We start from the raw sequence: 57,394 nt of genomic DNA, 5'->3' as shown, positions 1-57,394 counted from the left end.
GCTGCAGTACCGGGAGATCGCCAATATCCGCTTTTTTATCGATAATCCGACGCTTGTGAACAACCTCGCGATTACTCCGCTGACCTCCGAGACGGAAGAAAGACCCTGGTTCAAGAAAGTGATGGAGACCAAGGGCATCTACTGGCTCTATATTGATGATAAAGAGGAGTTTCTCAGCACAACCAAGGGAAGCATTAACAAGCTGAGCCTGATCCGGCAGGTGTCTTACCCTGAATACAACAGCACCGGTGTCATTATGGTTCAGGTTAATCAGAATGAGCTGAATAACATGCTGTCCCAGGAGCCGTTCGAGACGATCATTACAGACGAGCAGGGATATATTGTAGCGGCCAAAAACCCTCAGCTGGTCGGCACGACGCTTGCCTCTTTTGATATCGGCGTCAATCTGGAGAGCCAGACGGACAAGGTAATCCAGACTCAGGTCAAGGGCGAAGACTCCTATGTGATCCTGGATGAGATGAGTCCCGAGCTCAGCATCAGCAAGCTGAAAATCATATCCGTCTTTGAAACCAAGAGCATTCTCAGCGGTGCAAATAAGGTCAGTGTGCTCGGTCTGCTGATTATCAGCGGGGTTCTGCTCGTTGCTCTCGTGATGGTGTATATTATCTCTCTGCTTACGACGAACCGCCTGCTGCGGCTCAGCCGTCAATTGAACCAGGTGGCCCTCGGTAATCTGAACATTGTATCCCACATCGACGGTACGGATGAAATCGGCCAGCTCTCGCGCCAGTTCAATTACATGGTATCCAGCATCAACCAGCTGATCAGCCAGGTGATTGAATCCAACGAGAAGAACAGCAGGCTTGAGATTGCCCAGCGCGAGATCAAGCTGAAGATGATGGCCAGCCAGATCCATCCGCATTTTCTGTTTAATGCCCTGGAGTCAATCCGCATGAACGCCCATCTCAAGGGTGAGAAGGAAATTGCCAACATAGTGCGGCTGCTCGGCAAGCTGATGCGCAAAAATCTGGAGGTCGGGCGGGAACGGGCTCCGCTCAAGGAAGAAATTGAGATGATCCGCTCTTACCTGGAGATCCAGAAATTCCGTTATGAGGACCGGCTGATGTATGAGATTAACTTTGATGCCAAAGCAGCAGAGGTGCTGATTCCGCCGCTGATTATCCAGCCGCTGGTCGAGAATTCCGTCGTTCACGGGCTGGAGAATAAAGAGGGGACGGTGCAAGTGTATGTCAGTGTGACGATGCAGGAAAATGAAATTCAGGTCAATGTCAGCGATGACGGGGTCGGAATGTCCAGTCAGCGCCTGGCTGAGATTCTGGAAGTGATTACCAAGGCGGAAGAAGAGCAGCGGAGCCGGATCGGCATGCGCAATGTGCATCAGAGACTGGTGCTGTATTACGGGGAGCAGCATGGGCTTAAGATTGCCAGCGAAGAAGGACGGGGTACGGAAATATCTTTTTCCATCCCGAGTGATAGCGATTACAAACAGTAGTTCCCCGGCTGCTGTTCAATGTCTAATTTGTATATGATTTTAGATAAAATATGTCGGGTATTCGCTTACATTTTGGTACGGTATGATATGAATATAAAAACGAAGGGGGAATAACGATCGTGAAAGCGCTCACTGAAAACGGTGTTACAGCAAATGAAAGCGTAACCCCCCACCCACCTGCGAAGCGGAAAAGAAGCGGATTTTGGAGTAGTGTACTGCAGCAAAAGTACTTGTATCTAATGTCTCTTCCATTCGTTATCTGGGTATTTATTTTCAGCTATGTGCCCGTATGGGGATGGTTGATGGCATTCCAAAAATATAAACCGGCCAAGTCCTTCAGTGAACAGGAATGGGTCGGACTGGCTAACTTCAAGGAGCTTTTCCAGGATGAGCGGTTCTATCTTGTACTGAGAAATACACTGGCAATGAGTATACTCGGATTGATTGTCGGCTTCGTGGTTCCCATCCTGTTTGCCGTCCTGCTCAATGAGCTGCGGGGGAGCATCTTCAAGAGAACGGTACAGACCGTATCCTACCTGCCTCACTTTGTATCCTGGGTCGTTGTCGGCGGGATTGTCTATAAGACCCTTTCCATTGACGGAGGGATCGTGAACGATCTGCTGATCTGGCTGAATGTTATTGATGAGCCGATCCAATTCATGGCCCAAGGGAAGTATTTCTGGGGAGTAGTCACCGCAGCTGATATTTGGAAAGAAACCGGCTGGAATGCGATCATCTATCTGGCAGCGATTACAGGTATTGATAAAGAGCTGTATGAAGCGGCAAAAGTGGATGGTGCAGGCAGAATCAAACAGATGTTCAATATTACGTTGCCTGGTATTCGTTCAACCATTATGGTGCTGCTGATCATGAACATCGGCCACCTGATCGGAATCGGCTTTGAGAAGCAGTTCCAGCTGCAGAACAACCTGGTTACCGATTATTCGGAAGTACTGGATTTGTATGCGCTTAAATATGGTATCCAGATATCAAGATTCTCCTACGGTACTGCAATCAGTATGTTCACCTCGGTAGTCAGTGTAATCCTGCTGTTCACTGCTAACGGCGTGATGAAGAAATTAACTAAAGAAAGCATCATGTAAGGAGGGGATCATAAATGGCTAGCAAAGCTTTTCAAATGACAAAGTCTGAACGTGCCTTCGATATATTCCTGTATGTTTTTCTAACCCTTGTAATGATCGTAACGTTGTATCCCTTCCTCAACGTGCTGGCGATTTCTTTAAATGAATCTACAGACACCGTGCGCGGCGGCATCTACATCTGGCCGAGAGCCTTCACGCTTGAGAACTACGAACGGATCTTCAGCTATACCGGCCTGATTCAAGGCTTCAAGATTTCACTTCTGCGCACGATCTCAGGTACACTTCTCGGTCTGATCAGTGCTTCCATGCTGGCCTTTACGCTCAGCCGTCCCGAATTCAGAGCCAGAAAGTTTGTCTCGGTTTTCCTGGCCCTGACCATGTATTTCTCGGGCGGTATGGTTCCTATGTACATTCTGATGAGAGATATGAATCTGATCGGAACGTTCTGGATTTACATCCTGCCGGGTGCGGTTTCCGCCTTTAACGTGTTCATCATCCGTTCCTTTATGGACGGCCTGCCATTTGCCCTGCAGGAATCAGCGAAGCTGGACGGGGCAAATGACTTTAAGATTTTCTACAAAATCATCCTGCCGCTCTGTAAACCGGTGCTGGCAACCATCGCGCTGTTTCTGGCCGTAGGGCAATGGAATGAATGGTTCACAACGTATCTGTATAACGGTAATAAAGCCCACCTCACAACACTTCAGTATGAGCTGATGAAGGTGCTGGCGACTACCAACCAGGGCAGCGGCATGGTAAATGCCAACGATATGGCCCAGCAGATGGCCCAGATTTCACCTGAATCCATCAAGATGGCGATCACGATTGTTGTAACTGTACCTATTCTAGTTGTTTATCCGTTCCTGCAGAAGTATTTTGTCGGCGGGATGACACTGGGGGCTGTAAAAGCCTAGATTCCGGTTCTGGCTGCCGGGGAGCGTACATGCTGAGCGGACACCTCCGCCGGATTACGCTCCCCCAAGCTTCACCGCTTGCAGGATTTATTATTATATTGATTTTGCAAGCGCTAACAAAGGTATACTCAGGTTAAGCCTGATATGCATAAAGGAACATACAAATTTTTAAGGGGGATTACAAATGAAAAGCAAAGGCATAAAGACTGCTTTTACACTCATGCTTTTGAGCTCTATGCTGATCGCAGGCTGTGGCGGCAACAACGCTGCCAACAATACTGCCAATAATACGCCGGACAATACCGGTAACAACACAGAAACGAACCAGCCGGCTGACGGGGCAATGGACACAAGCCCGTTTAAGATCTCATTCTTTGGTGCGGATGCCAGTCCTAACTGGAATAATATGCAGGATGATGTGGGGAAAGCTATTACTGAGAAGACCGGTGTAACGCTTGAGGCCGAATATGATGTCGGCAGCGGCGGCGGCGACCAGAAGATCGCTATGATGGCTGCCAGCGGCGACGTGCCGGATCTGATCTTTGCAAAAGGTAGCCTGAGCACCCTGGTGGATGCCGGCCTGATTATCGATCTGACCGAGCTGATTGATAAATATGCTCCGAATCTCAAAAAGGTCTACGGCGAGAACATGAACCGTCTGAAATACAGCCTGGATGACCAGAGCATCTATCAGATCCCTACTAACATGGGTGTCGGCCAGTCCTCCTTTGACGCAACCGGCGGCTTCGAAATCCAGCACCGTGTACTGAAAGAGCTGGGCTATCCTGAAGTAAAAACATTGGCTGATTATGAAAAGGTACTGAAGGACTACGTGGCGCTGCATCCGGAAACGGACGGTCAGCCTACCATTCCGCTCACACTGAATGCGGATGACTGGAAGATCATGATTACAGTAACTAACCCTGCCTTTATTACGACAGGCGCACCGGATGATGGTGAGTACTATGTTGATCCGGAAACTTACGAAGCACAGCTGCACTACAAACGTCCTGTAGAAAAAGAGTATTTCCGCTGGCTGAACGGCATGTACAATCAGGGCCTGCTGGATAAAGATACTTTCGTCCAGAAGGATGACCAGTACAAAGCTAAAGTAGCAAGCGGCCGCGTACTCGGTCTGATCTCCCAGGAATGGGAATACCAGGATGGCGAGAATGCACTGAAGGCAGCCGGTAAAGATGAGTATACTTATGCCCATTTCCCAGTAACCCTGAGCGAAGAGTATAAAGATCACTCCTTCATGCAGACAGGTATCGACGGCTACGGCCTGGCGATTACAACTGCAGCTAAAGACCCTGAGCGCATCATCAAATGGCTGGACTGGATGTCCTCCGATGAAGGACAGATCCTGAGAAACTGGGGTATTGAAGGCAAGCATTACACTGTAGATGCAGACGGCAAGCGTGTGGTTCCGGCTGATATTCAGGACAGAAAGGCCAATGATGTTGCCAATTTCCAAAAAGAAACAGGTATCGGCCAGTATCTGATCTTCGGTGCACGTTATGGTGACGGTGTAAAAGATCCGACTGGAAACTACTATACTACAAGCTTCCCTGAAGAAATTGTAGCTGCTTACTCCGACGCTGAGAAGGAATCACTCGCCGGCTATGGCGCTACTACCTGGAAAGATCTGTTCCCTAAAGAAGATGAATTCCCTGTAAAAGAAACCGGTGCTCTTTACAACCTGCCTGTTCCAACTGACGGACAATATCAGGTAATCTTCAAGAAAACTCAAGATATTATCCGCAAGCGCATTCCGGAAGCGATCCTGTCCAAGCCGGGTGATTTCGACAAGGTATACGATGCATTCCTTGCTGAGCTGGACAAAGCAGGCGCTCAGGATATGGAAAAAGAATTCACTGAGCTCGTGAAAAAGAGAGTATCCCTGTGGACCGGCAAAGAATTTTAATCCAAGGTATTCTTTCAGCATTACAAACTTAATGCAACAGCAGGGACCCGGTGTTTGTCCGGGTCTTTTGCTGTATATTGCCCTATACGGAAGGCGGGAGAGGATGAAGGACGTGAATCTGGGACAACCGTGGAAGTTAAAGTACAAGCAGCCGGCAGCTGTATGGGAAGAGGCATTGCCGCTGGGTAACGGTCATATGGGCGCGATGGTATTCGGCGGTACAGCTGAGGAGCGTTACCAGCTGAATGAGGATACTTTATGGTCGGGATTTCCCCGGGATACGAATAATTATGAGGCTCTCCGTTATCTGAAGAAGGCGCGCGGGCTGATCACCGAAGGCAGCTATACGGAAGCAGAGAAGCTTATCAACAGCCGGATGCTCGGTGTGAACTGCCAGGCGTATATGCCGCTTGGCGATCTGATCCTGAAACAGCCGGGTACGGAGAACTGCATGGAATACAGCCGGGAGCTGGATCTGGATAGCGGAATTGCTGCAGTATCCTTCCGGACAGATGTTGGCATGTTCACCCGTGAGGCATGGATCAGTGCGCCAGACGGTGTGATGGTTATTCAGGCTACGAGTGAAGCACGCGGCGGATTGAACCTGGAGCTGAGCCTTTCGAGTCCGCTCCGTCATACGGTGAAGCAGACGGGAGCAGCAACGCTTATGCTGGAAGGCCGCTGTCCGACGCATATTGCCGACAATTATCACCAGGATCATCCGTACGCAATCCAATATGAGGACGGGCTGGGCATTGCCTTCGAACTGCATCTGCAGGTCATTGCCACAGGCGGCCGGGTTGAAGCGGCAGACGGGCGGGTGCTTGTCTCCGGTGCGGATCAGGTGCAGCTGGTGCTTGCTGCCGCAACGGATTATGAGCAGTTGAAGAGCAGGGCGGCACATTTGAGCGGCAGCCGTGCGGCTGCCGGCTGGCAGCCGGCAGATGAAACGCAGGCTCAGAGCACAGCTGTGCAGGTGAAGGGCGGCAGCGGTGCAGGTCCGGCTGAGCTGCTTAGCCCGGGGGAGAGCTGCGAACGGCGGCTGGCGGCTGCGTGCGGGACGGCGTACGAGGTGCTCAAGCAGCGGCATACCGCCGATCATCAGGCGCTGTTCCGCCGGATGGAGCTTGACCTTGGCTGGAGCGAAGCAGCTGAGCTGCCGACGGATGAGCGGCTGGCTGCGTACAAGAACGGCGGGGAAGACGCGGCGCTGGAGGCGCTGCTCTTCCAGTACGGGCGTTATCTGCTGATCGGCAGCTCGCGTCCCGGTTCACAGGCCGCCAATCTGCAGGGGATCTGGAATGAGCATGTTACCCCGCCGTGGAACAGCAACTATACCACAAATATCAATACACAGATGAATTACTGGCTGGCTGAGGCGGGCAATCTGAGTGAGCTGCACGGGCCGCTGATTGATCTGATCGGCGAGCTGAGCGAGACAGGGGCCAGAACGGCCGCGGTCCATTACGGAGCACGCGGCTGGACAGCCCACCACAATGTGGACCTGTGGCGGAGCTCGGTGCCGTCCGGCGGCGATGCCAGCTGGGCGTTCTGGCCGATGGGCGGCGTGTGGCTGAGCCGCCATCTCTGGGAGCATTACGCGTATAACCCCGATCCTGCCTTCCTGCAGGAGACGGCCTATCCGCTGATGAAGGGGGCGGCGCTCTTCGCGCTGGACTGGCTGGTCGAAGGGCCGGAGGGCCTGCTCGTGACCAGTCCGTCTACCTCGCCGGAGAACCGTTTTGTTACCGCTGACGGGGAACCATGCAGCGTATCCATGGGGTCGGCGATGGATATGAGCCTGATCCGGGAGCTGTTCGGGCACTGCCTGGAGGCGGCGCGGATTCTGGACACAGATGCGGCATTCCGGCAGCAGCTGGAGCAGACGCTGCCGCGGCTGGCTCCGCTTGTTATAGGCGCGGAGGGACGCGTGCAGGAGTGGTTTGAAGATTTCGCTGAAGCAGAGCCGGGGCACCGTCATGTCTCCCATCTGTACGGGTTGTACCCGGGAGAGCTGATTAATGAGCGGGATACCCCGGAGCTGGTTGAAGCAAGCCGGCGGACCCTTGAGAAGCGGATTGCCTCGGGCGGCGGACACACCGGCTGGAGCTGTGCGTGGCTGATTAACCTGTATGCCCGGCTGCGGGACGGGGAGGCGGCTCATAGCTTCGTGCGGACACTGCTGTCGCGCTCGGTTTACCCTAATCTGTTCGACGCCCATCCGCCGTTCCAGATTGACGGGAACTTTGGTGCGGCCGCCGGGATTGCCGAGATGCTGCTGCAGAGCCATCTGGGCGAGCTCCGCCTGCTGCCTGCCCTGCCGGAGGCCTGGAAGAGCGGCCGGGTCAGCGGAATCAGGGCACGCGGCGGCTATGAGCTGGAGCTGGAATGGAAGGACCATCTGCTGGTATCCGCACGCATCTCCGCTACCCGTGACGGGGAATGCCGGATCGTATATACCCGCGGGCTGAAGATTCAGCTGCCTGACGGCGGCATTGCCAGCGCGGATGAGCCGCTTCAGGTTAAAGCCGGTGAGAGTTACCTTGTGACTGCCGGCAAAGTTTAACGAGAATTACCTTTGAAATAGCTGTTGCGAAAAAAACTGCTTCCTATGCAGCATGATGCTGCGCGGGAGCAGTTTTTTTGCCGGAAAGGACAAAGCCGCCGGCAAGAGTAGCGGAGAATTCGAATAAAATGATTCTGCACCGGCAGTTACACAACCTGAGCTTCCGGGTCTATGTGTGCCTTGTAAATATGGTGCGGTAAGGCCACTATTCCATCGTAAAACCTTATTTCCCTGGCATTCCAGGCCGATAATAATAGTGTATATTTTTAATTTGAGATAATATAGAAATCAGTTGTACGAAAGATATTTCCGGCATCTACTATAGAGTAGAAGTACAAACTATCCTTTACAGTTTAGCCAGGGCTATTTGAAGGTTGCAGGGGGCAAGGGGGAAAACATGCGAAAGAAACATATGTCGCTGATGAAGGCGTTACTCGGGGGGGTGCTGCTGTCTGCAGCTTTGCCGCCGGCGGCCTACTACGGCTGGGGACAGGTCCATGCGGCTGCAGCATCCGCTTCGCTTCAATCGGTAAGCGAGATGACGCAGAAGCTGACCGGGGCAATGGGCAACCGCCGGGAGACAATCACCTTTAAGTATACGGGGAAGACAAACAAGCTGAAGGCACAGGTGCAGAGTGCAATTGACCAGGCGATGGCCAGTGATATTTATTTGTATTACATCGTTGACAGCTATGCCTTTTCATATAAACAAAACGGCCAGTCTGCTAATGTGACAGTGCAGGTGAAATACCGGGAGACGCTGCAGCAGACAGCCTATGTAAACAAGCAGGTAAAAGCCATTCTCCAGAAGATTATCACGCCGGGCATGAACAACCACCAGAAGATCAAGGCCATTCATGACTGGGTGGTGCTGAACCTGAAATATGACAACACCTATACTAAATACACCGCTTATGAAGGGCTGACTACCGGCAGCGCCGTATGCCAGGGCTATTCCCTGCTCACCTATAAGCTGCTGCTCGGCGCAGGGATCCCGAATAAAATCGTCGAGGGTACTGCCAAACCGGCGGGAGGTGCAAGACAATCCCATGCCTGGAATCTGGTTCAGCTGAACGGGCTCTGGTACCATCTGGATACCACATGGGATGATCCGGTGCCGAACATCGAGGGGGAAGTCAGTACGGCATATTACATGAGAACGGACTCGCAGATGCGGCGTGACCACTCCTGGACCAAATCCTATCCTGCTGCATCAGTCAGCTATGCTCAGACCTTGTCCGAGCTGGTCAGCCGCGGAGGAACGGGAGTATCCGTGTATGAGAAGCTGCAGGAGCAGCTGGATTACAGGCTGTATGAGGAAAAAGAGGTTGTGCGTTCTGCTGCAGAGCTGAAGGAGCTGGCGAAATCCGCCATCGCTTCCGGCAAGCAATCGCTGCTGTTCCGTTACCGGGGAAGCGAGAAGCTGCTCAAAAACGATCTGCAGACACTGTACACGCTTGGGCTGGACCAGCTAGCGTACACCAGCTCTGCTTTTGAGAATACCGGTGATCTCAAGGTTTATATTACCTGGAAATAACAGCGGATGGGCACCTCCCGTGCGGTTGTTGTCCTGATGCGAAATGAACGCAGCCATCAGTTGTGTGATTACCCTTTACTTCTTCAGATTCCAGCTGTCGGCACCATACTTCTCCTCAGCAAGCCGGTTGGCCAGTTCAATCTCGAAGTCAGTCAATGTCCCGGGGATGAGCTCCGTACCCAAATTTTCTGCGAAACCTTGATGAAAGGTTTCCTCCAAATCACGAATCGTCACCGAAGGGTCCCCTTTCCGCCGCAGGCACGAATTAATATCAACCGCTTTGCGCTCGAAAATCTTCTTCATCCGCTGTTTGTCCTCAGGATCGGTGAAGTTCAAGACATTGAACAGTAGATCCGAGTCCAGTTCGAGAAGAATGGAGCCGTGCTGCAGAATGACTCCCTTGGAACGCATTTGAGCGCTTCCCGCGATTTTTCTGCCTTCGACTACAAGTTCGTACTTGGATGGCGCATCGAAGCAAGCCGCAGACATTGGCTTGTTTCCACGCCGGGAATCATCTACTTGCCACTCAGCCAAGGTCTGTGTCTCGGAAGATTCCAAGCCCGTCATATGTGCATCCAGACCCAGCTTCCGGAAACCGAGCAGCAACCCCATGCTTAGCACGCGGTATGCCTCCACTACACTTGCCGGAATACCGGGATAATTCTCCGATACGATGATGCTGTAAGTCAGCTCTTGATCATGAAGGACGGCCCGGCCGCCGGTCGACCGCCGCACAAACCCTAGGCCGTACTCCCGAAGCGCGGTGAAGTCCACTTCCTTGGCCGCATGCTGGAAGCAGCCGATGGACAATGTCGCTGGATTCCATCCATAGAATCGCACCGTTGGCGGCACAAGACCCCGCTCGTGTGCGGTGAGCATCGCTTCGTCGATCGCCATATTTTCCGCAGGCGTCCGGTTTCCTGTATGTACAAACCTCCACATCGTCATCATATCCCCGCTTCCAGCCTGCCGGCACCGATTTTCGCATCATAATAAAGTGAAGTACCGTCGAGTTTAACTTTGTCTATATCCGCCTTATGCTTGTCTGACCGCATCGCCGGGTACTCCCTTCGTCAGAACTTAAATAACGCCAGCTATCTCTATGACCGGAACCCCTGCTCAGTTCTCAAGCACAGCGGCTTCCGTACCCGCAGCAGCCGATTTCGCGCTCTCCGTTTGCTCCCGGGCATGATAGGAGCTGCGGACAAGCGGACCCGCCTCGACATGTGCAAAGCCCAGCGCCAGTCCCTCCCGCTTCAGCTCAGCGAATTCTGACGGTTCATAATAGCGGTCGACCCCAATATGCTTGAATGTAGGCTGCAAGTACTGACCGATCGTCAGAATGTCACAGCCTGCAGCTCTCAAATCCTTCATCGCTTCGATGATCTCTTCCTTCGTCTCACCCAGCCCGACCATCATGCCGGATTTCGTCGTCTGCTCCGGACGCAGCTCTTTCGCAAGGCGCAGCACAGAAAGAGATCGCTGGTATTTCGCCTTCGCCCGCACTTTGTCCGACAGCCGGCTTACGGTTTCCAGATTATGGTTCAAAACATCAGGCTTCGCCGCCAGTACTAGGGCAAGCCGATTCGCTTCCCCGCCTAAATCCGGGATCAGCACCTCGATGTCCGTCAGTGGATTGCTCTCACGCACCGCTGTAATTGTCGCAGCGAACATCGAAGCTCCGTGATCGTTCAGATCATCCCGGGCAACGGAAGTAATGACGACATGCTTAAGCCCCATCTCCTTGACCGACTGTGCCACATGCCGCGGCTCCTCGAGATCAAGTTCCGTCGGTAAACCCGAGGTAACGGCGCAGAACCGGCAGGCACGTGTACAAATATTCCCCAGAATCATGAAGGTCGCTGTCCGCTGACTCCAGCATTCATAAATGTTCGGACATTTTGCCTCTTCACAGACCGTGTGAAGCTTGCGGCCGCGCATCATCGTGTTAATCTCTTTATAACCGTCCCCCGTATTCAGCGATATTTTAAGCCAATCGGGTTTACGTTCTCTTGCCTTCTGCATTGTCAGCCTCCCATATTCAAATGTAATGAATAATTCTGCATGCCATGCTGTGAAATCGGACATAGGGCTAATGGAAGCCTATGCTTATTTTTAACATAGTCTACCGCCTGGCACATGAACAACGCAAGAGATATTCGTAACAATTTTAAGAAAATCATTTCTGAATCATGACGTCTGCAGACCGGCTAGACATTCTGTCAGAGGGAGTACAACCGGGAAGCATAGAAAGGAATGTAAACTGAACGATAAACAAAAAAGGATGCTCCGCGCCACAGAGGCAGCGGGGCATCCTTTTTAATGTAGTAAACAGTTCAGCAGCTGAACGAGGGTTTAATCCGCATGGGTGCTGAGATCGCAGTCCTGGAGCGGAATGAGTCGGCTAGGTCTGAACCAGCGGTAGCCAGCCCAGATCAGCAGGAACAGCGGCAGGCTGACGTAGGAGACCAGCACGCCGTACCAGTCGATGCTTCCGCCGGTGAAGGCACCCATGTTCTGGCCGAGTACTGCAATCATGCAGAGTGCGAAGGCAAAGAGCGGGCCGAACGGGAACCATTTGGCCCGGTACGGCAGCTCATCCAGCGAATGGCCCTGCTTGACGAAAGCGCGGCGGAACCGGTAATGGCAGACGGCGATGCCCAGCCAGTTGATGAAGCCGCACATCCCGGAGGCGTTAAGCAGCCAGTTGTAGACAGCGCCATCGCCGAAGAAGGAGGCTAGGAAGGCCAGCATACCGACCGCTGTAGTCACCAGGAGGGCGCCGACAGGCACACCGCGGCGGTTCAGCTTGCCCAGCGCCCGCGGCGCCATGCCGTCCTTGGCCATCGCGTACAGGACGCGCGTGGAGGCATACATGCCGGAGTTCCCGGCCGACAGGACGGAGCTCAGGATGACGGCATTCATTACGGACGCAGCGATAGCCAGTCCGGCTTTATTGAAGACAATGGTGAACGGGCTGACACCGATGTCATCGATGCCACCGCGCAGCAGGTCGGGATTCGTATAAGGAATCACCAGACCGATAACGAGAATGGCGAAGATGTAGAAGATCATAATCCGCCAGAACACCTGCCGGATCGCGATCGGCACATTACGGCGCGGATTCTCGCTCTCGCCGGCGGCAACGCCGACCAGCTCGGTTCCCTGGAAGGAGAAGCCGGCGGCCATAAAGACACCGACGAAGGCGAAGAAGCCGCCGTGGAACGAGCTGCCGCCAAGCTGGAAGTTGCTGAAGCCGATCCGCTCACCGCCCATAATGCCGAAGATCATCAGCACGCCGACAATCAGGAAGACGATAACGGTAATGATCTTGATGATCGCGAACCAGTATTCCGATTCTCCGTACCCGCGGGAGGAGAGGAAGTTAAGGCCGAACATCACCAGCAGGAACACCAGGCTCCAGAGGGCCGAAGAGCTCTCAGGGAACCAATACTTGATAATGACCGTTGCAGCGGCGAGCTCGGCTGCAATGGTTACCGCCCAGTTGTACCAGAAATTCCAGCCGATGGCGAAGCCGAAGGCGGGGCTGACAAACCGGGTGCCGTAAGTGCTGAAGGAACCGGAGTCAGGCAGGTAGGTGGCCAGCTCACCGAGGCTGGTCATCAGGAAGTACACCATAAGCCCTACCGCAGCATAGGCGAGAAGGGCTCCGCCCGGACCGGAGGAGGCAATGGCGCCGCCGCTGGCCAGGAACAGCCCGGTTCCGATCGATCCGCCGAGGGCGATCATCGTCAGGTGTCTGGCTTTGAAGGTTTTGCGCAGTGCCGGCTGCTGGTTGTCTTGTGTTGCTTGCATAAAATGGACACTCCTTCTGAAGGTTCGTGTTTCTGTTCATGAAGGGGAGTGGTGTACGAAGCCGCCCCCATGCATGAGGGCGGCAAATCCTGTAGGCGCAAAAAAACCGCAGACGGATCTGCGGTTTCCTGAAAATACGGCTCCGCATCATACTCCCTGTTTAAGATAGCGCAACACAGTGCAGAATCCTGCAGGCAATAGCGGCCTGCAGTACACAGTGACAGTTCCGTGCCTGTTCGGCAACGGCCCCAGTCTGCGCGGCATTAGGAGCGGCGGCGCAGACTTCGGCGGATATTCCTTTCGGCGGTTTCATTGACGGCTCTTAACGTCTCAACGCGCGTACTTATAATATTCGCGACCTCTACCTCATCTTAGGTATGATGAGGCTATCTTTATACAATATGAACACAACAGGAATTAGTATAATGCAATTCATGAGGGGCATGCAATAACAAAATACGGCAGGTGCGTGTCAGGTACGGCGGCGTTCCGACATTTGCTGCCAGACGGTGCCGGCGGCTTCCTCGCCGGAAGCAATCCGCGTAAGCGCCATCCGGGCCTGCAGGCCGACCTCGAATTCGGGGTCATCGGCCGCCGCTGCCAGTGCATCATGAGCTTCGGCGGTGCCGACCTCATAGAGGAAGCGCGCCGCCCGCCAGCGGACGAGCTTGCTCGCATCCTTAAGCGCCGCCGTCATCACCGGCGTCGCAGCCGGATCGCCGATGTCGGACAGCGTGTCCCCGGCCGTGCGCCGCACGGCCGGGGCACTGTCTGCCATCGCCTCATAGAGCAGCTCCATCGCCTCAGGCGTGCGGATGTCGCCCAGGTACACGACCGCAAGCCTGCGCAGCTGCAGCTTGGGGTCGTGCAGCGCCTTGCGCAGCTCCGGCAGGAGCTCTGCGCTTGGCGCCAGGTCCTCCAGCGCGGCGTAGCGCACGCGCCAGTCGGTATCCTGCAGGTCTCGCAGCAGCTCGGCCTGCCCCTTCTTCTGCCGCTGCTCGACGAACTCGCCGGCGGCACCGTGCGCGATGGCCTGCTGCACGAGGGAGTCGAGGCGCTCCTGCGGATACGCCGCCTCCAGCTCCTGCTCGACCTCGCGGGCAATTTCCGGCGGCTCGCCGTAGCGCACGCCGTAATCCGTGAGCTTGCGCTCCTTGATCATCACAGCGCTGGCCACATCAGTCACCGCCTGCGTGAAGCGGCTGGAGAGGGCGATGCGCTCCTCACTCGCGCCGGTCTTCACGCGGATCTGGATCGGGATGCCGCGGAACATCTGGACGAACACCTGCGATTCGCCGAAGTGGGCGCCGGCGTTCTCATCGTCCAGGTTAATCTCCGCGCTCAGGCCGTCAGCGCCGAAGCGGCTCTGCACCTCGCGGAGAATAGCCGCCCAGTCGGCGCTGCCCTTGCGTTCCAGGGCAGCAAAATCAGCAGCGTGGTAAATGCTGATTACACCGGGGATGCTCAGCATATCCCGCGCCCAGGCAGGGGCGCTGCGTTCGCTTTCCGGTGTATACGTGCGGCGGATGCCGGGCTCCAGGCTCTCGTCCAGATGAAGCTTCATCGTATTTGGACTTGGAGTGGGTTCAATAAAAGTGATCTTCATACGTTTAGCTCCCCTTTGACCGGTACAGATACCGTAGTCTTTACCCGCATTTTACATCATAATACGGCCTGAATACAAAACACGGGCTGGCGGAGACAGCTTAATCTTGCCCTGAAATGGGTAAAATTTGTACTGAATCCTGTTAAGGAGAGATGCCGTTATGGCTAAAATAAGATATCACAATATCGATAATGTCGGTGTCGACAAGACGCTTAAAGAGCTGCGCCAATGGCGGGAGGAACGCCGGACCAAGCAGAAGGATTATACCTATAAGGTGCCGAACCATCCGCCGGAGCTGACTTACCTCACCGGGAACCGGCTGGATACGACAATCACCTGGATCGGGCATTCCACCTTTTTTATGCAATATGAGGGGCTTAACATCATTACTGACCCGATCTGGGCCCGCCGGCTCGGCTTTGAAAAACGGATCGGCCAGCCGGGGATTCCGCTGAATGAGGTACCGCCCGTGGATCTGATCCTGATTTCGCATTCCCATTATGATCATCTGCATTTTCCCTCGGTCCGCAAGCTGTACAAGGCGGCCACAAAGATTGTCGTTCCGGCAGGCCTGAAGCGGAAAATGCTCCGCAAGGGCTTTCCAAACTGCTATGAGCTGCAGTGGTGGGAGGAGCTTACGCTGGGCCCGGTCAAGCTGACTTTTGTGCCGACCCAGCACTGGACTAGGCGTACGCCATTTGATACCAACAGCTCCCACTGGGGAGGGTACGTGCTCCAGCCGGCCGAGCCCGGCAAGCATCCGGAAGGGAAGAAGGACGGGCAGAAGAAGCTGCCGCCTAATCTGTATTTTGCCGGAGACAGCGGCTTCTTTCCGGGCTTCAAGGAAATCGGCAGCCGCTTCAAGCTGCATATCGCCCTGATGCCGATCGGGGCCTATGAGCCGGAGTGGTTCATGAGCTCGCAGCATGTGAATCCGGAGGAGGCGGTGCAGGCTTTCCTGGATGTGGGTGCAGAGCTGATGATTCCGATGCATTTCGGCACCTTCCGGCTGGCGGATGATACGGCGCGGGAGGCGCTGGACCGGATGGAGCTGGCCCGCAAGGCCCAGGGAATCAGCCCTGAGCGGATACGGACTCTGGGTTACGGGGAGACGCTTATCGTCCACGCCGAGGAGCGCTATTCGGGGCAATAAAGGGTACACATAGGGATTTAGTGCCAAAAGCGCGGGAACAACGTGATCTTACGGGCTATTTGCCCTGATTTTATGCTATAATGAGCCGAAACCCTAAGTGAAAAGGATGGTAATGCTTAATGATTAGCACAAGCGGCGTAACACTCCGCTACGGAAAACGCGCACTTTTTGAAGATGTAAACATAAAATTCACACCAGGAAACTGCTACGGCCTGATCGGGGCGAACGGTGCCGGTAAATCTACTTTTCTGAAGATCCTGTCCGGCGAGATTGAAGCCAACACCGGTGAGGTGCATATGACTCCGGGCGAACGTATGGCTGTATTGAAGCAGAACCATTTTGAGTACGATGAATACCCGGTTCTGGAGACAGTCATCATGGGGCATAGCCGCCTGTATGAGATTATGAAGGAAAAGGACGCACTTTATGCCAAGAGCGACTTCACCGAAGCCGACGGCCTGCGTGCCGGTGAGCTTGAGGGTGAATTTGCCGAGCTGAACGGCTGGGACGCGGAGCCGGATGCGGCTGCCATGCTGATCGGTCTGGGCATTACGCGCGAGCTGCACGATAAGAAAATGGCCGAACTCAGCGGCAATGAGAAGGTCCGCGTACTCTTGGCCCAGGCTCTGTTCGGACGTCCGAACAACCTGCTGCTCGATGAGCCTACCAACCACTTGGATCTGGAATCCATCGGCTGGCTGGAGAACTTCCTTATGGATTATGAAGGTACTGTTATCGTGGTATCCCATGACCGTCACTTCCTGAACAAGGTCTGCACGCATATTGCGGATATCGATTTCGGCAAAATCCAGATGTATGTCGGCAACTACGATTTCTGGTACGAGTCCAGCCAGCTGGCCCAGACCCTGCAGCGTGATGCCAATAAGAAGAAGGAAGACAAGATCAAGGAGCTGCAGGCGTTCATCCAGCGTTTCTCGGCGAATGCTTCCAAATCCAAGCAGGCGACTTCCCGTAAAAAGCAGCTCGAGAAGATTACGCTGGACGATATCCGTCCATCGAACCGTAAATACCCGTTCCTCAACTTCAAGCCGGAGCGTGAAGCCGGTAAGCAGCTGCTTACGGTCAGCGGCCTGAGCAAGACAGTGGACGGCGAGAAAGTGCTGGACGAATTCAGCATTGTGGTGAACAAAGGCGACAAGATTGCTTTTGTGGGCCCGAATTCCCAGCCGAAATCGATGCTGTTTGATATCCTGATGGGCGAGAAGGAAGCGGATTCCGGCGAGTACTCATGGGGCGTAACGACAACCCAGGCGTATTTCCCGAAAGACAATTCCAGCTATTTTGACGGGGTTCAAATGAATCTGGTGGAATGGCTGCGCCAATACTCCAAGGATCAGGACGAAACCTTCCTGCGCGGCTTCCTGGGCCGGATGCTGTTCTCCGGTGAAGAAGCGCTGAAGAAGGCAAGCGTACTTTCCGGGGGAGAGAAGGTCCGCTGTATGCTGGCCAAAATGATGCTGAACGGCGCGAACGTGCTCGTATTTGATGAGCCTACCAACCACTTGGATCTGGAATCCATCACGGCGCTCAACAACGGGCTGATTGATTTTGACGGGACGATTCTCTTTACTTCCCATGACCATCAGTTCATTCAGACCATCGCCAACCGGATTATTGAAATTACGCCAGCCGGTGTAATTGACCGCTCTATGAGCTATGATGAGTACCTGGAGAATCCGGAAATTAAGGAACTGCGCCAGCGCATGTATCCAGTCGAAGTATAATACAATGAATAGAATGAACGGTTAATGTTCATAACACAACGGCTGCGTTATCCTGAAGAGGATGACGCAGCCGTTTATGTTACCCTGTTAAGTTATACACCCAAAGACCTAAAGTCCTAGGAACCGCCGGTGCGGCGGCGCTGATTGTTAGGCTTTTTGTTGTTCTGGCTTTTCAGCGGCTTGGCTGAGCCGGCCTGAAACGACGAACCCGGTTTGTTGCTGTTCTGCTGTTTCTTCTGCTCCAGCTTCTGGCGGATGGCATCGGCCAGATTGATCTTCGGCTTTTCGGTATTTTCGCTCATTATGTTACCCCCTTATGAAGCAAGTCCTATTCCTCATTTTAATTGTTTTTAAATGCTGCCACAAGGGCAAGAATAATTCAAGAAATCAATTGCCGGAGCGGGTCCGGGCAAAAAATTGAAACAATAGGGAGTGTCAGCCGGTGGCCGATATTTATGAGGATATACGTAAAGGTGAACGCGGGGCGATGGTCAGTATTGCAGCCTATCTGGTTCTGTCCGCTTTTAAGCTGGTCAGCGGCTATTTATTCGGCTCCAGTGCCCTGCTGGCCGACGGTGTCAACAACCTGACGGATATTGTAGCCTCTGCCGCAGTGCTGATCGGACTTCGGATTTCCCGTAAGCCGCCCGACTCCGATCATCCGTACGGGCATTTCCGGGCCGAGACTGTTGCCGCCCTGCTGGCATCTTTTATTATGGCGATGGTCGGCATACAGGTTATCGTTGAAGCTGTCCGTTCGCTGTTCAAGGGAGCCGGGGAGGTTCCGGATCTATGGTCGGCAGGAGTGGCAGTGGTGTGTTCAGCGGCAATGATGGGGGTATATATTTATAACAAGAGATTAGCCAAGCGGATTAACAACAGCGCCCTGATGGCAGCAGCCAAAGATAATTTCTCGGATGCCATGGTCAGTATCGGGGCGGCGGCAGGGATTGTTGGTGCGCAGTTCGGCCTGCCATGGGTTGATTCTGCTGCCGCAGCCCTGGTAGGGCTGCTTATTTCCAAGACAGCCTGGGATATTTTTCGTGATGCTACCTACCGGCTGACTGACGGCTTTGAGGAGGCACGGCTGCTGGATCTGCGCAGCACGATTGCCCGGACTCCAGGAGTGGAAGGGATTAAAGATATCAAAGCCCGCGTTCATGGCAATCATGTGCTGGTCGATGTAGTCGTAGAGGTTGACGCCGCCATCAGCGTGACAGAAGGCCACCTGATCAGCGATTCGATTGAGGAGCGCATGAGCAGCCGACATAACATTATGAATGTGCAGGTGCATGTCGAGCCTAAAAAGGGCACCCGGACTCCTAATTAGCTGTAATTTCCACCAAATCCAAGGAGAAATCAAGACTATAGACCCGGTGCTTACCATAACTTGGCAAGTGTTTTTGTGAAAATAGAAGCATGTTCCAATTCCCGCCTGCCCCTATAATGAGGGCAGAAAGCAACAATCGTAGCGCGCGCCATTGTTGAATTCTCATCATGCATAAGCGGGGGAACGCTATGAGCAGATCACATAAACAGCTAACAGCGTCGTTATTGGTCTCGGCATCAATTGCATTATCCTGGGGAGTGTTCAACCCTCAGCAGGCATTCGCCGCACAGGCGGCTTCTTCTGTTACGGCGTCTGCTTCGCTGACAGGCGTTATTCAATCTTCGGTTCGTCTGCGCACCAGCCCTTCTACAAGCGGCGGTGTGATTAAATATTTGAGCAAAGGCGATCAGGTAGTTATTCTTGAAGAAACCAACAGCTACTGGTACAAAGTCAGAACCGCTTCCGGCGAGGTCGGATATACCAGCTCGGGCGACCAGTACATCAGCGTTGCTTCCGCTCCTGCGGTAACACCTGCCGTACAGACGGCAGTTATTCAAGCGACTGTCCGGCTCCGTGAAACCCCTTCGAACAGCGGGAAAGTGCTGGGTTACCTGAACGAAGGCGAGCCGGTAGTTATCCTGGAGAAGACCAACAGCTACTGGTACAGAGTACAGACTGTAAGCGGCACTGTAGGCTATACCAGCTCAGCCGATCAGTATATTAAACTGGACGGGGCAGCTCCTGCACCAACACCGGCACCAAAACCGGCACCAACACCAGCACCGGCGCCAACACCAGCTCCTCCGGCACAGTCAGCTGTCATTGATCGTGTCATTGAGGCAGGCATGAAGTATCTGGGGACCCCTTATGAATTCGGCTCCAGCAGAAGCAATACCAGCACCTTTGACTGTTCGGATTTTATCCGGCAGATGTTCAAGGATGCACTTGATTTAACTTTGCCTGCCGATTCCCGGCAGCAGGGCTCCTGGGTGCGGGAGAACAGCACAGCGGTTACCGATATATCCAGCCTCAAACGGGGCGATCTGATGTTCTTTATGGATTATCAGGGCAGCTCGGCTTCGGCTTATACCGGAAAGGACAGATTTTCGGAACGGATAACTCATGTGGCTATGTATCTGGGAGACGGAAAAATTCTGCATACGTATTCCGTGTCTTCCGGAGGTGTGAGAGTGGACAATCTAAGCGCTTCCTGGACGAACCGCTTCCTTTACGGAGGCTCGGTAATCCGCTAATTATAAATAAAGGAATGTATGAGGAAGCGGCAGCAGTACAGTGTTTGTGACGGGTGAACTAGGGCAGTTACGGTGGGCTATCTCTTTGGAGCAATTCTTCTGAAGAGGTAGCCCTTATTTTGTGTTATCTTAAAAAAGCAAGACAGCAGCCGTAAGACTTGGAAGTCTCAGGCTGCTGTATATGCCCGGGTAGGGGGATTATGGAGTAATTACATAAGCGGAAGCAGGAACCTTGATCCATGCTTTGCCGAGCCAGGTGTAAACCTCTCTCCATTCATTACCCCAGGCATCGGTCGTCACAGCGCCGGTTGTATCAATAGTCTGTGCGCTGAGCCAGCCGGCCGGAGTCACGCTGGAAGTGGAGAAATGGAAAGGAGTTGCTTTTGTCAAAATAATCATTGGAGTCGCCGGTTTAAGATCTGCCGGAGTAATTACAGTTTCGAATTGTTCACTGTAAGTGCTTGCAGTAACTGTAGTGGACGGATCTGCAGTACCGGTAACTTCTGCCGCTGAAGCCGATGCTGCCATGGTTGCCATGAGACCTGCTGCTACTGCGAAACTGGCTAATTTTTTCATCTGTGATTCCTCCTAGTGTGGTTTTGGGTTAGCGGTTTTTTCCAAGTTTGTGCTGTGCTATTATGCATGTAAACAAAAAGGGGAGGCAGTGAACCAGCCGCCCAAAAAAACTTTAAATTTGCATAACAGAGGGGGAGGCCTATACTTTCTGCTGTCTGAATAGGATATAGGAACAGCCGGTAATCCGTACATAAAACAACCCGGAGCTCCTCGCTTGGAGACTCCGGGTCTGCAGCATGATTATATTGCAAGTTCATAGCTGAACATTCCGTTCGAATAGGATTACATTGACCTTCCGCGCTGTCCGGTAAAGAGGGAGACAATGAACAGAATCAGGAAGATGAAGAATAAGACTTTGGCTATGCCGACTGCAGCTCCTACAATATTAAAGAATCCGAATACACCGGCGATGAGTGCAATTACCAGCAGAATTGCCGACCATTTCAGCATGTGAAGTCATCCTTTCTGTCAGGTGGTGTAGTCAATGTTTAAACGGGTTCACCTGCTCTGAAACATGACGGTCCCGTCTGGTCTTTAAGACTCTTGACAGGTTGTTTCGGGCTAATAATGTCAGGGTAACTATGCAGTAACAAGGCAGTACAAGCCGACATTTATGACTTGGAAGGGGTTTTTGAAAATGATTATTGAACTTAGCGTAGCCTTAGTTGCTGTCGCCTTCGCCGTACTCGTCTTCTTTTTAATTAAAACGCTGAAGTCAGCAAAGGAATCCCTCGACAAAGTCAGCCAGACTCTGCAGGAAGTACAGAAGACTGTAGATGAGCTTACCTATGAGATCAAGACAACTGTCCGGCATGCCAATGACATTACCGCAGATGTACAGGGCAAGATCCAGAAGATCGATCCGATTGTAGATTCTGTTAAAAATCTCGGTGATGTTATGAACGAACTGACCCTGACCGTTAAGCAGGTATCCGTTACCGTGATCGAGAAATACCGCAAATCCCGTGAGCTGAAGCAGAAGGCGGGAGCTGTCTCCATAGACGAAAAATCGTTGACTCCGGCAGAAGAGCGTACGGTGAAGTCCTATGACGCCGCATACGCCAAAAAAGCTCCGGGCAAAATAGCAATGGCGCTGAAAGGCGTAGATACTGCAGCTGCGATCTGGCAAAAATTCCGGCACTAAACCCATAGAATCAAAGTCCCATTACACAGCACCGGCGCACATTATGAAAGGCGGGACGTCTTATGAACGTCATCATTCTTTTGTTTAGTCTGCTTTCCTCTTATGTCACTCCCTCTGAGCAGAAGGAGCAGGCTTCTGCCAGCTTTTTCGCAGTGCAGCCCCAGGCCGTCCTTGCATTTGAACACAGCTTGGGAATGAACGCTTATATCAGCAGCTTCGATTCATTGGCTGGTGCAGCCTTGTACGCGCCGGAGGAAGAGCTGCTGCTGAGCAAGGGCACGCCGCTGAATATTACAGCTGACCCGTGGCAGGAATGTCTGGAGTACCAGTACGCCGATATGTCAGCCGGAATATGCGGCGGCATCGTTACCTATATTCATGTCTCCCCGGCCCAGGCCGGATTATACGGACTGAAGCTGAATGAGGTAACGCTGAACCCGGCGGATAACAATGTGCGTGTGCTGCTGGGAAAACCGGATTTTATCGCTGATGATGGTGACGTGTATATAAGAGGAAACGAGGCGCTCAAGATTTACCGCAATCCGGTGACCGGTGAATGGGACGGAATGGATTTATTTGATGCAAATGCTTCATGAGGTGTTTCATAGGCTTCAGATGAGGTTAATAAAAGTACAGTTGTCTTCTCGGGGACAAACTTAACCTTACAATCTAAGCTTAAGGAGCGTGATCTCATGGGTTCAATCGGTGCGCAGTCGTATGCCAAGCTTTTGGAGAACGGTGTTCGGGCGATAGAAGAAGTGAACCGTCTGCGGGAAAGCGGTTACTCCAAGGATAACATTTATGTTATCAGTCATGATCAGGACCGTGAGAACCGCATTGCTGATGCGGCGAACACAAATGAGGTCGGCTTAGGCGAAGAAGGATTGTTTGGCGCTATTGCTAATCTTTTCCGTTCACGCGGGGATGCTTTGCGTTCCAAAATTACGTCCCTTGGCTTCAGCCCTGCTGAAGCTGGCTTCTATGAGAAAGAACTGGATGCGGGTAAAGTGTTGGTCATTGCTAAGAAATATCCGCAATAAACCGCTTCTTCCGGCGTGCCGGAACTATAGCACAATAGCGTAACCTCCATTTCCACTATTGATAGTGGGGCTGGAGGTTACTTTGTTGAATACGGAAACAACCTCATCCATTTTTGCCAAAATATTGAATTGTGGAAAAAGACTGTTTAATTATCGTATGATACAAGGATGGAATACAAGGGATGATTACGGAGCTACCATTATTCGTGCGAGGTGAAGATGCTTGAAAATATTAATTGTTGACGACAATCCGACCAACGTCATTATAATCCGTGAAATCCTGAAAAAGGAAGAATACCGGAATTTTATAACCGCATCATCTGCAAAAGAAATGCTGAAGATTCTGGGGGTCGGCTCCGGAAATGATACCCAGAGGCCGCGCCCTTCGGATGTAGATCTTATTCTGCTGGATATGATGATGCCGGAGATGGACGGAATTGAGGCCTGCCGTGTAGTCCAGCAATATGAACATCTGCGTGATATTCCAATTATTATGGTCACTGCCGTGGGAGATTCGAAGAAGCTGGCCGAAGCCCTTGATGCAGGGGCCGGTGATTATGTTACGAAACCGATAAACAAAGTGGAGCTGATGGCCCGCATCCGTCTGGCGCTGCGTTTGAAGCGGGAGAAGGACTGGCATAAGGAGCGGGATCAGCGCATACAGGACGAGCTGAAGCTGGCCGCCCTGGTTCAGAATGCCGTTCTTAGCCTGCCAATCAAGGAAGAGGACTTTGAAGTGCATGCCCTTTATCAGCCCTCCTTTGAGCTGGCAGGTGACCTGTATGCCTGGTTTCCGCTGGGCGACGGCAGATATGCCGTGATTTTGCTTGATATGATGGGTCACGGAATCTCCTCGTCGCTGTTCTGTATGTTCCTGGCATCCGTGCTGAAGGATACGGTGACTACCTATGTGGAACCGGAAAAGGTAATCCAGGAGCTGAACCGCCGTTTCAATCAGCTGTATATTGAGAAGCAGCTGGTCCAGTATTATTTTACGGCCATCTATCTGGTTATTGATAGCCGGATGAAACGGATCGACTACGTGAACGCCGGGCATCCGCCTGGACTTTTCTTTGAAGGAGGAGCCAGGGTGCCGGTTCTTCTCCAAAGCAACTGCCACCCGGTAGGCTTGTTCGACCGGATTGACATTCAGCCGCAGAGCCTCAGCTATGAAGAAGAAGGGCATCTGGTGCTGTATACGGACGGGCTGCTTGAAATGGCCGAAGGTGATCAGGAGGATCAGCTGAAATTTATGACCGGACATTTGAACGGCGGACATGAATGGCGTGAGGAGGCGATGCGCGAAGCATTTTTTATAGATGAATCCGACCTGGAGCGCGATGACGATAAATGCCTGGTATGGATTACGCTGGGGAAAGGAACTGATCAGTAATGAAAATAAAAGCCAAGCTGCTGATCGGCTTCAGTGCGATGCTGGCCATAATGCTGGCATTAACAATGATTGGCTATGATCGGCTTAATTATATGAGCGGTCAGCTGGACAGCTTTCAGGAGAGATATGACAAGGGACGCGTTTCCTCCGGGCTGCGCGGCGAAGTCAATGATATGGCCCGCATCCTGACCACGGCGATGCTTAATGCAGATGTGGAAACAGTAGAGAACCAGAAGACAGAGCTTGAAAATAAGGTGGTTAAGGCAGAAGGATATTTGAAGGCCATCGAAGCCTCACTTATCAGTGCGGATGAAGTCCAGATGCTGAACCGGATTGAGAATGCGTATACCGCCTATCTGAATTATCAGAACAAGGCCGTCGAGATGCTCGAAGCCGGCTATTTCCAGAATGCCAACGCTTACCGGAACTCCGACGGACAGGATATCCAGAATGAGGTACTTAACAGCCTGAATTCACTGTCAGACTATAATACCGCCCGGATGACGCAAGAAAATGCTTCAGCCCAAGCTGCTTATGAGCGATCTATTCAAATGGTGTCCTTAATTATGGCTGTCGGGCTCCTGCTCGGGGTGGGTGTTATTCTGTGGGTGATTCCCAGCATCTCGCGCGGCCTTAACGTTGTCTCGATGATGATTTCCAGCTTTGGCAGCGGGAAGATGCGGGCGATCCGCAGGCTAAAGGTTAAGTCAAAGGATGAGATTGGTGATGTAGCCCGGGTCTTCCAGCAGATGGCTGAGGACATCGAGCAGAAGCAGCAGCTTGAAAAGGCATATACCCAGGCGCAGACAGATCAAGCCTGGCTGAACGGCAATATCGCACGTGTGACGGAGCTGCTGCGCGGTGTCAGTTCACTGGACCAGGTATCGCAGACCTTTATCAGCGAGTTCACCCCCGTGCTTGGCGCTCAATACGGGGCGCTTTATCTGAAAGATCTTCGTAACCCTAACCGGCTTCTGGCAAGCGCCTTTTATGCCGGGGATGCCGAGGATGGCCTCAAAGAGTATTTTGACCTCGGCCAGGGCCTTGTCGGACAATGTGCACTAGATAAGAAGCCGATCAGACTTGAGAGAGCGCCTGATGATTATATTACCGTGTCCTCCGGATTCGGGGATGCGCATCCGGACCATATCTTTGTTTATCCTGTATTGTTTGAAGATGAGGTGCTCGGTGTACTTGAGTTTGCTTCCTTTACACCATCTACTGTATTGCAGAATGAGCTGCTTCACCAGCTGGCTAATAATCTCGGCATTATTCTGAATAATATTAACCGCAGAATGACGGTTGAAGAGCTGCTGCGGGAGTCCCAGGCACTAACGGAGGAATTGCAATGCCAGTCGGAGGAGCTGCAGACCCAGCAGGAGGAGCTTCGCCGTTCCAATGAGAACCTGGAGGAGCAGACGGATGCGCTTAAACGCTCCGAGGAACTGCTGCAGCGGCAGCAGGGCGAGCTTGAGCATTTCAATACAGAACTGGTTGCCAAAACCCGTGCCCTTCAGGAGCAGGTCCAGGAGGTCGAGGAGAAAAAGGACGAAATCGAACAGGCCCGCCTCCAGCTGGAGAAGCAGGCTATGCAGCTTGCCGTTACCGGGAAATACAAATCGGAGTTCCTGGCCAATATGTCGCATGAGCTCCGGACTCCGCTGAACAGCCTGCTTATCCTCTCCCAGCTGCTTACAGAGAATAAAGAGGGCAATCTCACGGAGAAGCAGGTAGAGTTCGCCCACACGATCTATATGTCCGGTGCCGATCTGCTGAAGATGATTGATGAAATTCTCGATCTGTCCAAGGTGGATGCCGGAAAGATGGAGCTTAGCTATGAGGATATTCCGCTTACTGAGCTCAAGACATTTGTAAAACAGAACTTTGCGCCGCAGGCAGCCAAGAAGGGTCTGGTGCTGCGCTTGTCCTTTGAAGAGCCGCTGCCGGACAGTCTGTACACAGACAGCCACCGGCTCAAGCAGATTCTGCGCAATCTGCTGTCAAATGCCTTCAAATTCACAAGCGAAGGCTTTGTGGAATTCTCGGTAAGCCGTGTCGTACCGGGTGCTCTGCCCGCGTTCCTGCCGGAGGAGTTCGAATATGTAGCCATTGCAGTCAAGGACAGCGGCATCGGGATTCCGTCAGACAAGACGGAAATTGTATTCGAGGCGTTCCAGCAGGTGGACGGTACGACCAGCCGGAAATACGGCGGAACAGGCCTGGGGCTGTCGATCAGCCGTGAGCTGGCCCGTCTGATGGGCGGAGCCATCGGGCTGGAATCGCGGGAAGGGCAAGGCAGCGTATTTACCCTCTATCTGCCTGTAAAAGGCCATTACAGCCTGCTTCCGGGAGCCGTGGAAGCGGCGGCAGCTCACGAAGCAGCTACCCTGGCTGAATATGTAGAGGAACTGCTTCCGGCTGGACCAAGTGAGGCGGTCCCTGCACCGCTCAACCCGGTTATTGTGGAAGATGACCGTGAGGGACTCAAGGCGGAAGATAAAGTCATTCTGATTGTTGAGGATGATGAGAGCTTTGCCAAGATTCTGCTGGGCATGGCCCGCGGCCGAGGCTTCAAAGGTCTGGTTGCCCTGCAGGGTGACATCGGCCTGCAGATGGCCAAGTCTTATCTGCCGGACGCTGTTATTCTCGATATTCAGCTGCCTGTTATTGACGGGTGGTCCATCCTGAGAGAGCTTAAGAGTGCCTCGCAGACACGCCACATTCCGGTGCATGTCATCTCTGTCAATGATGAGGTGAAGCAGGGGCTGATGATGGGCGCGATGGCCTATTTAAGAAAGCCTTCCTCCAGACAGGCGCTGGAGAGAGCCTTCTCGCAGATAGAGAATTATACATCGAGCACCGTGAAGCGTCTTCTGATCGTTGAGGATGATGAAGTCCAGCGGCGCTCCATCATGGAGCTGATTGGCCATGACGATGTAGCCATTACAGCAGTGTCAACCGGACAGGAAGCGCTCAGCGAGCTGCGCAGGCATCGGTACGACTGTATGGTGCTTGACCTTATGCTGGGTGATATGACCGGCTTTGAGCTGCTGGATCAGATCCGTGATGATGAGGAGCTTAATGATCTGCCTATTATTATTTATACAGGCAAGGATCTGGACAGCAAGGAAGAGACCAGGCTGCGTAAATATGCTGAATCCATTATCATCAAGGATGTCCGCTCGCCGGAGCGGCTGCTTGACGAAACAACTCTGTTTCTGCACCGGGTGGAGGCCAATCTGCCGGAGGATAAGCGTAAAATTCTGCAGAAGCTGCACAATAAGGAGGAGCTCTTTGACGGCAAGAAGATACTGCTCGTTGATGACGACATCCGTAACGTCTTTGCCCTCTCCAGTGTCCTGGAAGGATATCATATGGAAGTGAAATTTGCCGAAAATGGCCGGGAGGCACTGGATATGCTTGTTGAGCATAATGATTTCGACCTGGTGCTGATGGATATGATGATGCCGGAAATGGACGGGTATGAGGCAATGCGCCGGATCCGCGAGATGCCGCAATATCAGAAGCTGCCGATTATTGCGCTCACCGCCAAAGCAATGAAAGAGGACCGGGCCAAGTGTATTGAAGCCGGAGCCTCTGATTATATGAAGAAGCCGATCAGCACAGACCAGCTTCTTTCCCTAATGCGCGTATGGCTGTATTCGTAAGCCGGAAATTAGGGTAATAGCATTACAGTAAGAGCAAAATAACCAGTCCGGAAATAAGGAAAGCATGCAAGGGAGCAGAGATAACGATGACAGAGATGGAGCAGGGATATGATGAGCAGGCCGGAAATGCAGGAAGCAGGCAGGAGCTGGAGCAGATCGAAATTGAGCTGCTGCTGAGCGGAGTACACCGCTTATACGGATATGATTTCAGAAACTACGCCTTGCCTTCCCTGAAGCGGCGCATCTGGCATCATGTCCATGCCGAGAATGTACCTACCATATCTGCGCTGCAGGAGAAGGTCCTGCATGACCGTGCCTGCTTTGAACGTTTTGTATACAGCCTTTCTATCCCTGTGACGGAAATGTTCCGTGATCCGGGCCTCTTCTTAACCTTCCGCCAAAAGGTCATCCCGCTGCTGCGGACTTACCCGTACATTAGAATCTGGCATGCCGGGTGCTCAACAGGTGAAGAAGTGTATTCAATGGCGATCCTGCTGCATGAGGAGGGACTGTATGATAAGGCGCGTATCTATGCAACGGATATGAACGCCCGTTCTCTGCAGCAGGCCAAAGAAGGGGTATATGAAATCGGCAGAATGAAGCAGTACACCAAGAATTACATGGAGGCGGGCGGTACACGCGCGTTTTCCGAATACTATACTGCGAAATACAACTCAGTGATCCTGCAGCCGTTTTTGCGCAAAAACATCATTTTTGCCGAGCATAATCTGGCAACAGACACTTCCTTTAATGAGTTTAATGTCATTTTTTGCCGCAATGTGATGATCTATTTCAACGATGAGCTTCGTGATCACGTGCATGGTTTATTTTATGAGAGCCTCAGCCGTTTCGGTGTGCTGGTGCTCGGATCCAAGGAATCTATTCATTTCACCAGGTTTAGCGATGGCTACGAGCCCCTGGATAGAGTGGAAAAAATATACCGTAAGAATCAATAGCGGGATAGGAGGGGCCAATGGGGGTTCAAGAACCGGTTCATATACTGCTTGTTGACGACCGTCCTGAGAATCTGCTGGCGCTGGAAGCAGTGCTTGAAAGCCAGCATTATAAGCTTGTCAAAGCTAATTCCGGAGAAGAAGCGCTGCGGAGTTTATTAAGATATGAGTTCGCTGTTATTGTTCTGGACGTGCAGATGCCGGGCATGGATGGTATTGAAACCGCCAAATTAATCAAGGCCAGAGAGAAGACCAAGGACATCCCGATTATCTTTATTTCGGCCAACAGCAAAGAGGCGGAGCATTTGTTTGCCGGGTATTCCGCCGGTGCCATTGATTATATGGTCAAACCCTTCATCCCGCAGATTCTCAAGTCCAAAATTGAAGGCTTCGTTCACATGCATCTAGCGAACAAAAAACACCAGATGCAGTCCATGCTGCTGCAGCAAAAAACACAGGAGCTGGAGAAAATTAACGGCGAGCTGGTCAAGGCCAAGGAAGCGGCGGAAATTGCGGCCAAAGCAAAAACAGAATTCCTGGCGATGATGAGTCACGAAATCCGTACCCCGATGAACGGTGTTGTAGGTATGATTGACCTGCTGATGGAGACAGATCTGGCTCCTGAACAGAAGGAATATACAGAAATTATCCGCAAGAGTGCCGATACACTTATCACGGTAATCAATGATATTCTGGACTTTACCAAGATGGAGTCAGGAAAAATGGAGATGGAAGAGCAGCTGTTCGAGCTTCAGGGGACGATCCAGGAGGTATTCAGCCTGTTCTCTGCCGAGGCGGGCAAAAAGAATCTGGAGCTGGCTTATTTCATCGACCAGAATCTGCCCAAGCTGATTTACGGGGATATGGCCCGGCTGCGCCAGGTGCTGATCAATCTGGTTGCCAATGCAGTCAAGTTCACCAATCAGGGCGGCGTTTATCTAGTAGCCTCCAAGGCCTCTGGTGCTGATGAGAAGCTGAGGGTGGAATTTACTGTTAAAGACACCGGTATCGGCATCTCGCCGGAGAAGTGCGACCGTCTGTTTCAGCCGTTCTCCCAGCTTGATTCCTCCATGACACGGAAGTATGGAGGGACAGGCCTGGGTCTTGCGATCTGCAAATCCCTTGTAGAGATGATGGGCGGCGAGATCCGCGTAGAATCCATGGAGGAGAAGGGAGCAACCTTTGTTTTCTCCATTCAGGCTGCCATGCCTGAGGATGAGCTGGCCAGAGGCTGCGAAACCGAGGAGCCGGACGATGTCATTAGTCAGGCACGGATGCACCATAAGGCGCTTGTAGTAGATGATCACCCGATCAATCAGCGTCTGATGGTCAGCATGCTCGAGAAGCTGGGCTATAGCGCCGATGTTGCCGAGGATGGAAACCAGGCGGTCGAGCTTGCAGCCAGAAACAGTTATGAATTTATTTTTATGGATCTGCAGATGCCGGTGATGGACGGTCTTACAGCGACTTCTAGAATCCGCTCCGGCAGCAGCCAGTCCTCAGAAAAGGCTGTTATCATTGCCATGACGGCCAACGTCATGGAGGGCATCCAGACCCGCTGTAAGGCTGCAGGCATGGACGGATACGTAAGCAAGCCGCTTAAGCTGAGCAGCATCAAACAAATCATCAGCCGCTACGAACCTCATGAGAGCCCGAGAATTGAACGCAATGCCTCCCTCTCTTAATGAACATCCAGTAATTACCACATGCAGATTGTCCGCTTTTTGTTTCAACACTATGCCTTTAGGGTTATTGGTAAAGAAAACATTTAATCAGGAGAGATTGTCTATGAATACACATAAAAGCGAAAAGTTCCATGCAAAAACCGAAACCGAAGGCAATGTATGTACGGTTTATCTGATTGGAGAACTCGATTTGTCAGTCGCTCCTGATTTCCGTCTGGTGATGGAGCCGCTTGTGGGAGATACGGGACTGGACCTTGTCATTAATTTGAAGGATCTGAAATACATCGACAGCACAGGCATCGGTATTCTGCTCTCGATTCTCAAGGCAAGACACGGAATGGATGTTAAATTTACGGTTGAGGAAGTTCCGCCGCAGATTCAGAAGCTGTTTGATATGACTGGTATTTCCAAGTTTTTTGCCCCCCAAGAGAACTCCCACTAGGAAAGGATCGAAACAAGGATGAGTGATGACGTGCAAAAAGTAGTTCTTCAGTTACCCGCCAGCGCAGAATATGTCGATATTGTGAGACTGAATTTATATGGAATAGCCTCGAAAATGGGCTTCACTTATGAAGATATTGAAGATATGAAGGTAGCTGTTTCGGAAGCCTGTAATAACTCCGTACTGTATGCTTACGGACAGGAAGACGGGCTTGTGGATGTCATTTTTGAAGTAGGAGCAAGTACCTTATCCATCACAGTCAAAGATGAGGGGGAGAGCTTTGACGGAATGGGTAGTCCTGAACCGCGCATGACGCTGCATGACAAAGAGCTGAATGACGTTGAGGTAGGAGGACTTGGATTTTATCTGATGCAGGCACTCATGGATGATGTTAGCGTAGTGAGTGAAGCAGGAAGAGGAACAGTCGTAACTTTGACTAAGCGGCTTAATTTAAGCGAGGAAAAGGTATGAACGACAAAGTGACTCCCCCAGAGTCCATGAATGATGCGGTAAGTCTGATCTGGGAATACCAGCAGACCAAAGATAACGAAATTGCCACTCTGCTGATCCGTAAATATGAACCCATGGTCAAGATGGCTGCCGGCAAAATTGCCCGGAACCGTCCGGACCTATACGAAGATCTGTATCAGGTAGGACAGATGGCGCTGATTAGACTGCTTCAGCAATATGACATCAGTCTGGGAATTCCTTTTGAGCCGTATGCGATGAAAAGCATGATCGGTCATATGAAGAATTTCCTGCGGGATAAGTCCTGGTACATACAGGTTCCTAGACGGATCAAAGAGAAGGGGGCACTCGTCCAGCAGGCCATTGATGAGCTAACCATCAGGCTGGAGCGTTCGCCCGCTGTAGAGGAAATTGCCCAATATCTTGATCTTACCGTAGAAGAAACAGTGGAAGTGCTGGCCGGCAGAGAATGCTACCACTATGTGTCGCTTGATTCACCGCTCTCGCAGGAGGAGACCGGAGCTACGCTCGGCGAGCTGATCAGCTCTGATGCCAACGACTATGAAACTGTCGAAAAGCGAATGGATCTCCAGCAGGCGCTTGGCCAGCTCAAGGAGCAGGAGCAGCAGGTACTGCTGCTGGCTTTCCAGGACGGCCAATCCCAGCGGGCCATTGCCCAGAAGCTGGGCGTCTCGCAGATGAGTGTATCGCGGATCCAAAAGCGGGCCACAGAGAAGCTGAAACAAATCATGGCGAATTCTTCTTATTGACCCCGCCGGTAGTTATTATATTCAAAAATAGGACATACCTGTTCTCCAGAACAAGGTATGTCCTATTTTTTGTTGTTATTTTCCTGATGTCATATACGTTGGACATCAGCTGTTTGCATCAATATAGGTTTTGATCTCGCCGAGATATTCACCAATAACCGGAACATCAAGGAACAGGCTGAGAATGTAGCCGAGCAAACCGAGAATAACGAAGGTACCCAGTGAAAGTCCGAGCCCGCGGGATATGCCAGCCATCAGGTTGGTAATAATCCGTTTTTTGGGGTCTGTATAATTTTCAAGGATATCCTTGAATTCCGATTTCTCCAGTGAATCCGCAATTTTGTCCAGTCTGGCATTGAGGCGCTTGACTTCATGCCGCAGTTCAAAGGGGTGTTCGTCAACCTCGTACGTTTTGGTCTTGCTGCCCACATCTCCCATAAGGTCTCCCCGCTTTCTTTAGCCATATCAGGCTTTAGTACAGTGCAGCTTCTGTCTTGTTAGAAGAAGCAGTACTCAGCATAGCAACAGCCAGCTGCAGTGAGCTGGCTGTTCTCCATTTTAGAATGAGCCGCAGGTCACAGCGTGTTAGTAAGAAGACTTGTAAGAGGATTTAACCTCTTCCTTGGCATCCTTAGCTTCAGCGGCGACCTCATCTGTAGCGTCCTTGGCCTTATCGGCAACCTCTTTGGAAGAAGAGGCTGCCTCATCTGTAACGTCTTCGGACGCCTTTTGGACATCGGAAGCTATATCGCTGGACGCTTCGGCGACTGTATCGCCGATTTTTTTGCCGGTCTCCTGCAGGGTAGCAGCGATCTGCTGCTTGCTGTCGCTCACTGTGGTAAGGATGTCAGAGGCTTTGGCGGATACCGTGCTGGCGAGGTCAGTTGCCTTTTCTCCGACAGTAGTGGCAATGCTCTTGGTCTTGTCTGTTACGACACCGGCAACTTCCTTCGTTTTGTCTGTCGCCACGGTAAGCTTGTCGGACAGGTCACTGCGCATTTCACGGCCTGGCTTAGGTGCAAACAGCAACGCAGCCGCCGCGCCCAGCAAACCTCCGATAAAAATACCTTTGAAAAATGTGCTTCCGCTCTCTACCGGATGTTCTGTTTCTGCTCTGTTCATCTTCAATCACTCCTTAATAGAATATGGTATTCCAAAATCGGACAGCCTCTAACCGGTCGCAGCAGGACTGCTATGGCAGCTGCCGTCAGTTGGAGTTCAGGAAAGCCTGAAGGTTCTTACTTCGTATATAAACGTGGGGATATGGGCTGAAACAGCAGGAGGGTTCAGGAAAGAATAGCCAATACTACAGCTGCGGCCGGGAAGATACCAGGTTTAAGCTGGCGGAACAGGACCGGGGAGCTGGACTTATAAGCCTAGAAAATGAAGCGGCAGAGGCAATTGAACGAACAGTGGAGGGAGGAGTACCGGTCTGATTTTCACTGGAATAATATAGTAAAACAGGCTGATTGACAAGGAGAGGTAAAGGGTAAGAAATACATAATCAAGGCGCCAATTCATCCATATGAGCGGGGCAAAAAAACCCGTTTTTTATGATTAAAAAGCTTCTAAACATCTTTTGGAGGTGCGAAGATTATGATAAAAATTGTCACGTCAGCAGAGCGTCATACTTCGAATAGAGAGTGGATCCGCAGCGAATTCAGCTTTTCCTTTGCCGAATATGATGATCCCAGCAATGCGCACTTTGGTGCACTGCTCGCACATAACGACAATGAGCTGAAACCGGGACAGGGCATGGGGGAGCATCCGCATCATGACCTGGAGATTATTACTTATGTAATCTCGGGAGTGCTGAAGCACCAGGATGATCTCGGAAATCAGGCGGAGCTGCAGGCTGGAAGCGTGCAGGTGATGAGCGCAGGAACAGGGATCAACCATTCGGAGACGAATCCGTCGCCTGCAGACCATGTGCGCTTTCTGCAGATGTGGCTGCTGCCGGACCGTCCGGGGGTTACGCCGGCCTGGGATGCGAAATATTTCCCGCGTGAGCTGAAGATGAATACCATGCTCCAGGTGGCCTCAGGTACAGAGGCGGAAGGGGTGCTGAAGCTGGGGGAGGATGTATCGATTTATTTGTCGGTGCTTGAAACGAACAGGGAAGTACAGTATTCCCGGCAGGAGGGCAGACGCACACATCTTTATCTGATTGCCGGCAATCTGGAGGTAAGCTGCAGCGAAGGGACTTTTCAACTGCAGCCCGGTGACGCCGCACGTATCCGCAAAAGCTGTGATCTGATGCTAAAAGGGACAAGCAGCGAAGGGGATGCAGAGTTCATCCTGATTGACCTTCCATAATGCAGAATGATTTCCCGAGCTTACACAAAGATAGGAACAGGAGCTCTCAGCCTTGCTATCATCCGGAGATGACGGCATCAGGCAGAGAGCTCCTGTTTTGTTTCAGGCCTGTTATTTATTCCGCAGGCGGCCAAGCTCGGAGACCAGGGCTTCTACCTGGGAGATGCTGAGCCGGTCGCTGCCCATGGCTACCTCGTAAATATCAAGAATATCCTCATAGTGGTCTACCGAGAAAGCGGATGCCTGCATGGCTGCCGCGCTGGCCATTTTAAGCTTGCTCTTGATGCCCTCAATCATATATTCCACATTTTCCTGGCTGGGCTTTGATAAATCCATGGAGTACAAACAGTCCTTTCTTAAGTAAAATAACCCGGTAATACCGCCACGTCAAATTAACTTCGGCGTTCCGTTCCTTCTGATGTATTTTATCATGACAGGGTAAAGAAACACCATTTTTTTGTCCAATTCCCCGGAAACATGTTAAATTAAAAGGAATTATGGCAGACATTCAGACTCAGACTACAAGGAGGAGAGGACAATGGCAATCAGGGAGCAGGAGAGCAGAAAACGGATCAAGATGGATGCCGGCCGGCTGAGTGTCTTCTTCCGGGAGATCGCTGAGCAGCATCCGCCTGAGCGCATCACCTTTTTGTGCATCGGGACAGACCGCTCTACAGGCGATAGCCTCGGCCCTCTGACCGGCAGCGGCCTGCTGAAATACGGTTTCCCGCATGTCACCGGCACTTTGCCGTCGCCCTGTGATGCGGATAATCTGGTTGCACGGATTGCTGCGATTCCGGAAGGGCAGCTGATTATAGCCATCGATGCCTGTCTGGGGCCGCCGGCTGCCTTAGGGTATTATTTTGCCGCCAGCGAACCGCTGCGTCCGGCCCAGTCGGTAGGCCTGTGTCTGCCTGAGGTGGGAAATTACAGTCTGGCCGCCATCGTCGGGGTGAACGGACCTTTTCCTTACCGGACACTGCAGACGACACCGCTATACCGGGTAATGCAGATGGCCGAGCAAATTGCCCTGGCTGCAGCAAAAGGTTTCGGGCTTGTTCCTTAAGGCGTTTCAAGATGAACCGTTCTAGCTTAATAATGTAGAACAGGTCTTAGCCATTACATAGAAAGAAGGAAGCTGTCATGGAAAATATCCGTTGTGAAGGAAGCAATATTTGTTACAGTGATCAGGGGCAGGGCGAAGTTATCGTACTGCTTCACGGCTTCTGCGGAAGTTCTGCGTATTTTGAGCAGGTCATTCCTTTTCTAAGCGGCAGCTACCGGGTAATAGCTCCCGATCTGCGCGGACATGGCGCGTCGGAGGCTCCGCTCGGCGCATACAGTATTGATCAGATGGCTGATGATGTGCTATCCCTGCTGAATTACCTGGAGATACCGGAAGTGTATCTGCTGGGCCATTCCATGGGCGGTTATGTCGCATTATCCTTTGCCCAGCGTCATGCTTCCCGGCTGAAGGGATTCGGGCTGATTCACTCCACCGGTCATCCGGATGGCGAGGAGGCCCGGGAGAAGCGTCTGAAGAGCGTCAGCACGATCCAGAATGAAGGGATTACCGCATTTGTTGATGCCCTGGTACCCGGATTATTCGCTCCAGGCGCAGCTTCCCGGCTGCTTGAACGGGCTAAGGAGATCGGTTATAAGACTCCGCCGCAGGGCGCGGCTGGTGCCCTGCTTGCGATGCGGGAACGTCCGGACCGCCGGGATGTCCTTTCGGCATCCGCCCTGCCGGTACTGCTTGTAGCGGGTACGGAAGATGGTCTGGTGCCGCCTGAACGGATTTTTACAACAGACAAGCCGAATGTAACCAAGGCGACCATTTCCGGTGCGGGACATATGAGCATGTATGAAGCGCCGGAGCGTCTGTCGGAGATTATTAAGGATTTTGTACAGATACCGGCAGCCAGGAAATAAGGGGCCGGAGGAAATTTATACCGGAAGCCCAAAGAGGCAGCCTCTGCTGACAAGCGGAGTGCTGCCTCTTTGGGCTGTGCATTACTGGAACCTGCGGATTGCCGGGAGACAGAGCACCGAGGCGGCACACAGGATGCCAAGACCGGAAAAGATAGTGATGGTAGGAAGGCCGCCGATCTGATCGGCCAGCCAGCCGACCAGAATGTAACCTACCGGCAGCAGGGCGAAGGAGCCGAGCAGATCCAGACTGGCCACACGTCCGAAAGCCTCCTGGGGAACAAGCTCCTGCAGGCTGATTTCCCAGATCAGGCCAAAGATCATCAGCCCGAATCCCTCCACGGTGAACAGGGCAACTGCCGCAGCCGCATTCGGAATAAACGGCATCAGGAACAGGGCGAGACAGCTCAGGATGACCCCACTGTAAGCCATAATGCCGCGGCGGGTCCAGTGCTGGCGCAGGCTGTACACCAGTCCGGCAACTATGGCTCCGGCACCGGAACAGGTAACAGCAAGCCCGTATATATAAGGCGGCCATCCGTGGTATACCTTGAACAGCCAGGGGATCAGGATGCTGGTCACTCCGGCAAAACAGATATTGAAGAACGAGAAGGTGATAATCGTGATCCAGAGCCACGGGTGACTGCGCAGCACGGCGATCCCTTCTTTGAAATCATCCTTCCAGTTCGGGGAGGCATGAGGTGCTCCCGCTGCAGATACCTCCTGAACTCCGGCAGAGTCTGTCGAAGACCTGCCCCTCAGGGAGGTCGTCAGCGCTCTGCGCAGGTAAATCAGGCAGAACAGGGAGAGAATGTAGGTAAAAGCATCGAGCCCGAAACCGATGCCAGCTGACAGATGAGTAATGAGCAGACCGCCGAGCGCAGGTCCGATCAGGCGGACCGCCTGGGTGCTCATCTGTGTCAACGAATTGGCGGCAATCCGGATATCCGGTGTAAATACCGTAGCCTGGGTTGCAGAATAAGCTGGGCGGAACAAACCGTCAAGCATGCCATATAGGCCCATAAACAGATATAGCAGCGGAATGCTTAATGCACCGGTAAGCGAGAGCACTGCTATGGCGACCATAATGGCAAACCTGGCGATATCAGCCGATATCATAATTTTTACTCTGTCGTATCGGTCCACTATATGGCCCGATACAGGGAGCATAATCACATTTGGCAGCATATAAATGGCCATTACGAAGCCCATAGTCTTGGTCGAACCGGTCATGGAATAGACGAGGACAGGCAGGATTACCATAGTTACCGAGCTGCCCAGAAAGGAAATAAGATTTCCGAGCCAGAGATAAGGGAACGCCTGCGATGCTGTAAACAGGGTGGCAAATTTACGAAAAGGATTGCGGCTTGCTGATTCTGTTACTGTAACCGGGTTCATTCAGAATTTCCTCCGGCTTCTGGCTCATAGTCTGAACGGGGCAGGCGCCCGATGACAAATTCCACGCCGTATTCATCCCCGTGGGTGAACCTTGACTCCCAGGAGATAATCAGCTGAGTCAGCTCCTGCTGAAAATCACTGAGTTCAGCGGGGGATAAGGTCAGCCGGGTGATAAAATGCTCAATCCTGTCTTCTTGACGGAACTGGAAGCCGCTGAGCTGTCCGGAGTGAAAAAAGGTTCCTTTAGACCGGTAAAATTTCTGGATAATTCCCCCGGCTGCTTCTGTACGGACAATCTCGAGCAGTCCGCCTTCGAACAGCTTGACGATATGATAATGAATATTGCCTGGTGTTTTCTGCAGCTTTTCGGCAACCTGCTTGGAGGTCAATGGTTCATCCGCCAATGCGTGCATAATTTTAATCCGCAGCGCACTTTCTAGCAGCTTATTCTGTTCTTCTGTCAGGGTTAGCCGGGAGGCTGTATTCGGTTCATTCATTTCTGTATGTCACCTTATTCTAGTATAAGATTATAATCTGTATAACAGGATAATCTGGAATCCAGATCAATAAGTTGGACTTATTATATGAGATTCCTTATGCCTCTGTCAATGATTTGCGGACAACAGGTTCCGCTTCCGCTGTACTGTTCAGTGGCGCCTAGGGATAGAATGGTTTAAGATGATTTTTAAGGATGATTAACTGCTCACTGCGGCTAATAAAACAGGGCGCATAGCCTGGGAGGAGTGTTGCCGGATGTTTCGGAGAGACTATATCGTACGGATGATTGAAGATATGACGGCCATGGTGGCCAAGGTGCTTACACTCAAGCAGGAAAGGAAGACAACGGAAGCTTTATGGGAAGTGGATGAGCTGCTTAACCGGCATTTCCGGCTGAATTCCCGTCTGCTGAACTCCTTGTCTGCTGAAGATATTGTTGAAATGTTCCGGCTTGGCGGCATCATTGAGTCCGACAAGCTGCAGGGTGTGGCCCGGCTGCTTAAGGAAGAAGGAGGCATCTACGCGGCTGCAGGCGATAAGGAAGCAGCGCTGTTCCGGTACATGCGCTCCCTGCATTTATTTCTGCGTGCGGACCTGCATGGCGCCGACCGTGAGCTGCTGAATATGAACAGGGAGATGGAGGAGCTGCTGCAGGAAACCGAGGGCTACCAGCTACCCGTCAAAACAGAACGCCTGCTGCTCTCCTACCTGGAGTCGGCCGGCAGCTATGCCAAGGCGGAAGACAGCCTGTACCGGCTGTGGGAGCAGGGTGTGGATGTTGCTGCGGAAGGACACGGGCTCTACGGGCGGCTGCTGCAGAAGTCTCCGGAAGCACTGGAGCTTGGCGGCCTGCCGCTGGAGGAAGTGCAGCAGGGGCTGGCCGAGTGGGAGAGAATTACCGCTGCAGCGAAGCAGGAGCAGCGCTAATTAAATTAGCACAGATGTCCTGGGGAGCATCATTAACAGGCGTCTGTGCTTTATTTTTTCTAATGCGCATAACAGGAAGCGGCCGTTTTGTTTACAGATAGCAGACTATACAACAGCTTGTTATAATATCCCGGTGGAGGACATGCTATAATATAACGGCTACTCAAGGCGAACCCGTTCTTTATTTTAATATGTGAAAGTGAGATGTACCCTGTGGAATCTTTAAATACATTAATCGTACAACTGATTAACAACCGTACCTTAATAACGGCGACATTAAGCCAGCTGCGCAGTAAAGGTGAGGTATCCTACACCAAAGTACAGATCAAGCCCGTCGAGCTTAAAGGCAAGCTGCACTATCAGTTTGCCTACTATACCGGCCCTAAGGTCGAGCACCGGAATATCCCTGCTGAAGAAGCTGCAGCCGAGATGATGGCGCTGCTGCGGGCAACCTTCCGCCAGGCGCTGCTGTGCACGATTGAGGCAGACTATCAGGTGCTGATCAGCAAGAAGTATAAAGTATCCATCCTGACGAAATCGGCCAGCAAGGAGGAGGCGCCTGATCTGGCCCATAACCGCAAGAAGCGCTATGTGCTGGATGAAGGAGAGCCGGTGCCATTTCTGGTAGAGCTGGGGATTATGAACAGCGAAGGCAAGGTTTTGGCCAAAAAATACGATAAGTTCCGCCAGATCAACCGCTTTCTGGAGATGGTTGAGGATGTACTGGCTGACCTGCCGGCCGGACGCCCGCTAACCATTGTCGATTTTGGCTGCGGCAAATCCTATCTGACGTTTGCGCTGTATCATTATCTGGCCGTCCGTGAACGCCGGGAGCTGAATATCGTCGGACTTGACCTCAAGGCGGATGTCATTGCCCACTGCAGCCAATTGGCAGCCAAGCTTGGCTACAGCCAGCTGAAGTTCCTTGTAGGGGACATTGCTGATTATAACGAGCTGGATCAGGTCGATATGGTGGTCACACTGCATGCCTGCGATACGGCAACGGACGCCGCACTCGAAAAAGCGGTCCGCTGGGGCGCTTCGGTTATTCTCTCTGTACCGTGCTGCCAGCATGAGCTGTTCAATCAGGTGGAGAACGAGGTGCTTAATCCGTTGCTGTCGCACGGCATTCTGAAGGAGCGCTTCTCGGCGCTTGCCACCGATGCCATCCGGGCCAAGCTGCTGGATCTGATGGGTTACCGCAGCCAGCTGCTGGAGTTCATCGACATGGAGCATACCCCGAAGAATATTCTTATCCGCGCCGTCAAGGCGGGCGGCGGGGACAACGCCGCTAAATGGCGTGAGTACAGCGCCTTCCGTGATTTTCTGGGTGCCAAGCCGTATCTTGAGCGTGTCTGCGCAGACCTGCTGCCAGCGGAGATAACAGCGCAGGACTAAGGGCTGCCGGGAGCTGCAGGCGATGGAAGTCTTGCCGTACAGATAGTACCTATAATGCTTGCAATGAACAGGACAGCGTTCTTTCCTCCGGGAGCAGCACTGTCCTGTTTGCTTTGGGATTCCGGTATATAAATTTTCCAATTTGCGGGAAAACTGACGGATAACAAGGTACATGGAGGTAACGATGGAAATCAACCGAATCTGGCCCCGGCTGCGGCGGTTTACGAGCTGGGGGAGTGCAGGCATGCTGCTTTTGGCTGCAGCAGCAGCATGCCTGCTGCGCGGGCTTTTTTTTGCCCGGGAACTGTATGGTCTTCTGGCTGTATGGTTCGGCCTGTGTGCTGCTTTTGCCGTCTTTGCGGGCAGCGGCGGAAGAGCTGCCGGAGGCAGGGCAAACATTTTGGAGGGGCCGGAGGCGGGTGAAGGGAATACCGGAGGTTCACATCAGGCCGGGAATTGGACGCTTATTGTTCTGTTGGGCTGTCCCATAATCTTTTTTGCCTTATATGCCGTACAGCTGCTAAGGGGGCCGCTGTCGGTGCAGGGAACGCTTAATGAGCTGTTGCGCTGGGGGCTGTATGGAAGCTTTGCTTATTTCGCCGCTGTTTGTGCGGGCAGCCGCGGGGGGGCCAGATTTCTTGCAGCACTCTGGCATACGCTTGGCATGACCCTCTGTCTAAGCGGCCTGCTGGCTGCCTGCGGATTGCCGCTCCGTTATGCCATTGCCTATACGGACTCCCCGGCAGTCAGTGCTACCGGGGCAAGGCTGGGCGGGCTGCTCCAGTATCCGAATGCCTTCGGCGCCGTGATGGCCATTTTCCTGCTGGAGCGGACCGTGGCGGCCGCGGAGGCGGCTGCGCGCGGCCATCTCCGCGCGCATAATACCGCGAGGCAGCTGCTGTGCATGCTGCCTCTGTTCCCGTACGCCGCCGCGCTGCTGCTCAGCGAGTCGCGCGGCGCACTGCTGGCTGCGGCCTGCGCCGCCGCCGCAGCCCTGCTCTGGAAGCGGCGGCTGGCCGCGCCGCTTCTGGTCTGCGCCGCCGCGCCCGCGGCTGCTGCGGCGCTGCTGTACCGCCAGCTGGCCCGCACCGGGCTGGCGGCAGAGCCTTTGCCCGGCCTGCTGCTGCTGGCCGGGTGCTGGGCCGGCGCGCTGCTCGCCGGCCTGTGGCTGTGCCGCCGCTGCCGGGGCGCGGCGGGCGGGCAGTTCGCCGCCATGCTGCTGGCGGCGGGATTGTGGACGGCGGCGGGGAGCGCCGTCCTGGCACTGCTGCGCGGGCGGATCAGCGGGCCGTCTCCGACGGCCGCCGCCCGCGGGCTGTTTTACCGCGACGCCTGGCGCCTCGCGGGGGAAGCCCCCTGGCTGGGGCAGGGGGGCGAGACCTGGCGCAGCGCGTACCTCGCTGTCCAGTCCCGCCCCTACGTGGGCAGCCAGGTCCACAGCGGATACCTCGATATTCTGCTGAATCTCGGTATCGTCGGAAGTGCCGCTGTGCTGCTCATGCTGCTGGCAGCAGGAATACTGGCGGGCAGGAACGCCCCCGGGCTGCTGCCCCCGCTGCTAGTCATCCTCCTGCACGGCGCAGTGGATTTCAGCTGGAGCTACGGGCTCTTCTGGCTGCTGCTGTTCTTGCTGACAGCAAGAGCGCTTGCCGGCTCGCCCCATCTCATGATCCAACCGGCAGCCCTGCCGGCTGGTACAGGAGCAGGTTTATGCCGCCAGAGGCATACGAATCGCTCTGCTACAGCACAGCAGGCAGGATTGCGGGTATTGCTGATAACGGCAGTCTGCTTCTGTCTAATACTGAGCGGCCTTTCCTTCAAGCTGTGGAAGGGGGAGAGCTTATTCAGCCAGGCTGCCCGTGCTGCAGATCCTGTAGTACAGAGTAGGCTGCTCCAGGAAGCACTGCATCACAATCCGTACGATCCCCGTATAGCTGTAAGCTTTGCGGGACTGCTTCCGCAGGAAGAGAAGGAGGAGCTGCTGCTCCGCAGTCTTGAGTACTCCCCGGGAGATGCCGGTCTGCACTGGCTGCTGGCAGAAGCCTGCCTGAAAGGCAATGAGCCGGGGACCGCGCTTTACTGGGTGAGAAGAAGCATGGATTTGGACAGGTTTAACGCCTTCAAGTGGAGGAGGGCAGCAGAAGGCATGCTGCAGATGGGCCGCCGTTCTTTGGCACAAGGGGATCTGCAGCGTGCCGCAGCCAGTGCGGGTGCCGGACAGGAGCTGCTGAGGAGATACCGGCTGCTGGCATTCCAGGAGCACAATAAAGGCCTGGAGCACAATGACCGGGAGTTTGAATTTTCAATTAAAGCTGAGGAGTTGGGCGCGGAGCTGGATAAGCTGGTTGCAGCAGCTGGCAATGTGCGCCAAGGCAGCAAGTGCAGCCAAACTGGGCACAAGCCTATTAACCCTCTCCGGTTTTAAGTAGGAGAGGGTTATCCTCTGTCTCAAATAGCAGAACCTGTACAGCTGTTTACCCAACAAATCCTCCGTGTCTTCCCTATTAGCCAATATGCATCGTTAAGGCTCCATTTTCGTCAGGGAGCTTAAGAGATTGCCTTGATTAAGTGGAATTTTGCTACTAAAAATCGCTGTTTAACTTCTATTCCGGATATTAGTTGGAAAAACGCCACTTAATAATGCCTGAATTCCCGAACTGGGTGGCAAACAGCCCAAAATAAATAGCAAAAATCCACTTAAATCTTATAAACACAAAGAAATCGTAGAATTAAGTGCCGATTTTCCAACTAGATTGTACCGGGCTCATGCCTGTACCCGCCGTCCTACGCCTTCATCCGCTGCGAAATGAGCCACGAATAAACATAGGGAACAAGGACGGCAATCAGCAGGGAGGTGATAATCAGGCTGATGGACGCAGTCTTTGGCAGAAAGGCGGCGAGTATCAGTAAGATCCCGCCGGCTACCCACATGTATCCCGAGAAGCGGTGGGTTTTCCGCCAGACCTCGGGGCTTGCAAGCGTCCATGGTGTTTTGATACCGGTGAAATAGTTGTCTTTAATCTGCGGCATGTAGTTGCCCAGCGCGATGAATAGTACTCCCAAGGCTGCAATTGCAAGCTTACCCGCCGCAAAATCCGGATTCAGGCCTTTGGTTACAGAAAGCAGCAGCATGGCATCCATCAGAACGGCGATAGCCAGACGGATCATTTTGTAAGCTCCGGTAAATTTGTTGTATTTGTCCTTCTTGGGGTCAATCCGGCGGATAAACTGCATGGCTAGCGGAAGCACGAGGCCCAGGACGGCGCCTTGGATAATGATCGAGCTTTTAGGCCAGTACCGGTTCACTTCTCCGGTAATGCCGAACTGCGCAGGCAGCTGCTCCGGCAGTCTGCTGTAATTGGCAAGCGCGTAACCGAGCGTCAGCACACCCAAAACAACGATCAGCGTGTCCTGCCATGTCCACTTAAAATCCTTCATCACAATTCCTCCTTGTCAGATTGGAGCTTCCGGCGGGGGAGATCCCCGGCTGCCGTCGGCTCAGCTTCACTGTTTTTCCCGGCTCCTGTCAGTTCCAGAAACCATCCCAGAACCTCCTCAAGCACAGTCGTATCGAGTGAATATACGATAAACTGCCCTTTGCGCTCATCCTGAACCAGTCCGGCATGCTTCAGGGCGCTCAGGTGATGCGAGATACTGGGTTTGGTCATCTGAAAATAATCGGCAATCTCTCCGGCAGTCCGGTCCTTCTCACGCAGCAGCCGGATGATCTGTCTCCGGGTTGGATCGGCCAGCGCCTTAAAAGATTCATTCATGTTCTGTCCGACCTTTCGATATTTAAATAATTGTCTAAATATATAATTGCGCTTAATCCTGTAATTGTCAATGACGATCTTCGGTTACGGGCCGCAAGTAGAAGTTGTAAGGCCGCATATGCTAGAATAAGCTAGGAGCAGGCTGGTACATAGCAGAAAAAATGCCGGGATTTCCGGACGTTTACATTCTGTATTCAAAAGGGAGGAGGGCTGCAGTTGCATTATATATCTGATCTGATCTCGCATCTGTTCGAATGGATTCAGAGTCTGGGTTACTTCGGGATTATGATCGGACTGATGATTGAGGTCATTCCGAGTGAAATCGTACTCGCTTTCGGTGGGTATCTGGTTTCACAGGGCGACATTAACTTCTTCGGGGCCATTATTTTTGGAACAGTCGGAGGTGTCATAGCCCAGATTTTTGTCTACTGGATCGGCCGTTATGGCGGAAGACCGGTACTGGAGAAATACGGAAAGTACATTTTTATTAACAAAAAGCACATCGACCATTCAGAGGAATGGTTCAAAAAGTACGGTACAGGGGTTATTTTTACCGCGAGATTTATTCCGGTTGTCCGTCATGCGATCTCAGTGCCTGCCGGCATCTCGCGTATGCCGCTGGGTAAATTTACGCTGCTGACTACACTGGCAGTAATCCCTTGGAGCGCCCTGTTTGTCTATCTGGGGTACACCCTGGGCGATAAATGGGAGACGATTGATGAGGTTGCCGGCAAATATACCCATGAGCTTATCCTGGTCGCTATCGCTATTATCGTTATTTACTTCCTGTTCAAATGGTATAACTCCAAAAAGAAAGGTAGTGCAGCATGAAGCAGAATGTAGCTCATAAATTCGGCCAAGGCCTGACCCCGCGCCAGTTCGTGGAGAGCATGACCAAAAATCAGCAGGCCTTTGAATCCTGGTATGAGAAGTTTGCCTGGGAGAAAGGGGATGACCGTGAATTTTTTGAAAGCCTGAACCACCGCGATGATCTGCGCGTGCTGATTCTGGCTGCCGACTGGTGCGGCGATGTTGTACGCAATGTGCCGGTTGTTTTCCGGATTCTGGAGACCGCAGGCATCAAGACCGAAGTGCTGATTCTGGAAGAAAATCAGGATCTGATGGACGACTTCCTGACGATGGGCGGAAGATCGGTGCCTGTGGTTATTTTTGTTGATACCGGCGGTTACGTGCTGGGCCATTGGGGGCCGCGTCCGGAGCATGTGCAGTCGCTGATGCGGGCTTTCAAACAGGAGAATCCGGACCGGGAAGCCGCCGATTACGACAGCAAAATTGCTGAAGTACGCAAGGCAATGGGGCAAGCCTACGGGGAAGGTACGGAATCGCACGCAGTCATCGTCAAAGAACTGCGCAGCCTGATTTCCGGTTTCTGATCCTATGCTGAATATACGTTCTTATAATTTGGGTCCGCTCCAGACCAATGCCTATCTTCTGACCGGAGCTGACCCGCAGCGTGGAGTGATCATCGACCCCGGCATGAATCCTGCTGCACTTGTACGCGCCATAGAGAATATGGAGATTGAAGCCATCCTGCTGACACATGCCCATTTTGACCATATAGGCGGCGTGGATGAAATCCGCAAAGACAAAAAATGTCCGGTATATGTTCATGCCCTGGAAAGCGAGTGGCTGGTCAGCCCCAAGCTGAACGGTTCACTGATGTGGCCGGAGGCTTCACCTCCGATCAGTACAGAGCCGGCGGAATATGATCTGGCCGAGGGTCAGATTCTGAAGCTGCTCGGGCTTACCTTCAAGGTTTTTCATACCCCGGGCCATTCACCGGGCAGCGTCAGCTTCCTGTGCGGGAATGATCTTTTTTCCGGAGATGTCCTGTTTAAGCTTGGTGTGGGACGCACGGATCTGCCGGGAGGCCGGGAGCGTGATCTGGTTGATTCGCTGCGCGGCAAGCTTTACCGTCTGGACGAAGAAGTGAAGGTATACCCCGGACACGGCCCGAAGACGACCATCGGCTTCGAGCGCCGGAACAATCCTTACGTACCCATGCAGTGACGTTATTCCTTCCTTAGCGACAAAAAGCGAGAAAATAGAGATGGACAGAAGGATACAAAGTTGCTACAATAACGTTAATTAAATGTAACATTTACCTCGCGAAGCACGCAGACTGCGGAATTAATCCCGGTTTGCGTTCTTTTTTTGTCTGTGTATGCGGGTTTTATTTGTATAGGAGGAAGTTAATTGAAGAACGATATCATTGATTTATATGATTACTCCAACTTAAGCGAAGCCGATTTAAAGGCTGAAAGCATAGAGGGAAAGGCGCTGTACTATCCAAAGACGAAGAAGACCGAGGTGCTCAGAGAGACACCGGGCCATTTATGTTTTTGGCGGTTTCCTGACGGCCGGGGGCGCTATCAGTCCTGGCGGCGCAGATTGTGGGAGCTGCAAAATAACCGGGACGGTGAATGAACGATCCGGCAATTCTGTACGTATTACAGATGGCCATAAATGGAGGAGGAGCGTAAGAAGCTGATGAGCGAGGGGACGCTGGAGTTAATAAGGCAGGCGCAGCAGGGCGATCTTTCGGCGCTGGCAGGGCTTCTGCGGGAGCACTACAACTTCCTGTTCAAATATTTAATCAAAGCTACCATGGATCCTTCCCTGGCGGAGGAGCTGGCACAGGACACCGTGGTTCGCGCTATGGAGAAGATCGGCAGCTATAACGGCACATCCGCATTCTCCTCATGGCTGATCACGATTGCAACCCGGCTATACATTGACCGCAAACGGCGCTGGAAAAGGGAAGCAGATTGGCTGCGCCAGGAACGGGGAACAGCGGCCATCCGCTGGCGGTTCGAGAGCCGCAATCTGGAGTGGAGCGAGGTGCTCGATGCCCTGTCACGGCTGCCGCTGCCCCAGCGTATTGCCGTATTGCTGAAGCATTATTACGGCTACAGCTATGAAGAAATCGGCAGCATTATGGAAGTTCCGCCGGGAACCGTTAAATCGCGTGTGTCTGCAGGGTTACAGCAGCTGAGAAAGGAGCTGAAAGAGGATGAATAATGATACAGGGAACATGAAGCTGTTAAACAAGCTGTCTGCTGAGCTGGACCGGCTGGATGCGCAGTATGATGACATCCCGGCACCGTCCTTGCCGGCAATGCAGCAGTTTTTGGCAGCAGAAGCTATCCGCAGACGCCGCCAGAGCCGCCGGGAGCTGCTGCTGTTTTGGCTGGCCGCACTATTCCTTCTTAGCATTGTTCTGGCCGTTCTGGGAGTTGCGCCTGCTGTTTACTGGGTTCTTCAAGCGGTAATTCCGCTTGCTGTACTCGGCAGTCTGGCGGCCGTTAGGATCAGGCGGCGACTGGAGGAAAGAGATCAATGAAGGAGCTGCATGATGTGCCTTATTGGCTGTGGGCTGTCATTGCAGCCATACTGCTGGTTCAGGGAACATGGATGTTCCGTGATGCCCGCAGGCGTGATAAAGGTAGGGCTGCCTGGTTCTGGGGATTATGGGGGATGACCGGTTCTCCAACTCCGCTGATCGTTTACCTGCTGTTCATTGTGCTGCCGCAGCGGCGCAGGCAGGGACGCTAACGCTGAGCCTGTGCTATAAAATGCTGTTTTTCAGAAAAATTTTGTGAACTTTCATTTAACACTCCTGCAGCTGCTGGACAGCTCTAGCTTTTTCTAGTAGACTGTTGAAACAAGTAGAACCATGATAGATTTTGGAGCAGGAGGTAAGGCGATGCTGCGGTTGGGAGAGAAAATTGTCATTGTTGCTGACGCGTTTGAACAGAGTCTTCCTATCGGAGACTACGGCTACCTGATTGCTTATGACCGCAATCCGGACAATGCGTTCGATTATGTCATCCGTGTCCCTCAGGCTAACAGGAATTTTTATGTGACTGCGGAGGATATTGAGGCAGAAGAGCAGCTGCTGGAGGCGGAAGCCGAACGAGCGACCCATGAAGCGCTGATCGACTACGCTTTGTCAACACATAACGAGAAGCTGTTTCATCATCTGATGAACGGCGATGATGCGGAAGTCCCGGAGGCGGAAGCAGCACCTAAAGAGAGCTTGTCCCAGGCGGAATTCATCAAACAGGTGAATCTCCGGGCCTGGATTTAAGGAAGGCCGGCGAAAGCCGGTCTTTTTGTTATGCAGATAAGTGCGGAAGGACAAGTACATTGAATTGTCCAGGCTTCTACAATATAATTAAAAACGTTATCCGGGCGCTTTAGCCCTTTAAACAGGAGGGATATTCGGTATGAGCATTACTGTCAAAGATGTGCAGCATGTGGCCAAGCTGGCCAGACTGCAATTAAGCCCGGAAGAAGAGGCTGTTTTTACTGAACAAATGAATGCTATCTTACAATATGCTGAGAAATTGAATGAGCTGGATACAGAGAATGTTAAGCCTACTACACATGTGCTGCAGGTCAGCAATGTGATGCGCGATGATGTGGTGAAGGAGAGCCTGTCCCAGGAAGAAGCCCTGCTTAATGCGCCTGAGGATGAAGAGGGTCACTTCAAGGTTCCGGCTGTACTGGAATAACTATACCGAAAGGAGGAAGAATGTTGAGCCTGTTTCAATATCGATTGCCTGAATTACATAACAAGCTGCACAGCAAGGACATTTCCGTCAGCGAACTGACGGAACAATCGCTGGCTGCAATCGCTGAGCGTGACAGCAAGGTGCATGCATTTTTAACGCTGAATGAAGAGGGGGCGCGCCAGTCGGCGCGGATGCTGGACGACAAGCTGGCCTCCGGTGCGGCGCGCGGCCTGCTGTTCGGCCTTCCTGCGGGAGTCAAGGATAATATTGTAACCAAGGGGCTACGCACTACCTGTGCCAGTAAATTCCTGGACAATTTCCAGCCGATTTATGATGCGACCGTCGTCTCCAAGCTGCGTCAGGCCGATGCGGTAACCATCGGCAAATTGAACATGGACGAATTCGCCATGGGCGGCTCCAATGAGAATTCTGCTTACGGCGCCGTGCGCAATCCGTGGAATCTCGAGCATGTTCCCGGCGGTTCGAGCGGCGGCTCGGCAGCGGCTGTAGCTGCCGGAGAAGTATTATTCGCCCTGGGTTCAGATACGGGCGGTTCTATCCGCCAGCCGGCATCCTATTGCGGAGTGGTCGGCCTGAAGCCAACCTACGGCCTGGTGTCCCGCTACGGCCTGGTAGCCTTCGCTTCCTCGCTGGATCAGATTGGCCCGGTTACCCGCAATGTTGAGGATTCCGCTTATGTCCTGCAGGCTATTGCAGGCTATGACGCCCAGGACTCCACCTCGGCCAAGGTGGATATTCCCGATTATCTCAGCGCTTTGACCGGCGACATCTCCGGACTGCGCATTGCCGTGCCGAAGGAGTATATCGGCGAAGGCGTGGAGGCATCCGTGCGTGAGCAGGTCATGTCTGCACTGAAGGTGCTTGAAGGTCTTGGGGCTGTGTGGGAAGAGGTCTCCCTGCCGCATACCGAATATGCGGTAGCCGCTTACTATCTGCTTGCTTCATCGGAGGCTTCCTCCAACCTGGCCCGTTTTGACGGTGTCCGTTATGGTGTCCGCGTCGATGACGGCGGCGGCCTGCTGGATCTGTATCACAATTCCCGCAGCCGCGGCTTCGGCCCTGAGGTGAAGCGCCGGATTATGCTCGGCACCTATGCCCTGAGCTCCGGTTATTATGATGCTTATTATCTGAAGGCGCAGAAGGTGCGCACCCTGATTAAACAGGACTTCGATGAAGTCTTCAAGAAATATGATGTAGTCATCGGCCCTACAGCGCCGACGACGGCCTTTAAGCTGGGCTCGCAGACGGAAGACCCGCTGACGATGTATTTGAATGATATACTGACCATTCCGGTCAATCTTGCCGGCATTCCTGCGGTCAGCATTCCTTGCGGCTTTGCCGGAGGCCTGCCGGTCGGACTGCAGATTATCGGGAAGGAATTTGACGAGAGCACCGTGCTGCGCGTAGCTCATGCCTTCGAACAGAATACAGATTACCACAAAGAGCGGCCACAGCTGTAAGCTCCGCCGGATAAGACTGTGTACGAGTACAGGCTCACAAAACTTTTAAGGGATGAGATCATTTATGTCTAAATACGAAACGGTCATCGGGCTGGAAGTTCATGTGGAGCTTCATACCAAGTCCAAAATTTTCTGCGGCTGCTCGACGGAATTCGGAGCTCCGCCCAACACCCACACCTGTCCGGTCTGCCTGGGACATCCCGGCGTGCTGCCGGTCCTGAACCGCCAGGCGGTTGAATATGCAATGAAAGCGGCGATGGCGCTGAACTGTACGATCGGTGATGTCAGCAAGTTTGACCGCAAGAACTACTTTTACCCCGATTCGCCAAAAGCCTACCAGATCTCACAGTACGATCAGCCCATCGGCCTGAACGGCTGGATCGACATCGAGGTGAACGGCGAAACGAAGCGCATCGGCATTACCCGTCTTCATCTGGAGGAAGATGCGGGCAAGCTGACCCACGTTGACGGCGGCTTTGCCTCGCTGGTTGACTTCAACCGTGTAGGTACTCCGCTGATCGAGATTGTCTCCGAGCCCGATCTGCGCTCGCCTGAAGAGGCCCGCGCTTATCTGGAAAAGATCCGCGCGATTATGCAGTACTGCGATGTCTCCGATGTTAAGATGGAGGAAGGCTCGATGCGCTGCGATGCCAACATCAGCCTGCGCCCTGTGGGGCAGGAGGAATTCGGTATCCGCGCCGAGCTGAAGAACATGAACTCCTTCCGCGGCGTACTGCGCGGTCTGGAATATGAACAATTCCGCCAAGGCGAGATCCTGGATGACGGCGGAGTGGTAGTGCAGGAAACCCGCCGCTGGGATGAGGCCCAGAGCAAAACCCTGTCCATGCGCGGCAAGGAGGAAGCCCACGATTACCGTTATTTCCCGGACCCGGATCTGATTGTCCTGCATATCGACGATGCCTGGAAGGAATCCATCCGTTTGACTATTCCGGAACTGCCGGATGCCCGGCAGGCCCGCTACAGCGAAGAGTATGGGCTGCCTGCCTATGATGCCGGCGTGCTGACTTCCTCCAAACCGCTGGCTGATTTCTTCGAAGGCAGCCTGGCCTATACCAAGGATGCCAAAGCCGTTGCCAACTGGATGATGGGTGATCTGCTCGGGTATCTGAACAGCAACAGCCTTGAACTATCCCAGGTCAAGATTACCCCGCAGGGACTGGGCGAAATGATCGGCCTGATCGCGGGCGGCACCATCAGCAGCAAGATTGCCAAAACCGTATTTAAGGAAATGCTGGAAAGCGGCAAGCTGCCTGCTGTTATTGTTGAAGAAAAGGGCCTTGTGCAGATCAGTGACGAAGGTGCGATTAAGCAAATCGTTGAAGCTGTTGTAGCAGCGAACCCGCAGTCTGTAGAGGACTACAAGGCGGGCAAGCAGAAAGCAATCGGCTTCCTCGTAGGGCAAGTCATGAAAGAAAGCAAAGGCAAAGCCAATCCGGGTCTTGTAAACACACTTCTGGCTGAAGTATTGAACGGCTAGAACCGGTTTTGGGTAATTCATTATAGGATCTTCAGCTCAGGGCTTGTCGGCAAACGGCAGGCCCTGAGCGGCATATAAGGGGAATGTGCGGATGAATACAATAATCAGGCTGGATCTGCAGGATGATTACACCCTAAGTGAGCTCTGGAGTCTTCAGCATAAAGCCTACCGGCTGGAGGCAGAGATGATCGGCTTTCATGAAATCCCTCCGCTGATGGAGACGAGAGAGATGCTGGCGGCGGTTAAAGAGGCGTTCTACGGCTGCTTTGATGAGAGCGGAGATCTGATGGGTGCCGTTGCTGTTCTCGAGGAAACACCCGGCAAGCTGACGGTTACCCGGATGATGGTGAATCCGGAGCATTTCCGCCAAGGCATAGCCGGCAGTTTGCTGGAATTTATTTTTGGGCTTTATTCCGGGATAGAGCAGTTTATAGTATCTACAGGGAAGCTGAATCACCCTGCCGTCACACTGTATACGAAGCATGGATTCATTCCTGCGAATGTAGAGGAAGTGGCTCCGGGAGTGGAGCTGATTGAGTTTTACCGGGGTGGGCGGCCTTGAGCAGGAAGCACTATACCTTTCGAGAAAGGAAGAGTCCCGATATGAGTTCCGAACAACAGCAGGATGAATCTGTTATGCTGTCAAAGACGCCTGTAATCCCGCCGCGCCAGAAAAAACGCCCCCGGAAGCGCAAATTTATAGCAGGGCTGCTCGCAGCCGTTATTCCGGGTGCCGGACACCTTTACTTGGGGCTTCTCCGCAAGGGGATTTCTTTCCTGTTCATTATTTTGCTGGATATCGCGGCGATGCTGTATTTCTCCTCTATCGGCATGCAGATCAACGTTCCGCTGCTTATTTTACTGGCACTGCTGATTCCGGTCGTTTATTTCTACAATGTGTTTGATGTTCTGCAGTCTGCAGACCGTATACTGCGGCTGCCGGAGGAATCTGATCCTGAATTGCCGATAACAGCGGCAAAGACAGCCAGATCCTGGATCAGCGAGCCGGGGATTTCCTTTGGACTGATGCTGCTTATCGGCGGGGCGCTTATGTTCCTTTTCCGGCAAAAGCCTCCCTGGCTGCAGCAATTCATTGAGAGCTATGCGGGTGCCGTGGTTGCTGGAGTGCTGATTCTCTGTGCGCTGTGGCTGGGAGTACGCGAAATTGCTAAAAGCATCCTGATCCGAAGAAGCGATGAACGCCGTCCCCGCCGGGTAGGCCGGTATACAGCGGCTGTGGTGCTGGCAGGTGTGGGTGCTTTTCTGCTGCTGGACTGGCTTAACGGTACCGAGACTATGCTGCTGCTGCTCAAGTGGTGGCCGCTGATTCCCGTGCTGTGGGGCGTGGAGTATCTGCTGATCACCTTGTTTACACGCCGTAGAGGGACAACAACGAAAGCATCAAGGCCCCGAATGGATCTGCGCGGACTGCTGTCAGCATTGATGCTGGGTTCCAGCGTATTTATCGTGGCGGAGCAGGAGCATTATCTGTACCTGTGGAACAAGGTCAGTATGAACCTGACTGTGGCAGCAGTGGATTACGGTGAGGCTACGGGCAACCGGTATGACAAGGCACCGCTGATTGTTCCGGTTGAGCTTAACACCTCCAAAATTACAGTTGACGGCATTAACGGGGATATCCTGATCCACCGCGCCACTGTGGAGGACATTGAGATTACAGCTACTGTGTGGGTCGATGAACTGGAAGGTGCGCAGGCTGAAGCGGTTTCCGAGCAATCTTTTGTACAAGTAGAGGAAGGGCCGACGATCAAAATCACTCCCCAATACCAGGCTTACGGCGATTCCGGCAAACGCCAGCCGCGTATAGATCTGGATATTTCGCTCCCGGAAGACCGGCGGTTCAATCTGGATGTCCGGACAATGAACGGCGGCATAACGTTACAGAACGTAGAGGCCATCGAGGATATTGCCCTGGAGACGGGGAACGGTGAGCTGATTCTGCACCGCATTCTCGGGAATATAAAGGGGAAAACGCTGAACGGCGCAGTCCGTGCACGTACCGTCCAAGGAAGCGTTGAGCTTTCAACAGGAGGCGGAAGCATGGATGCCTGGGATATTACCGGTCCGCTGAAGCTCTCCACAGTTGTCGGCAATATTTCCGCCACAGGCAGCGGAGATGAAGTGAATCTGTCCAGCAAAAACGGTAATCTCGAAGTTGACGGTGCAAGGGCGAAGCTGCACGCAGAATCATTGAACGGTACAATCAATATTCGCTCAGAGGTGCTTGGCGGTAACTGGGAGGTATACAGCGCGGTAGGAGACATCAATCTCTATTTGCCTGCTGCTGGCAACTATACGTTGAACGGGTCTAGTGGTTACGGGAATATCAGCACGGACATTGCCGGACTGGTCATTGACAAAAAAAACGTCTCCGGCGAAGTGGGCACCGGCGAATTCAAGCTGAATGTGGAAGGGAACAGCAGTTTAAATGTGAAGGAATATTGAAAAAAGTAATTTTTATTATATAATAATAAATATAATGTACTTGGCACGTTGACAACATTCAAAGCAGGGTTTTACAATTGCAGTATAGTTTTGGATTTTTACATCATTGTTTTAATTTAAAGGCGGTGGAATTGATGGGTAGTGGCGTACAGCATGCATTGGAACAATTGAAGACTACCGGTGTCCGTATTACACCCCAGCGTCATGCGATTTTGACGTATCTGATGGAAGCGTTGAATCATCCTACGGCAGACGATATTTATCGTGCGCTGGAGCCGCAGTTTCCAAGCATGAGCGTGGCGACAGTATACAACAATCTTAAGATGTTTATGGAAGCCGGAATGGTGCGTGAGTTGACCTACGGTGATAATTCGAGCCGCTTTGATGCCAATGTATCCGATCATTATCATGTCATCTGCCAGGAATGCGGTAAAATTGAAGATTTTAGCTATTCTTCGCTTCATGAGGTTGAGCACGCGGCCGAGCTGGCAACGGGCTTCAAGGTTCACGGACTGCGGATGGAGATGTATGGAGTCTGCCAATGCTGCAGTGAAAAGAAGCATTAGCTGTAGAGTTGCTTATAGTCAGGAAACGATCTTATAACGTGTGGTATCCGTTAACGGCTGCCACGCGTTTTTTGTTTAGCTGGAAACATTGAGGCCATATAATGCCGGTTCTTCCAGCAGATTTGCGAAACCAAAGCGTCAAATATAGCGTATACTTAAAATTGGTTACTGCACTTAAATCTATTGATAGTTTTGGAGGATATATTTTGGAGAGCAGACAGAGACAAGGACGCACTAAAAAGCGTGGAAGCCGTCTTCGCCGTTTTATTGGACTTGTTATCATTGCCGCAGCCGCTTACTGGGTCGTTTTTTATGTACTGCCTAACCGGCAGCATACCGATCCCGACTGGAAAGGACTGCAGCAGCCGATTTTTGTTAAGGGGCAGCTAACCGGCTACTCGGCCAGCGGTACAGGTGACGGCCTGCTGTTACCGCTTCCGTTATTGCAGGAGTATGTTGATCCGGCCATCCGTTATGAAGAAGCTACCAAGTCAGTTATCCTGTCTACGGATAATGATTTGCTATATATGCAGGAGGATTCAACTTCAGCTAGCCTGAATAACGAACCTGTTCAGCTCAGGCTAGCTCCCGAGGAACAGGATGGGGTAACTTATCTTCCGGCAGACTCCCTTGAGGAGCTGTATGGTCTGGAGGTAGAGGAGGATAGTAGTACAGGTGCTGTCCTGCTGATGACTGCCGGAGAGAGTGTGCCAATCGGCACAGTCAAAGGAAAAGCGGGCGACCGCACCAAGGCGCTGCGGAGTGAGGCGACCCTTCATGCGCCAATCGTAGCGGACATGCCTCCAGGGACAGTTGTGCGGATCTGGAATACTGATGATGAAGATGAGGAATGGCTGTATGTGCAGATGAGCAGCGGATATGCAGGTTATATTAAAGCTGAAGACATTACCGCAGACGGTGAAAAGAACGTTCAGCAGCAGGAGTACGAGCCTACGCGTGCAGAACGCAGCTGGAAAGGAAAGGCTGTGAATCTGTTCTGGGAAGCCGTATATGAGCGTAAGCCTAACCCGGCAAATTTCGGTGAGCTTCCGGGGATTAATGTGGTCAGCCCGACCTGGTTCAGCATTGTAGATGTTAACGGAAATGTGCGGAGCAAAGCGGACAAGGCCTATGTAGAGTGGGCCCACAAGCAGGATATGGAGGTTTGGGCTCTGCTTAGCAACAGCTTTGACGCCGACCTTACTACTGAGGCGTTATCGAGCTATGAAAGACGGATGACGACGATTGTGCAGATGCTTGAGTATGCCGACTTATATGATCTTGATGGTATTAATATTGACTTTGAGAATGTGTATACCAAGGACGGAGGCAATGTTACGCAGTTTATGCGGGAGCTGAAGCCGATGGCCCAGGCCAAGAATCTGATTGTTTCGATTGATGTTACCCCCAAGTCCAATAGTGAAATGTGGTCCCTATTCCTGGACCGGAAGGCTCTTGGCGCAGCAGCGGACTTTTTGATCGTGATGGCTTATGACGAGCATTGGGCGTCCAGTCCCAAGGCGGGCTCCGTGGCATCCTTGCCATGGGTCGAGAATTCCATCAGCCGGATTATAGAGGAAGATGATGTACCGGCCGAGAAGCTGATTCTCGGGGTGCCTTTATACACACGGATTTGGACCGAGACAACGGAGAATGGAGAGACCAAAGTCAGCTCTAAGGCTGTCGGAATGAAAACAGTCCAGGAGCTATTGGCAGAAAAGAAGCTGACGCCTTCATTCGATAACAAGACGGGACAACATTATGTTGAGTATAAAGAGGATGGCAGTCTTCATAGAATCTGGATCGAAGACAAGGTTTCCCTAAAAGCAAGAGTAGAACTCGCGAAGTCGTTCGGACTTGGCGGGGTTGCTTCCTGGACGCGAAGCTTCGGAACGCTTGAGGCTTGGGAAGCATTGCAGGAAATAAGCGAATAGCTGTTGTGCAAAAATAAGGGGCTGTCCCAAAAGCCATGAAATGGCTACTTGGGACGGCCCTTGGTTTGGAGTAGGATGTACGTATTCACTTGGGTGGACGCTCCGCGAA

At 52.6% G+C, this 57,394-nt stretch carries 55 protein-coding genes and 1 riboswitch (1 of these 56 cut by a window edge); of the genes, 41 read left to right on the top strand and 14 right to left on the bottom strand.

The window, feature by feature from the left end:
• The 6 genes from M2108_RS19155 to M2108_RS19130 all read left to right on the top strand — a co-directional run.
• On the top strand, positions 1–1,474 hold the 3' portion of the coding sequence (locus tag M2108_RS19155; RefSeq protein WP_481856928.1) for a sensor histidine kinase. It extends 332 nt beyond the left edge of the window; only the last 1,474 of its 1,806 coding nucleotides appear in the window; the start codon falls outside the window, past its left edge; the stop codon is at positions 1,472–1,474.
• A gap of 119 nt (positions 1,475–1,593) precedes the next feature.
• Positions 1,594–2,577, top strand: a complete 984-nt coding sequence (locus M2108_RS19150) for an ABC transporter permease (protein WP_277470965.1) — start codon at positions 1,594–1,596, stop codon at positions 2,575–2,577.
• Between the two features lie 14 nt (positions 2,578–2,591).
• Entirely contained in the window at positions 2,592–3,491 is a 900-nt protein-coding gene (locus tag M2108_RS19145) for a carbohydrate ABC transporter permease (RefSeq protein ID WP_277470964.1), read from the top strand.
• Positions 3,492–3,675: 184 nt separating this feature from the next.
• Positions 3,676–5,418, top strand: coding sequence for an ABC transporter substrate-binding protein (locus M2108_RS19140; RefSeq protein WP_277470963.1), 1,743 nt, complete (start codon positions 3,676–3,678; stop codon positions 5,416–5,418).
• 103 nt (positions 5,419–5,521) lie between these two features.
• Complete coding sequence (locus M2108_RS19135; RefSeq protein WP_277470962.1) at positions 5,522–7,984, top strand: glycoside hydrolase family 95 protein; 2,463 nt, start codon at positions 5,522–5,524, stop codon at positions 7,982–7,984.
• 397 nt (positions 7,985–8,381) lie between these two features.
• The gene (locus M2108_RS19130) at positions 8,382–9,521 is read left to right on the top strand and encodes a transglutaminase domain-containing protein (protein WP_277470961.1); all 1,140 of its coding nucleotides are present in this window, start codon (positions 8,382–8,384) and stop codon (positions 9,519–9,521) included.
• A 75-nt stretch (positions 9,522–9,596) separates the two neighbouring features.
• Here M2108_RS19130 and M2108_RS19125 read toward each other — a convergent pair whose 3' ends face one another.
• The 4 genes from M2108_RS19125 to M2108_RS19110 all read right to left on the bottom strand — a co-directional run bounded on the left by M2108_RS19125 (position 9,597) and on the right by M2108_RS19110 (position 14,943).
• Positions 9,597–10,469 carry a lipoate--protein ligase family protein gene (locus tag M2108_RS19125; protein ID WP_277470960.1) on the bottom strand — a complete coding sequence of 291 codons (873 nt, stop codon included), beginning with the start codon at positions 10,467–10,469 and terminating at the stop codon, positions 9,597–9,599.
• 171 nt (positions 10,470–10,640) lie between these two features.
• Positions 10,641–11,546: a lipoyl synthase gene (lipA, locus tag M2108_RS19120; protein WP_277470959.1), complete on the bottom strand. Its 906-nt coding sequence runs from the start codon at positions 11,544–11,546 to the stop codon at positions 10,641–10,643.
• Positions 11,547–11,876: 330 nt separating this feature from the next.
• The gene (locus tag M2108_RS19115; RefSeq protein ID WP_277470958.1) at positions 11,877–13,337 is read right to left on the bottom strand and encodes an amino acid permease; all 1,461 of its coding nucleotides are present in this window, start codon (positions 13,335–13,337) and stop codon (positions 11,877–11,879) included.
• A gap of 158 nt (positions 13,338–13,495) precedes the next feature.
• A riboswitch (Lysine riboswitch) is annotated at positions 13,496–13,709 on the bottom strand.
• A gap of 100 nt (positions 13,710–13,809) precedes the next feature.
• Positions 13,810–14,943: a virulence factor gene (locus M2108_RS19110; RefSeq protein ID WP_277470957.1), complete on the bottom strand. Its 1,134-nt coding sequence runs from the start codon at positions 14,941–14,943 to the stop codon at positions 13,810–13,812.
• 160 nt (positions 14,944–15,103) lie between these two features.
• On the opposite strand from M2108_RS19110, the gene M2108_RS19105 reads away from it, so the two are divergent.
• Together M2108_RS19105 and M2108_RS19100 are read left to right on the top strand one after the other, a co-directional pair.
• Positions 15,104–16,096 (top strand): MBL fold metallo-hydrolase, encoded by a 993-nt coding sequence (locus tag M2108_RS19105; RefSeq protein ID WP_277470956.1) that lies wholly within the window; start codon positions 15,104–15,106, stop codon positions 16,094–16,096.
• 119 nt (positions 16,097–16,215) lie between these two features.
• Complete coding sequence (locus M2108_RS19100; protein WP_277470955.1) at positions 16,216–17,841, top strand: ABC-F family ATP-binding cassette domain-containing protein; 1,626 nt, start codon at positions 16,216–16,218, stop codon at positions 17,839–17,841.
• A 116-nt stretch (positions 17,842–17,957) separates the two neighbouring features.
• Here the strand turns inward: M2108_RS19100 and M2108_RS19095 are convergent, their stop codons facing one another.
• Positions 17,958–18,143: a hypothetical protein gene (locus M2108_RS19095; protein WP_068729748.1), complete on the bottom strand. Its 186-nt coding sequence runs from the start codon at positions 18,141–18,143 to the stop codon at positions 17,958–17,960.
• A gap of 185 nt (positions 18,144–18,328) precedes the next feature.
• Between M2108_RS19095 and M2108_RS19090 the strand changes: the two genes are divergently transcribed.
• The gene (locus M2108_RS19090) at positions 18,329–19,171 is read left to right on the top strand and encodes a cation diffusion facilitator family transporter (protein WP_481856930.1); all 843 of its coding nucleotides are present in this window, start codon (positions 18,329–18,331) and stop codon (positions 19,169–19,171) included.
• 188 nt (positions 19,172–19,359) lie between these two features.
• A complete protein-coding gene (locus M2108_RS19085) occupies positions 19,360–20,424 on the top strand; it encodes a C40 family peptidase (protein ID WP_277470953.1) in 1,065 nt (354 codons plus the stop codon).
• A 198-nt stretch (positions 20,425–20,622) separates the two neighbouring features.
• Here M2108_RS19085 and M2108_RS19080 read toward each other — a convergent pair whose 3' ends face one another.
• A complete protein-coding gene (locus tag M2108_RS19080) occupies positions 20,623–21,000 on the bottom strand; it encodes a hypothetical protein (protein WP_277470952.1) in 378 nt (125 codons plus the stop codon).
• Positions 21,001–21,282: 282 nt separating this feature from the next.
• Positions 21,283–21,450: a DUF1328 domain-containing protein gene (locus M2108_RS19075; RefSeq protein WP_277470951.1), complete on the bottom strand. Its 168-nt coding sequence runs from the start codon at positions 21,448–21,450 to the stop codon at positions 21,283–21,285.
• A gap of 187 nt (positions 21,451–21,637) precedes the next feature.
• Between M2108_RS19075 and M2108_RS19070 the strand changes: the two genes are divergently transcribed.
• The 10 genes from M2108_RS19070 (at position 21,638) to M2108_RS19025 (ending at position 32,563) form a co-directional block, all read left to right on the top strand.
• Complete coding sequence (locus M2108_RS19070) at positions 21,638–22,144, top strand: DUF948 domain-containing protein (RefSeq protein WP_068729756.1); 507 nt, start codon at positions 21,638–21,640, stop codon at positions 22,142–22,144.
• Between the two features lie 62 nt (positions 22,145–22,206).
• Complete coding sequence (locus tag M2108_RS19065) at positions 22,207–22,740, top strand: hypothetical protein (RefSeq protein WP_277470950.1); 534 nt, start codon at positions 22,207–22,209, stop codon at positions 22,738–22,740.
• Positions 22,741–22,836: 96 nt separating this feature from the next.
• A complete protein-coding gene (locus M2108_RS19060; RefSeq protein WP_277470949.1) occupies positions 22,837–23,184 on the top strand; it encodes a YflT domain-containing protein in 348 nt (115 codons plus the stop codon).
• A gap of 223 nt (positions 23,185–23,407) precedes the next feature.
• Positions 23,408–24,577: a fused response regulator/phosphatase gene (locus tag M2108_RS19055; protein ID WP_277470948.1), complete on the top strand. Its 1,170-nt coding sequence runs from the start codon at positions 23,408–23,410 to the stop codon at positions 24,575–24,577.
• On the top strand, positions 24,577–28,245 hold the full coding sequence (locus tag M2108_RS19050) for a response regulator (RefSeq protein ID WP_277470947.1): 3,669 nt from the start codon (positions 24,577–24,579) through the stop codon (positions 28,243–28,245). Before M2108_RS19055 ends, M2108_RS19050 begins: the two co-directional genes overlap by 1 nt.
• An 86-nt stretch (positions 28,246–28,331) precedes the next feature.
• Positions 28,332–29,201, top strand: a complete 870-nt coding sequence (locus M2108_RS19045; protein ID WP_481856927.1) for a CheR family methyltransferase — start codon at positions 28,332–28,334, stop codon at positions 29,199–29,201.
• Between the two features lie 17 nt (positions 29,202–29,218).
• Entirely contained in the window at positions 29,219–30,883 is a 1,665-nt protein-coding gene (locus M2108_RS19040; RefSeq protein WP_277470946.1) for a response regulator, read from the top strand.
• 103 nt (positions 30,884–30,986) lie between these two features.
• The gene (locus M2108_RS19035) at positions 30,987–31,325 is read left to right on the top strand and encodes an STAS domain-containing protein (RefSeq protein ID WP_042200066.1); all 339 of its coding nucleotides are present in this window, start codon (positions 30,987–30,989) and stop codon (positions 31,323–31,325) included.
• An 18-nt stretch (positions 31,326–31,343) separates the two neighbouring features.
• Positions 31,344–31,796 carry an anti-sigma B factor RsbW gene (rsbW, locus tag M2108_RS19030; RefSeq protein ID WP_277470945.1) on the top strand — a complete coding sequence of 151 codons (453 nt, stop codon included), beginning with the start codon at positions 31,344–31,346 and terminating at the stop codon, positions 31,794–31,796.
• Positions 31,793–32,563 carry a sigma-70 family RNA polymerase sigma factor gene (locus M2108_RS19025; protein WP_068729771.1) on the top strand — a complete coding sequence of 257 codons (771 nt, stop codon included), beginning with the start codon at positions 31,793–31,795 and terminating at the stop codon, positions 32,561–32,563. The genes rsbW and M2108_RS19025 overlap by 4 nt, the downstream gene beginning before the upstream one ends.
• A 105-nt stretch (positions 32,564–32,668) precedes the next feature.
• Here the strand turns inward: M2108_RS19025 and M2108_RS19020 are convergent, their stop codons facing one another.
• Positions 32,669–33,001 (bottom strand): DUF5665 domain-containing protein, encoded by a 333-nt coding sequence (locus M2108_RS19020; RefSeq protein WP_277470944.1) that lies wholly within the window; start codon positions 32,999–33,001, stop codon positions 32,669–32,671.
• A gap of 147 nt (positions 33,002–33,148) precedes the next feature.
• Positions 33,149–33,685 (bottom strand): YtxH domain-containing protein, encoded by a 537-nt coding sequence (locus M2108_RS19015; protein ID WP_277470943.1) that lies wholly within the window; start codon positions 33,683–33,685, stop codon positions 33,149–33,151.
• 474 nt (positions 33,686–34,159) lie between these two features.
• On the opposite strand from M2108_RS19015, the gene M2108_RS19010 reads away from it, so the two are divergent.
• On the top strand, positions 34,160–34,879 hold the full coding sequence (locus M2108_RS19010) for a pirin family protein (protein ID WP_277470942.1): 720 nt from the start codon (positions 34,160–34,162) through the stop codon (positions 34,877–34,879).
• A 111-nt stretch (positions 34,880–34,990) separates the two neighbouring features.
• On the opposite strand, the gene M2108_RS19005 is transcribed toward M2108_RS19010, so the two are convergent.
• Positions 34,991–35,215 carry a DUF1128 domain-containing protein gene (locus tag M2108_RS19005; protein ID WP_068729779.1) on the bottom strand — a complete coding sequence of 75 codons (225 nt, stop codon included), beginning with the start codon at positions 35,213–35,215 and terminating at the stop codon, positions 34,991–34,993.
• Between the two features lie 202 nt (positions 35,216–35,417).
• Between M2108_RS19005 and yyaC the strand changes: the two genes are divergently transcribed.
• Positions 35,418–35,945 carry a spore protease YyaC gene (yyaC, locus tag M2108_RS19000; protein ID WP_277470941.1) on the top strand — a complete coding sequence of 176 codons (528 nt, stop codon included), beginning with the start codon at positions 35,418–35,420 and terminating at the stop codon, positions 35,943–35,945.
• 77 nt (positions 35,946–36,022) lie between these two features.
• Positions 36,023–36,811: an alpha/beta fold hydrolase gene (locus tag M2108_RS18995; RefSeq protein ID WP_277470940.1), complete on the top strand. Its 789-nt coding sequence runs from the start codon at positions 36,023–36,025 to the stop codon at positions 36,809–36,811.
• A gap of 81 nt (positions 36,812–36,892) precedes the next feature.
• Here M2108_RS18995 and M2108_RS18990 read toward each other — a convergent pair whose 3' ends face one another.
• Both M2108_RS18990 and M2108_RS18985 read right to left on the bottom strand, forming a co-directional pair.
• Entirely contained in the window at positions 36,893–38,206 is a 1,314-nt protein-coding gene (locus M2108_RS18990; RefSeq protein ID WP_277470939.1) for an MFS transporter, read from the bottom strand.
• The gene (locus tag M2108_RS18985) at positions 38,203–38,703 is read right to left on the bottom strand and encodes an ArsR/SmtB family transcription factor (protein ID WP_277470938.1); all 501 of its coding nucleotides are present in this window, start codon (positions 38,701–38,703) and stop codon (positions 38,203–38,205) included. Before M2108_RS18985 ends, M2108_RS18990 begins: the two co-directional genes overlap by 4 nt.
• Positions 38,704–38,959: 256 nt before the next feature.
• On the opposite strand from M2108_RS18985, the gene M2108_RS18980 reads away from it, so the two are divergent.
• The 3 genes from M2108_RS18980 (at position 38,960) to M2108_RS18970 (ending at position 43,454) form a co-directional block, all read left to right on the top strand.
• A complete protein-coding gene (locus tag M2108_RS18980; RefSeq protein ID WP_277470937.1) occupies positions 38,960–39,631 on the top strand; it encodes a DUF6483 family protein in 672 nt (223 codons plus the stop codon).
• 204 nt (positions 39,632–39,835) lie between these two features.
• Complete coding sequence (locus M2108_RS18975) at positions 39,836–41,029, top strand: class I SAM-dependent methyltransferase (protein ID WP_277470936.1); 1,194 nt, start codon at positions 39,836–39,838, stop codon at positions 41,027–41,029.
• 184 nt (positions 41,030–41,213) lie between these two features.
• Positions 41,214–43,454 (top strand): O-antigen ligase family protein, encoded by a 2,241-nt coding sequence (locus M2108_RS18970; protein WP_277470935.1) that lies wholly within the window; start codon positions 41,214–41,216, stop codon positions 43,452–43,454.
• A gap of 359 nt (positions 43,455–43,813) precedes the next feature.
• Here the strand turns inward: M2108_RS18970 and M2108_RS18965 are convergent, their stop codons facing one another.
• Together M2108_RS18965 and M2108_RS18960 are read right to left on the bottom strand one after the other, a co-directional pair.
• Entirely contained in the window at positions 43,814–44,467 is a 654-nt protein-coding gene (locus tag M2108_RS18965) for an SdpI family protein (protein ID WP_277470934.1), read from the bottom strand.
• Entirely contained in the window at positions 44,467–44,802 is a 336-nt protein-coding gene (locus tag M2108_RS18960) for an autorepressor SdpR family transcription factor (RefSeq protein ID WP_277470933.1), read from the bottom strand. The genes M2108_RS18965 and M2108_RS18960 overlap by 1 nt, the downstream gene beginning before the upstream one ends.
• Positions 44,803–45,018: 216 nt before the next feature.
• On the opposite strand from M2108_RS18960, the gene uptA reads away from it, so the two are divergent.
• The 15 genes from uptA to M2108_RS18885 all read left to right on the top strand — a co-directional run bounded on the left by uptA (position 45,019) and on the right by M2108_RS18885 (position 57,285).
• A complete protein-coding gene (gene uptA / locus M2108_RS18955; protein ID WP_090720237.1) occupies positions 45,019–45,633 on the top strand; it encodes an undecaprenyl phosphate transporter UptA in 615 nt (204 codons plus the stop codon).
• The gene (locus tag M2108_RS18950; protein WP_277470932.1) at positions 45,630–46,196 is read left to right on the top strand and encodes a thioredoxin family protein; all 567 of its coding nucleotides are present in this window, start codon (positions 45,630–45,632) and stop codon (positions 46,194–46,196) included. The genes uptA and M2108_RS18950 overlap by 4 nt, the downstream gene beginning before the upstream one ends.
• Before the next feature lie 4 nt (positions 46,197–46,200).
• Positions 46,201–46,833, top strand: coding sequence for an MBL fold metallo-hydrolase (locus M2108_RS18945; RefSeq protein WP_277470931.1), 633 nt, complete (start codon positions 46,201–46,203; stop codon positions 46,831–46,833).
• Positions 46,834–47,019: 186 nt separating this feature from the next.
• Positions 47,020–47,250 (top strand): hypothetical protein, encoded by a 231-nt coding sequence (locus M2108_RS18940; protein ID WP_277470930.1) that lies wholly within the window; start codon positions 47,020–47,022, stop codon positions 47,248–47,250.
• 39 nt (positions 47,251–47,289) lie between these two features.
• Entirely contained in the window at positions 47,290–47,844 is a 555-nt protein-coding gene (gene sigY / locus M2108_RS18935; protein ID WP_277470929.1) for an RNA polymerase sigma factor SigY, read from the top strand.
• Positions 47,837–48,166: a DUF5345 family protein gene (locus tag M2108_RS18930; protein WP_277470928.1), complete on the top strand. Its 330-nt coding sequence runs from the start codon at positions 47,837–47,839 to the stop codon at positions 48,164–48,166. Before sigY ends, M2108_RS18930 begins: the two co-directional genes overlap by 8 nt.
• Positions 48,163–48,378, top strand: coding sequence for a hypothetical protein (locus M2108_RS18925; RefSeq protein ID WP_277470927.1), 216 nt, complete (start codon positions 48,163–48,165; stop codon positions 48,376–48,378). Before M2108_RS18930 ends, M2108_RS18925 begins: the two co-directional genes overlap by 4 nt.
• 151 nt (positions 48,379–48,529) lie before the next feature.
• Positions 48,530–48,913, top strand: coding sequence for an ATPase (locus tag M2108_RS18920; RefSeq protein WP_277470926.1), 384 nt, complete (start codon positions 48,530–48,532; stop codon positions 48,911–48,913).
• A gap of 139 nt (positions 48,914–49,052) precedes the next feature.
• Positions 49,053–49,340, top strand: coding sequence for an Asp-tRNA(Asn)/Glu-tRNA(Gln) amidotransferase subunit GatC (gene gatC, locus M2108_RS18915; protein WP_068729629.1), 288 nt, complete (start codon positions 49,053–49,055; stop codon positions 49,338–49,340).
• Positions 49,341–49,363: 23 nt separating this feature from the next.
• Positions 49,364–50,821: an Asp-tRNA(Asn)/Glu-tRNA(Gln) amidotransferase subunit GatA gene (gatA, locus tag M2108_RS18910; RefSeq protein WP_277470925.1), complete on the top strand. Its 1,458-nt coding sequence runs from the start codon at positions 49,364–49,366 to the stop codon at positions 50,819–50,821.
• Between the two features lie 52 nt (positions 50,822–50,873).
• Positions 50,874–52,319 carry an Asp-tRNA(Asn)/Glu-tRNA(Gln) amidotransferase subunit GatB gene (gene gatB / locus M2108_RS18905; RefSeq protein WP_277470924.1) on the top strand — a complete coding sequence of 482 codons (1,446 nt, stop codon included), beginning with the start codon at positions 50,874–50,876 and terminating at the stop codon, positions 52,317–52,319.
• A gap of 91 nt (positions 52,320–52,410) precedes the next feature.
• Positions 52,411–52,881 carry a GNAT family N-acetyltransferase gene (locus M2108_RS18900; RefSeq protein WP_277470923.1) on the top strand — a complete coding sequence of 157 codons (471 nt, stop codon included), beginning with the start codon at positions 52,411–52,413 and terminating at the stop codon, positions 52,879–52,881.
• Between the two features lie 41 nt (positions 52,882–52,922).
• Entirely contained in the window at positions 52,923–54,785 is a 1,863-nt protein-coding gene (locus M2108_RS18895) for a DUF4097 family beta strand repeat-containing protein (RefSeq protein ID WP_277470922.1), read from the top strand.
• Positions 54,786–54,919: 134 nt separating this feature from the next.
• Complete coding sequence (perR, locus tag M2108_RS18890) at positions 54,920–55,351, top strand: peroxide-responsive transcriptional repressor PerR (RefSeq protein ID WP_277470921.1); 432 nt, start codon at positions 54,920–54,922, stop codon at positions 55,349–55,351.
• Positions 55,352–55,557: 206 nt separating this feature from the next.
• On the top strand, positions 55,558–57,285 hold the full coding sequence (locus M2108_RS18885) for a glycosyl hydrolase family 18 protein (RefSeq protein ID WP_277470920.1): 1,728 nt from the start codon (positions 55,558–55,560) through the stop codon (positions 57,283–57,285).
• Positions 57,286–57,394 lie beyond the last annotated feature (109 nt).

The sequence above is a fragment of the Paenibacillus sp. PastM-3 genome, from assembly GCF_029893965.1.
Classification (GTDB): Bacteria; Bacillota; Bacilli; order Paenibacillales; family Paenibacillaceae; genus Paenibacillus_AQ.
This window is presented reverse-complemented; position numbering and strand designations above follow the sequence as displayed.

What these genes read in the sequence shown, in the direction of transcription:
- M2108_RS18970 (WP_277470935.1), top strand. Translation starts at nt 41,214, where the DNA reads ATGGAAATCAACCGAATCTGGCCCCGGCTGCGGCGGTTTACGAGCTGG.
- M2108_RS19065 (WP_277470950.1), top strand. Translation starts at nt 22,207, where the DNA reads ATGAACGTCATCATTCTTTTGTTTAGTCTGCTTTCCTCTTATGTCACT.
- M2108_RS18975 (WP_277470936.1), top strand. Translation starts at nt 39,836, where the DNA reads ATGTACCCTGTGGAATCTTTAAATACATTAATCGTACAACTGATTAAC.
- M2108_RS19040 (WP_277470946.1), top strand. Translation starts at nt 29,219, where the DNA reads ATGGGGGTTCAAGAACCGGTTCATATACTGCTTGTTGACGACCGTCCT.
- M2108_RS19145 (WP_277470964.1), top strand. Translation starts at nt 2,592, where the DNA reads ATGGCTAGCAAAGCTTTTCAAATGACAAAGTCTGAACGTGCCTTCGAT.
- M2108_RS18990 (WP_277470939.1), bottom strand. Translation starts at nt 38,206, where the DNA reads ATGAACCCGGTTACAGTAACAGAATCAGCAAGCCGCAATCCTTTTCGT.
- perR (WP_277470921.1), top strand. Translation starts at nt 54,920, where the DNA reads ATGGGTAGTGGCGTACAGCATGCATTGGAACAATTGAAGACTACCGGT.
- M2108_RS18980 (WP_277470937.1), top strand. Translation starts at nt 38,960, where the DNA reads ATGTTTCGGAGAGACTATATCGTACGGATGATTGAAGATATGACGGCC.
- M2108_RS18995 (WP_277470940.1), top strand. Translation starts at nt 36,023, where the DNA reads ATGGAAAATATCCGTTGTGAAGGAAGCAATATTTGTTACAGTGATCAG.
- M2108_RS19115 (WP_277470958.1), bottom strand. Translation starts at nt 13,337, where the DNA reads ATGCAAGCAACACAAGACAACCAGCAGCCGGCACTGCGCAAAACCTTC.
- M2108_RS19050 (WP_277470947.1), top strand. Translation starts at nt 24,577, where the DNA reads ATGAAAATAAAAGCCAAGCTGCTGATCGGCTTCAGTGCGATGCTGGCC.
- M2108_RS18930 (WP_277470928.1), top strand. Translation starts at nt 47,837, where the DNA reads ATGAATAATGATACAGGGAACATGAAGCTGTTAAACAAGCTGTCTGCT.
- sigY (WP_277470929.1), top strand. Translation starts at nt 47,290, where the DNA reads ATGGAGGAGGAGCGTAAGAAGCTGATGAGCGAGGGGACGCTGGAGTTA.
- M2108_RS19035 (WP_042200066.1), top strand. Translation starts at nt 30,987, where the DNA reads ATGAATACACATAAAAGCGAAAAGTTCCATGCAAAAACCGAAACCGAA.
- M2108_RS18925 (WP_277470927.1), top strand. Translation starts at nt 48,163, where the DNA reads ATGAAGGAGCTGCATGATGTGCCTTATTGGCTGTGGGCTGTCATTGCA.
- gatB (WP_277470924.1), top strand. Translation starts at nt 50,874, where the DNA reads ATGAGATCATTTATGTCTAAATACGAAACGGTCATCGGGCTGGAAGTT.
- M2108_RS19095 (WP_068729748.1), bottom strand. Translation starts at nt 18,143, where the DNA reads ATGAGCGAAAATACCGAAAAGCCGAAGATCAATCTGGCCGATGCCATC.
- M2108_RS19075 (WP_277470951.1), bottom strand. Translation starts at nt 21,450, where the DNA reads ATGCTGAAATGGTCGGCAATTCTGCTGGTAATTGCACTCATCGCCGGT.
- M2108_RS18950 (WP_277470932.1), top strand. Translation starts at nt 45,630, where the DNA reads ATGAAGCAGAATGTAGCTCATAAATTCGGCCAAGGCCTGACCCCGCGC.
- M2108_RS18895 (WP_277470922.1), top strand. Translation starts at nt 52,923, where the DNA reads ATGAGTTCCGAACAACAGCAGGATGAATCTGTTATGCTGTCAAAGACG.
- M2108_RS19130 (WP_277470961.1), top strand. Translation starts at nt 8,382, where the DNA reads ATGCGAAAGAAACATATGTCGCTGATGAAGGCGTTACTCGGGGGGGTG.
- gatC (WP_068729629.1), top strand. Translation starts at nt 49,053, where the DNA reads ATGAGCATTACTGTCAAAGATGTGCAGCATGTGGCCAAGCTGGCCAGA.
- yyaC (WP_277470941.1), top strand. Translation starts at nt 35,418, where the DNA reads ATGGCAATCAGGGAGCAGGAGAGCAGAAAACGGATCAAGATGGATGCC.
- M2108_RS18900 (WP_277470923.1), top strand. Translation starts at nt 52,411, where the DNA reads ATGAATACAATAATCAGGCTGGATCTGCAGGATGATTACACCCTAAGT.
- M2108_RS19105 (WP_277470956.1), top strand. Translation starts at nt 15,104, where the DNA reads ATGGCTAAAATAAGATATCACAATATCGATAATGTCGGTGTCGACAAG.
- M2108_RS19085 (WP_277470953.1), top strand. Translation starts at nt 19,360, where the DNA reads ATGAGCAGATCACATAAACAGCTAACAGCGTCGTTATTGGTCTCGGCA.
- M2108_RS19140 (WP_277470963.1), top strand. Translation starts at nt 3,676, where the DNA reads ATGAAAAGCAAAGGCATAAAGACTGCTTTTACACTCATGCTTTTGAGC.
- M2108_RS19125 (WP_277470960.1), bottom strand. Translation starts at nt 10,469, where the DNA reads ATGACGATGTGGAGGTTTGTACATACAGGAAACCGGACGCCTGCGGAA.
- lipA (WP_277470959.1), bottom strand. Translation starts at nt 11,546, where the DNA reads ATGCAGAAGGCAAGAGAACGTAAACCCGATTGGCTTAAAATATCGCTG.
- M2108_RS19135 (WP_277470962.1), top strand. Translation starts at nt 5,522, where the DNA reads ATGAAGGACGTGAATCTGGGACAACCGTGGAAGTTAAAGTACAAGCAG.
- M2108_RS19025 (WP_068729771.1), top strand. Translation starts at nt 31,793, where the DNA reads ATGAACGACAAAGTGACTCCCCCAGAGTCCATGAATGATGCGGTAAGT.
- M2108_RS19005 (WP_068729779.1), bottom strand. Translation starts at nt 35,215, where the DNA reads ATGGATTTATCAAAGCCCAGCCAGGAAAATGTGGAATATATGATTGAG.
- M2108_RS18945 (WP_277470931.1), top strand. Translation starts at nt 46,201, where the DNA reads ATGCTGAATATACGTTCTTATAATTTGGGTCCGCTCCAGACCAATGCC.
- M2108_RS18965 (WP_277470934.1), bottom strand. Translation starts at nt 44,467, where the DNA reads ATGAAGGATTTTAAGTGGACATGGCAGGACACGCTGATCGTTGTTTTG.
- M2108_RS19015 (WP_277470943.1), bottom strand. Translation starts at nt 33,685, where the DNA reads ATGAACAGAGCAGAAACAGAACATCCGGTAGAGAGCGGAAGCACATTT.
- M2108_RS18985 (WP_277470938.1), bottom strand. Translation starts at nt 38,703, where the DNA reads ATGAATGAACCGAATACAGCCTCCCGGCTAACCCTGACAGAAGAACAG.
- M2108_RS19080 (WP_277470952.1), bottom strand. Translation starts at nt 21,000, where the DNA reads ATGAAAAAATTAGCCAGTTTCGCAGTAGCAGCAGGTCTCATGGCAACC.
- M2108_RS18960 (WP_277470933.1), bottom strand. Translation starts at nt 44,802, where the DNA reads ATGAATGAATCTTTTAAGGCGCTGGCCGATCCAACCCGGAGACAGATC.
- M2108_RS19070 (WP_068729756.1), top strand. Translation starts at nt 21,638, where the DNA reads ATGATTATTGAACTTAGCGTAGCCTTAGTTGCTGTCGCCTTCGCCGTA.
- rsbW (WP_277470945.1), top strand. Translation starts at nt 31,344, where the DNA reads ATGAGTGATGACGTGCAAAAAGTAGTTCTTCAGTTACCCGCCAGCGCA.
- M2108_RS19045 (WP_481856927.1), top strand. Translation starts at nt 28,332, where the DNA reads ATGACAGAGATGGAGCAGGGATATGATGAGCAGGCCGGAAATGCAGGA.
- M2108_RS19110 (WP_277470957.1), bottom strand. Translation starts at nt 14,943, where the DNA reads ATGAAGATCACTTTTATTGAACCCACTCCAAGTCCAAATACGATGAAG.
- M2108_RS19010 (WP_277470942.1), top strand. Translation starts at nt 34,160, where the DNA reads ATGATAAAAATTGTCACGTCAGCAGAGCGTCATACTTCGAATAGAGAG.
- M2108_RS19020 (WP_277470944.1), bottom strand. Translation starts at nt 33,001, where the DNA reads ATGGGAGATGTGGGCAGCAAGACCAAAACGTACGAGGTTGACGAACAC.
- M2108_RS18920 (WP_277470926.1), top strand. Translation starts at nt 48,530, where the DNA reads ATGCTGCGGTTGGGAGAGAAAATTGTCATTGTTGCTGACGCGTTTGAA.
- M2108_RS19100 (WP_277470955.1), top strand. Translation starts at nt 16,216, where the DNA reads ATGATTAGCACAAGCGGCGTAACACTCCGCTACGGAAAACGCGCACTT.
- M2108_RS19090 (WP_481856930.1), top strand. Translation starts at nt 18,329, where the DNA reads ATGGTCAGTATTGCAGCCTATCTGGTTCTGTCCGCTTTTAAGCTGGTC.
- M2108_RS19060 (WP_277470949.1), top strand. Translation starts at nt 22,837, where the DNA reads ATGGGTTCAATCGGTGCGCAGTCGTATGCCAAGCTTTTGGAGAACGGT.